Source organism: Acinetobacter indicus (assembly GCF_009914475.1).
Taxonomy (GTDB): Bacteria; Pseudomonadota; Gammaproteobacteria; order Pseudomonadales; family Moraxellaceae; genus Acinetobacter; species Acinetobacter indicus.
Window position 1 is genome coordinate 1,786,718 of record NZ_CP045198.1, and the last position, 57,671, is coordinate 1,844,388.

Consider the following 57,671-nt stretch of genomic DNA (forward strand, 5'->3'; position numbering starts at 1 on the left):
AGGGCGATATTATCTTGAAAGCTGGTATTAACAGCGGTTCGGAAGTGATTGCTTCAGGAAATATACATATTTATGGTAGCGTTCGTGGTAGAGTCATTGCCGGCGCAGGTGGGAACAGTTCAGCACGAATTTTCTGTCATTCCCTAGAAGCAGAATTGGTATCTATTGCAGGCACTTACTGTGTGGCGGACGATATTCCCCCGCACGTAACGAAAAAACCGGTACATATTTACCTAAATGACAACCAAGAGCTTGTATTTGAAGCTCTGGAATTTTAATGTATAAATAAACACCAAAAAACCCCATACACAAAAGGGGGATTTAAACCATAACAGGAGTGGATTCGGTGGCGAAAATTGTTGTCGTAACATCAGGCAAAGGTGGCGTAGGTAAAACTACAACGAGTGCATCTTTTGCAACAGGTTTAGCCCTACGTGGCCACAAAACTGTTGTTATCGATTTTGACGTGGGTTTGCGTAACCTGGACTTGATCATGGGTTGTGAACGTCGCGTTGTTTATGATTTTGTGAATGTTTTAAATAATGAAGCGCGTTTACAACAAGCATTAATTCGCGATAAAGATATTGAAAACCTTTATATTTTACCTGCTTCTCAAACTCGTGATAAAGATGCCCTGACCGATGAAGGTGTGGCACGTGTCATGGATGAGCTTGCTCAAGAGTTTGATTACATTATCTGTGACTCACCAGCAGGGATTGAGCGTGGCGCCATTTTAGCCATGTACCATGCCGATGAAGCGATTATTGTGACCAACCCTGAAATTTCTTCAGTACGTGACTCGGATCGTATTATTGGCATGCTCGACAGCAAAACCAAAAAAGTAGAACAAAACGAAGGACGTATCCGTAAGCATTTATGTATCACACGTTTCAATCCGGAACGTGCCGATAAACAGGAAATGCTCACCATTGACGATATTTCAAAAGATATTTTACGTGTACCAACTTTAGGTGTAATTCCAGAATGTAAAAGCGTTCTGCAAGCATCTAACGAAGGTAAGCCAGTCATTCTGTATAGCGAAACTGAAGCGGGTCAGGCGTATGATGACCTGGTGGCACGTTTCTTGGGTGAAGAGCGTCCATACCGTCACATTACTGCTAAACCTAAAGGCTGGTTAGCACGATTATTTGGAGCGTAATTATGGCAGGATTCTGGAGTAAATTATTTAGCAGCGAAGAAAAAGTATCAAGTGCTCAAACCGCCAAGGATCGTTTAAAAGTCATTGTTGCTTCTGAAAATGGTTTAGGCCGCCGCCTGAGCCAGGACAAAATTGACCAGATGAAAAAAGAAATCATGCAGGTCGTGAACCGCTATGTCCGCGGTGTCGATGAACAGCACATTCAAATGTCGGTACGTTCTGAAGCCAACATTGAAATGCTTGAAATGAATATCAATTTGCCTGAAGAGCGATAATCTGATTTTTGATTAGTCAAGCAAATTGAATCAAGGCAGAATATGAGGCGGAAATAGCAAACTTAAAGCATTGCTTTAAGGATTTGCCCAGCCGCAAGACGAGAAGCTGTGCTTCAAGATAAAGTGCACAAAGACACTTTGCCTCTTGCGAACTCATATTTTGCCTTTTTTTCATTTCGAAAAACTATTCCAGGAGATTGCGATGGCATTGTCTCAACCAGCAACATTCAATGAAGAATGGTCAGATGAGCGTGTATTTGCCTACCTGAATCAGCTTCCTCCTCATGGTGTGAATGCCGATTTCCATGTGCTTTACCATGCATTTAAACATATGCGCCCAACAGACTATGAGCGCTTACTGACCCAGTTTGTTGCCGATGGCCGTGATGTAAATGCCACCAATCCTGAAGGACAGCGCATTCATGACGTGATTGCAGAATTCCCGCGCCAAAGCGCAGAATTCTTGGCAGTACTGGCAAAATTTGCTTAAGTCGCACTGCCGATAAAAAGCCCACCTATTGGTGGGCTTTGTTTATAAAGATCGAGAACAGCTTAAACCAGAATTTCACGCTTGCCGTTCGGACCCTGTTCACTGACAATACCCTGCTCCTGCATCTGATCGACAATACGCGCCGCACGGTTATAACCGAGGCTAAACTTACGCTGTAAAGACGATACCGATACTTTACGGGTTTCCAGCACAAAGGCCACACACTGGTCATACAGCGCATCACGGTCTGAGCCGCCATCACCACCATCTTCAAAACCACGTGACGCTGGTTCTTCATCAAATGGAGTCAGAATTTCATCGACATAATCCGGTGAACCCCGTTCACGCCAGGCATCACAAATCCGGTTGACTTCATCATCGGAAATAAAGGCACCATGCACACGTTCCGGTTCAATTTTACCTGGTCCAAGGAACAGCATGTCACCATGACCGAGCAGGTCTTCTGCCCCGCCAGCATCCAGAATAGTCCGTGAGTCAATTTTTGAGTTCACGCGCAAGGCCACGCGAGTCGGGATGTTGGCCTTGATCAGACCGGTAATGACATCCACCGATGGACGCTGGGTAGCCAGCAATAAGTGAATCCCAGCTGCACGTGATTTCTGCGCCAGACGGGTAATCATTTCTTCGGCTTTTTTACCGACCTGCATAATCATGTCGGCAAACTCATCCGCCACAATCACAATTGATGGTAACGGCGTCAAGCGCGGTGCACGTTCCTGGGTTGCTGAATCGCCCGGTTTCCAGGTCGGATCAATCAGGTCCTCGCCATTAGCCAGTGCTTCTTCAACCTTGCGATTATAGTCGCTGAGTTTACGGATTTTCAGGAATGACATCAGCTTATAACGGCGTTCCATTTCATTGACACACCAGTTCAGGGCGCTGACCGCATCTTTCATGTCAGTTACCACCGGCGTTAACAAATGTGGAATATCGTTATAGTTGGCCAGTTCCAGCTGTTTCGGGTCAATCAGAATTAAACGCAGTTGATCCGGCTTGTATTTAAGCAACATCGACAGAATCATCGAGTTCACCGCCACCGATTTACCCGAACCGGTGGTCCCCGCAACCAGCATATGCGGCGCTTTGCCCAGTTCGGTAATCACCGGATTACCAGAAATATCTTTACCCATCGCCATCGACAGGATGCCATCCTGATCTTCAAATTTCGGGGTTTGCACCAGCTCAATCAGACGCACCATTTCGCGGGTACTGTTTGGCACCTCAATACCGATATACGGTTTGCCCGGAATCACCTCGACCACACGCACCGAAGCCATCGACATGGAACGGGCCAGGTCACGGGAAATATTGGTGACTTTCGAGGCTTTTACCCCCGGCGCCAGATCCAGCTCAAAACGTGTAACTACCGGTCCCGGCTGCGCTTCCACCACTTTGGCTTTGACATTAAATTCCTGCAGCTTGATTTCCAGCAGTTCAGATAAACGCTCCAGCTGCTCTGCGGTGAAGTTGACCTTTTTATTTGGATCGACCTTATCCAGTAGCTCCAGACCTGGCAATGGTGATAAATCACGACGTTTCTCTGCGACCTGCATGGCACGCGACATTGGACGGCCCATGGCATCGGTTAATGGCGCATCAAAGTCAAATTCATCTTCTTCTTGCGGTTTGCCGGCAGTTTCATGCCACGCCTCAATGAATTCTTCTTTCGATAAGGCTTCTTTCACCGCGTCATTGACCACTGGTGCAGCCGCTGTTGCGGTCGTCGCAGGCTGATGCTGGATTGGCGCCTGTACAAAGGCCGAAGACTGCGCATAACTGCTGGTAGTTCTTGGAGCAGGTGCTTCTGGCTCCAGATCATCAACCAACAGATCATCCAGCCCTTCAAATTCTTCATCACTCAGACGGTTTTTCGGGCTTGCATACTGCGCTGTGGCAGCCGATGGCATTTCAACTGCTTGTGCGTCTGGCACCGGCTGAATGTGCGGCGCGGGTTCAGGCTGCGACTGACTATTAAACGGACTGTGCAGATCCTGAGCAGCTTTCCCATTCGGTACAGCAGCCAGCAATTCATCAAAGATTTCATCATCATCCCAGTCAATATTAGACTGCGGCGTATTCGATGCAGGCGGTGCATCATGCACGGGTTGGACCACTGCATTAAAATGATCTTTCGGTGCGTGCGGAATCTGGTCCTGAGAGGCGCGCAACAATTCATGAATATCCTGACTGTGCTTCTGGTCAGCATCATCATTCAGGGCGCGCCAGACTTCACCGGTTGCCACCACACGCTGACTGTCCTGGGTCAGGCGATGGGCTTTTTCGACCGTCTGCTCAAAGGCCTGCTCTTCTTCATCTAGCAGATCCTGCTCTGCAGAACGCTGCTGTTCACGCTCGACCATATCATCAAACAGACGCTCGGCCACTTGTTCATGACGGGACACCGCTGGTGCCACCGGAGCTTCTTCGACTTCACGATGTTCTGGTGCCGGCGTAACCACTTCGGCTGCAGCCGGTGCAGCGGCCACCACTGTTTTTTTAACGACCGGTGCCGGTTGATCAGCTTTAGGCACATCACGGTAAAACAGGTCTTGTAAATAAGCTGGCGTGGCTTTTAAAGTCACCCAGGTCCGGTTCCATTTAATCCCAAAGGCCAGTGTAAACAGGACACCCCAGAACACCAGCAGGAAAAAAGCTGCACCATAAATAGTGAGCAGCTGCGACAGGCTCTGCCCCAGTTCATACCCAATAATCCCGCCAGAAGCATTTTCCAGTGTATCGGCCGGCACTTGCCAGAACAAATACAATAGACTGGCAGTGGCCAGCAAAATAAAGAACTGCGCCGCATAACGGAAAGGACGGTTCAGGAAACTACGCGGCCACCACACCTGAATGGCTTCAATAAACAGGTACAGCGGAATCAGCAGACTGGCCCAGCCCAAAAAGCCGAACAACAGGTCGGCAATCCATGCGCCGGCGACCCCGCTGGCATTGGACACCTGCTGGGTATCACTAGACAAATGCATCCAGCCCGGATCAAAAGGGGTATAGGTGACTGTCGCAAGGAACAGATAAATCCCGAATGAAACCAAAAATAATGTCATTATTAAGCGCTGTGCATAAGCACCCGACACCGCAGTCATATACTGTCCTGTAACCAATTTTTCATAAATGTTCTTGTGCAACCCGCCAGTTTGGCATGGCCATAAAATAGATATTATGCACCTGTTGCAGCAAAAAAGATGCAAGATTATTGAAGTCAGTTGTTAACTTTTTCTATATAGCTTAAATCGATTTCTATGATCAATAATATCCACTGAATCTCACACAACTGTTATACAGTTTCACGTATAATTCCATAAATTGCTCAATAATAAAAGGATGCTACAGATGGGTGCTCGTCATTCACGTTTGATTATTTTAGGTTCAGGACCTGCAGGTTATAGTGCTGCCGTTTATGCTGCACGTGCCAATTTAAAACCAACCTTAATTGCAGGTTTACAACTCGGTGGTCAACTTACGACGACAACAGAAGTAGATAACTGGCCGGGCGATCCGGAAGGTCTGACAGGCCCAGCGCTCATGGAACGTATGCAGGCCCATGCAGAACGTTTCGGGACCGAAATTGTCTATGACCATATCAATGAAGTCGATTTAAGTGTGCGTCCATTCGTCCTTAAAGGCGATATGGAAGAGTTCACCTGTGATGCCTTAATTATTGCCACCGGTGCTACGGCTCAATACCTCGGTCTGGAGTCTGAAGCCAAATTCATGGGCCAAGGTGTTAGTGCCTGTGCCACCTGTGATGGTTTCTTCTATAAAAACCAGAACGTGATGGTAGTCGGTGGTGGTAATACCGCAGTTGAAGAAGCGCTGTATCTTTCCAATATCGCCTCTCACGTGACCCTGGTACACCGCCGTGACAGCCTGCGTTCAGAGAAAATTCTGCAAGATCATATTTTTGCCAAAGAAAAAGAAGGCAAAATCAGCATTCTCTGGAACAACCAGGTCGATGAAGTCCTGGGTGATGCACAATCTGGTGTGACTGCCGTACGTTTGAAATCTACTGTCGATGGTTCAACCCAGAATGTAGATGTATCTGGTATGTTCGTGGCGATTGGTCACAAGCCAAATACGGGCATGTTCGAAGGCCAGTTAAACCTGCGTGATGGTTATATTCAGGTTCAAAGTGGTACTGCCGGTAACGCAACCCAAACCTCTGTACCGGGCGTATTCGCAGCCGGTGACGTGGCAGACAGCGTCTATCGTCAAGCGATTACATCAGCTGGTTCAGGCTGTATGGCAGCCCTAGATGCTGAAAAATATCTGGATGCCCTAGGTGAATAATTTTGCCTAAAGCACGAGCCGCCCAATCCGGGCGGCTTTTTTATGTATGATAGAGATCTGTTTCGATTCAGAGTAGCTGTATGACCGCACTTGCACCCTCACAATTTATTTTCCCCCATCCTGATGAAGCTGATCCACAGGGTGAAGGACTGATTTGTATTGGTGCAGACCTGTCCCCCTCGACCCTGTTTGAAGCTTATACCCACGGCCTGTTTCCGTGGTTTTCCGACGGTGATCCGATTTGCTGGTGGAGTCCCGAGCCGCGCTGCATTATCCGCCCTCAGGATTATCATCCAAGCAAGTCACTGCTGCGTAACATGAAAAAAGGTGATTACCGGATTAGCATCAATCAGGCCTTTGAACGGGTGATTCGCTGTTGTTCGCTGCCACGGGCCTATGCCAATGACACCTGGATTTCCGAAGACATCATTCAGGGCTATATTGACCTGTTTGAGGCCGGTTATGGCTATAGTGTCGAAGTCTGGGAGCAGGATGCGCTGGTCGGTGGTTTGTATGGCGTCACCATTGGCCGCGGCTGCTTTGGCGAGTCAATGTTTAGCCAGCGCACAGATGTCTCTAAAATGGCGTTTTATACCTTAATGCTGATTGGCCGCGACAACGCCCTGCCCTGGATTGACTGCCAGCTGGTCAATGACCATCTATTAAGTCTGGGCGCCTGTACAATAACTCGCCAAGCATACTTAAAATCGTTACAAGATGTTGTAAAACAGCCGGCGATAGATTGGAAAAAATACCAGGAGGGTGTATTTTCAAGTAAAACAATAGCGCAAAACGACTCACTGGATGAATAAATAAAGAGGGATTGCCATGAATTCATATCAACCGAAATCCCTGCTCAACGAATTACAATATTATATTACGCCGCCGCATAACTGCAGTTATCTGGATGATAAATCTGCTCGCATGGTGTTTTTAGATCCGGCGCACCGGATTGATGTGGTGACCCTGTCTGAACTGTCACGCATGGGCTTTCGTCGTAGCGGTGACTTTGTCTATCGGCCGGAATGCCATTTATGCCGTCAATGTCTGTCTTCGCGCGTGCCGGTACACGAATTTCAAATGAACAGCACCCAGAAAAAAGCCTGGAAACGCAATCAGGACCTGCACGTCACCATCCGCTCTACCCAAGAAGCCAATGAACAGCATTATGCGCTGTATGAGCGTTATATTAATGAACGCCATGCCGATGGCGATATGTATCCGCCAAGTCAGGATCAGTTTGAAAAATTTCTGGTTCACAGCTGCACCGACAGTTTCTTTTTAGAGCTTTGGCACCAAGACCGGCTAATTGCGGTCTCGACCTGCGACCTGCTCGATGATGGCCTGTCTGCGGTGTATACCTTCTTTGATCCGGATGAAAACCGCCGCTCCTTGGGCGTATTTGCGATCTTAAAGCAGATTGAACACACCCAGAAACTCGGACTGCCTTATGTTTATTTAGGCTATTGGGTGCCGCATTCCAATAAAATGAATTATAAATCGCAGTATGTACCGCTGGAATTGCTGATTGATGGCCAATGGCGCCGGCTCAACCGCAGCTTAAGCAGCGAAGAAATCCGGCAATTGGGAAACTCTCTCATGACCACTCTGCCCAGTGGTTGGAATAATTCGATTATCAAATAAAACCCAATAATTTTAAAAATTAAGGTGATGAGAAGAGCGCGGCAAAATCATCACTACAGGCTTTAACCATAATAACCGCATGTTCACGTGTGCCATCCGGATTTGGATAATAATTTTTGCGCACATCAATCTGATGAAAGCCAGCTTTTTCATACAGACGGATAGCCGCGGTATTGCTTTCACGCACTTCCAGAAAAATTTGTACCGGCTGATTCGGCAACTGCTCAATCGAATGCTCCAACAGCTGATAACCTAGTCCCTTCCCCTGCTGGTCAGGCGCAACCGCCATCAGCAACAGGTTGGCTTCATCCAGCACCGGCTGCAAAATACAGAACCCGACCAGCTGTCCTTGCTGCTCGATTATGGTACATTGATAGCTGTCTACCGCTTCAGCAAACTGTTTCAAGCTCCAGGGATGGCTTTGTACCTGTTGCTCAATGTTAAATACACTATGAATATCAGCGTGTTGCATTAAACGAATCATCTTCGTTCATCATCGGTCAAAACAAAGTTCGCATTATAAGAGCTCTGGATAAAAAATCGAGCAAAAAAAAGGGCAATTTTCATTGCCCCAAGAGTCAACACCGTTAGAAGCCCAATTTGGCTTTCCATGTGTCCAGCAGACTGACGGTATCTAAATCGTTCGGATGAAAGCCCGGGCGGAAATATGCCAGCATCTCACGGCCCATACCGGTAATAATGCCCTTAGAGGAACTATAAGCATAGGTATAAATGGCCTTGAACGCCTCCAGATTTAGCTGTTTGTCTTCTTTTAACAGACGGAACAGGAAATAGTTTTGCACCACAAATAAGGTCAGCATGGCGGCAACCAGTGAGCTGGTGCGCAGTAAATAGGCTTTGGTGCCTTGGCCGAATACACCCTCAAACACATCATAAGCTACCGCTTTATGCTCGTTTTCTTCAATCGCATGCCACAGCCACATGGTTTTCATGGTGTCATCGCTCATCAGTTCCTGAATATGCGAATTACGCAGCAACTGGGTGGCAATGGTCGCGGTAAAATGTTCCAGTGCGGTGGTTGCAGTCAAATCAACCATTTCTTGGGTAATGCCAAAGGGTTTACCGACACCGGCAAATACCTTACGCGCACCTTGAATCACTTTATCGGTATAACGATCTAAACGTTCTACATCATGGCCATATTTTTGTGCCGAGGCATTAAAGCCAACATGCTCCTGGGTATGCATGGCTTCCTGGCCAATAAAGGCTGAAATTTCTTTTTGCAGTTCCTGATTATCTTTAATTGCCGGGTGGTAACGCACTGCACGTACACTATCAATAAAGAATTTTTCACCGGCTGGAAACAGGGCGGATAAAGCGGTCATAAAATGCGTCAGGCCAGCCGAACCTTGCATCCAGTATTCTGGAACCTGATCAAACTCAAACGCCATACGACGCACAGGGAAACTGGCACCTGCGCGGTTGGTAATATTTACTTTAGCATTCATGACCTCAACTCCTTTCAAGTGAAGCGTCTCACCTGAAACTTTTATTTATTTTCTTCAGCCTTATCTTACGTGGTTCTGATATGGAGATAAGTGCAGTTAAGGTCAGGCGAATATCAGTTTAGGACAGCTTGCAGTTAAATTGTCAGACAATTTAATCTGCAAAGATAAAAAAAGCGTCCCTTTGGGACGCTTTTTTCACACTATAGAAGTGATTATGCAGTTACTTTAGAAACTACACCAGCACCTACAGTACGACCACCTTCACGGATCGCGAAGCGTAAGCCAGCGTCCATTGCGATTGGGTGGATTAATTCTACTGACATTTCAACGTTGTCACCTGGCATAACCATTTCAACGCCTTCTTTCAGCTGGATCGCACCAGTTACGTCCGTAGTACGGAAGTAGAACTGTGGACGGTAACCATTTAAGAATGGAGTGTGACGGCCACCTTCGTCTTTAGAAAGTACATATACTTCTGCGTCGAATTTAGTGTGCGGCTTGATTGAACCTGGTTTAGCAAGTACTTGACCACGTTGAACTTCTTCACGCTTAGTACCACGTAGAAGAACACCACAGTTCTCGCCAGCACGACCTTCGTCAAGAAGCTTACGGAACATTTCAACGCCAGTAACAGTTGTTTTCGCTGTATCTTTGATACCCACGATTTCAACTTCTTCACCTACTTTAACGATACCAGTTTCTACACGGCCAGTTACAACTGTACCACGACCAGAAATAGAGAATACGTCTTCGATTGGCATTAAGAATGCTTGGTCGATTGCACGTACTGGCTCTGGAATGTAAGTGTCAAGCGCTTCAACAAGAGCTACAACAGCGTCTTCGCCATATTGACCTGATTCACCGTTAAGTGCTGCAAGAGCAGAACCACGGATTACTGGAGTGTCGTCGCCTGGGAAGTCGTAAGTAGAAAGAAGTTCACGAACTTCCATTTCAACTAATTCGATTAACTCTTCGTCATCTACGATATCGCATTTGTTTAAGAATACAACGATATAAGGTACACCTACCTGACGAGAAAGAAGGATGTGTTCACGAGTTTGTGGCATTGGACCATCAGTCGCTGAACAAACAAGAATCGCACCATCCATCTGAGCAGCACCAGTGATCATGTTTTTAACATAGTCGGCGTGGCCTGGGCAGTCAACGTGAGCGTAGTGACGAGTTGGAGAATCGTATTCTACGTGAGAAGTGTTAATTGTAATACCACGTGCTTTTTCTTCTGGAGCAGAGTCGATTGCAGCGTAATCTTTCGCTTCACCACCGAATTTCTTCGCACATACAGTTGCAATTGCAGCTGTTAAAGTTGTTTTACCATGGTCAACGTGACCGATTGTGCCCACGTTAACGTGTGGCTTATTACGTTCAAACTTAGCCTTAGCCATGTTCATCTTCCTTTGTAGATTACTCATGCAGGATCACTGCATGAGCATTAGATTTTAACTATAAAATTAGTTAGGCAATATAGTAATCGAAAGATTACTCGTCGTCACCTTTTTTACCGCCAGCTTGGAACTTAGCGATGATGCCTTCCGCCACGTTACGTGGAGTTTCAGCGTATTTAGCAAATTCCATAGAGTAAGTCGCACGACCTTGAGACATAGAACGCATTTGAGTCGCGTAACCGAACATCTCAGCCAGTGGAACTTCAGCACGGATTGCTTTAGTACCGCCAGGTAAATCGTCCATACCTTGAACCATACCACGACGACGGTTTAAGTCACCCATGATATCGCCCATGTAGTCTTCTGGAGTTTCTACTTCAACTTTCATGATTGGTTCAAGAAGAACAGGATCTGCTTTCATGAAACCGTCACGGAATGCGTAAGAACCCGCCATTTTGAACGATAATTCGTCAGAGTCGACATCGTGGTAAGAACCGTCGAACAATGTCGCTTTGATGCCAACGACTGGATAACCAGCAAGGACACCATTCTTCATACGTTCTTGGATACCTTTGTCAACCGCACCGAAGAATTCTTTAGGTACTACACCACCAACAACTTCTTCAGCGAACTCGTAGTCTTTACCAGTTTCAGGATCAAGCGGTTCTAAACGTACGTATACGTGACCGAATTTACCTTTACCACCAGTTTGACGAACGAATTTACCTTCTTGTTCGATTGATTTCTTGATCGTTTCACGGTAAGCAACCATTGGTTTACCAATGTTCGCTTCAACGTTGAATTCACGCTTCATACGGTCAACGATGATGTCAAGGTGAAGCTCACCCATACCAGCGATGATAGTCTGACCAGATTCTTCGTCTGTGAATACGCGGAACGATGGATCTTCTTTCGCTAAACGGCCAAGCGCAACTGACATTTTTTCTTGGTCAGCTTTGGTCTTAGGTTCAACAGCCAATTGAATTACTGGCTCTGGGAATTCCATACGCTCAAGTGTGATTACGTTGTTTTCGTCACACAGTGTATCACCCGTAGTTGTGTCTTTAAGACCTACACACGCTGCGATGTCGCCCGCACGAATTTCTTCGATGTCTTGACGGTCGTTTGCGTGCATCTGTACGATACGGCCGATACGTTCACGTTTCATTTTCACTGGGTTGTAAACAGGGCTACCTGCTTTCAGAACACCTGAGTAAACACGTACGAACGTTAAGTTACCTACGAATTTGTCGTTCATGATTTTGAACGCAAGCGCAGAGAACGGAGCATCGTCAGACGCTTCACGAGAACCTTCAGTTTCGTCTTTGTCGTCTAGGATACCTTTGATCGCTTCTACGTCTGTAGGCGCTGGAAGGAATTCAATCACTGCGTCCAACATACGTTGAACACCTTTGTTTTTGAACGCCGAACCACACATCATTGGTTGGATTTCACCAGCCAAAGTACGTTGACGAAGACCAGCTACGATTTCTTCTTTAGAAAGGTCGCCTTCTTCCAGGTATTTGTCCATGAGTTCTTCTGATGCTTCAGCAGCAGCTTCAACCATGTTTGTACGCCATTCTTCAGCTGTATCTTGCAGATCAGCAGGAATGTCGCCGTATTCAAACTTCATACCTTGAGAAGCTTCGTCCCAGATGATTGACTTCATTTCGATTAAGTCAACAACACCTGTGAATGTGTCTTCTGCGCCCACTGGAACAACGATTGGCACTGGGTTCGCACCAAGACGTGTTTTCATTTGCTCAACAACGCGGAAGAAGTTCGCACCAGTACGGTCCATTTTGTTTACGAACGCAATACGAGGCACTTTATATTTGTTCGCCTGACGCCATACAGTTTCAGACTGAGGCTGTACACCACCTACAGCACAGTAAACCATACACGCACCGTCAAGAACACGCATAGAACGCTCAACTTCGATTGTGAAGTCAACGTGTCCCGGGGTGTCAATTACGTTAATACGGTGTTGGTCGAACTGGTTAGCCATACCTTTCCAGAAGCATGTTACAGCTGCTGAAGTAATGGTAATACCACGTTCCTGCTCTTGTTCCATCCAGTCAGTTGTTGCTGAACCTTCGTGAGTTTCACCTAGTTTGTGGCTCTCACCTGTGTAGAACAAAATACGTTCAGAAGTGGTTGTTTTACCTGCGTCAATGTGCGCAGAGATACCAATGTTACGGTAACGAGAAATTGGGGTTTGACGTGCCATGATTTCTAGCATTCCTAAATTTTGTTGTTTAAAACAGGACGCTTTAAGCTGCATAGCAACTTAAAGCGCTTTGATGACAAACTAGTGACAACTAAATTCATCACCCTCCTGATTAGGTCCTGTTTTATCCGCTTAGAAACGGTAGTGAGAGAAGGCTTTGTTGGCTTCAGCCATACGGTGCACATCTTCACGTTTTTTAACCGCTGCGCCTTTACCTTCAGCTGCATCAAGCAACTCACCAGCAAGACGTAAAGCCATAGTTTTTTCAGAACGCTTAGCAGCAGCATCTACTAACCAACGCATCGCTAGAGCAGTACGACGGGATGGGCGTACTTCCATAGGAACTTGATAAGTAGCACCACCAACACGGCGTGCTTTTACTTCAACCATAGGACGAACTTTTTCAAGCGTAGCTTCAAAAAATTCAACTGGGTCTACTTTGTTTTTTTCTTGAACGCGGTCTAAAGCACCGTAAACGATACTTTCAGCAATAGATTTTTTACCATCTTGCATTACGTGGTTCATGAATTTAGCGATTGTTTGGCTGCTGAACTTAGGATCCGGAAGGATTTCACGAGCAGCGACTACGCGACGTCTTGGCATTTTAAAACTACCTATAAATATGACACTTCAGGTTAATCCAGCAGTAGCATAAAGTGTCGTATGCATTCGCTGGCCTTACTATACGTCGCTTGAATATTCACAAAATAAATGCAGAAATCAGACAAGCGAGACGATAAAGGATTGCAGTTCTAACGAACTAAGAGCTTAATCTTGAAAGATTATTTCTTAGGACGCTTAGTACCGTATTTAGAACGTGACTGGTTACGATCTTTCACGCCAGCACAGTCTAAAGAACCACGAACGGTATGGTAACGTACACCTGGTAAGTCTTTAACACGACCACCACGGATCAGAACAACACTGTGCTCTTGCAGGTTATGGCCTTCACCACCGATATAGCTAGAAACTTCGAAACCTGAAGTTAAGCGAACACGGCAAACTTTACGCATTGCTGAGTTAGGTTTTTTAGGTGTAGTTGTGTAAACACGTGTACAAACACCACGACGTTGTGGACAAGCCTTCAACGCAGGAACTTTAGATTTTTCAACTAAAGTCGTACGACCCTTACGGATCAACTGATTTGTTGTTGCCATGTGGCAATTCTCCCGTTAATAAAAAGCCCCAAAAACATACTACTTTTTGAGGGCATGCAATTGTAAGTCAAGATACTAAAATGGTCAATATTCGACAGACCGGCAAATATTGACCATTCCCGCATTAAAGGCTAATTTTACTGCTTTTTAAGGTATTAGCACCTTATTGCGCTTTTTGCTTTTTTGTAACCTTCTTCGCTACCGGTTTCTCAGCGTCTGCTTTTTGCGGTTCAGCCTCCGTTTCAGGTGGCTCTTCCACTGCCGGTGGCGTGTCGTCAAACTCGTCATCCTCTTCAGGTTCCGGCTCAATCGATTCCGGTGGAATTGCCGGTTTTTGCGGCTCTACCGCAGCATTCGGTTCAACCATTTTATCGGCCAGCTGCTCTAGGCCCTGCTGGATATCCTGATCGATCTGTTCCGGCTCCGGCTTTTCCTCTGCCGATTTTTTCTGGATTTTCACCTTGGAGATGGTGCTGTTTTGCTGCAGCTCAATATCCTGATCCAGCTTCAGCTCATCGACGGCCGGTGTAGCCGCAGCTGGCTGTTCCAGTAATTTTGGTACGGCCTGTGCCAGTAAGGCTGCGGCTTTTTCATAGGCATCGACCGGGGACAGCTGACTGCCCTTATGCTGGATGAGATATTCACGGGCATGCGAGAACACTTCCTGCGCTTTCTGGTGCACATGCTCGACCAGCTTCCAGCTGTAGGCGGCACTGACCGAGGCTGTCGCTACCGGGGTTAATTTGCTTAACAGCGAGAACTTCGGCATTGAGTTCATCCATTGCCATTTCATTTCGCCCTGCTCATTGACCAGATATTTGCGTAGCGCTTCCATGTCATTGCTGGAACCAACCAGCTGCTGCAGCTGATGCACATCATGGGTTTGCAGCATGTTCAGCACGCTTTTAATGCCCAGCAAGACCGCCTGCTTTTCGGCAATCAGGCCCAGATCAACCTGTTTGAAAATATATTGCACAATGGCCTGGCCTTCTTCTTTATTCAGCTCAAAGCCATACGAACGCCCAACCTGATAGATGGTACGTAACGACATGATCATCGAAACCGGCACATCTACCGCGGTTCCAATCACGCCGGTAGCCCCGGTGATCGCGCCCTGAATCGAGGCCAGCCATTTATTCTGCTCTGCCAGCGCCTGGCTGATGCGTTTGGAACGGTTCACATCCTGGGTCAGTTCTTCTAGATCACGTACCCCGGCTTCATCTAGAACTGCATCGACCGAACTGATATTGGAGGTAAAGGTATTTAGCTGGTGAAAGAAGTAATCCGACACCTTGTCAGAAAACTGAGGCGCCACAAAATGGGCAAGATTATTGACCTTATTATAATGACGACCTAGCAATTGACGTGAGACCTGCGGCAAATGTGCCTTCAGTACCTGCTGCGGATTGTCATAACGCGATGAATGGCGGCCGAATACCGGGCTGGCACTGCCTTCCACCACCCGCCCCTGACTGCTACCCGCCTCTTCTTTACTGGTCGAACCGGGCGCCACATGCTGAACCAGGTCAATGCCGGTATGACTGAGCTTTTTAGCCACTCCAAACGCACTCGAGAGGAATCCGCCTGATTGCTTATTATTAGAATCTGTCATTCTTGCTCCTCATTTTCTTTCTTAAGATTTATTGCTAAATACTAGGTATAGTCTGCGTTTATCTCAACCTTATTGTGTTTCTTTTGGTTATGTTCACGTAGTCTGCTCCCCAAATCTGGTCATTCCCAAAGAGGCATAGGATTTGCCATAAGAATTCAAAATTCTTTCTGTTATTATGAATCCAATTGAAAAACTTGGGAAATGCGCTGGACACCGGCATTTGCGCCGACAGTCTCCAGGGTTGGACCCGATAATATCACCATAAGGGAACTGTAGATGAAACGTGTTGTAATCACTGGCATGGGCATTAATTCGTGCATTGGTAATACATTAGAAGATGTAACCCACTCTTTGCAAAATGGTATTTCAGGCACACGTTTTAACCAGACTTATGCTGAACTGAATTTTAAGAGCCATGTCAGTGCAGCTGCAGAACAGAATTTTGACAATATCGACCGTCGTTTAAAACGCTTCATGGGCGTGTGTGCAATGTATGCCTATAACGCAGCGGCAGCAGCCATTGAACATGCCGGCCTGAAAGTTGAAGATTTAGCTGGTAACCCGCGTTACGGTATTGCCGGTGGTTCAGGCGGCAACTCGACTGCATCTGTGGTTGAAATGGTGGAATTACTGGAAGAAAAAGGCGCGCGTAAAATTGGCCCATTCTTTGTACCACGTAACATGTCAAACACCATTACGGCCAACCTGGGCGTTGCCTTTAAACTGCAAGGCGTTGCGCACTCGATTACCAGCGCATGTGCAACTTCTGCCGATGCGATTGGTTATGCCTACAACCTGATTCAACTGGGTAAACAGGATCTTATGCTGGCTGGCGGTGGTGAAGAAGATCACTGGTCACAAAGCCTGCTGTTTGATGCGATGGGTGCGCTGTGTGCCAAATACAATGACACCCCAGAAACTGCTTCTCGTCCATATTCAGCAGACCGTGATGGTTTCGTGATTGCCGGCGGCGGTGGCTTCCTGGTACTGGAATCGCTGGAACATGCACAAGCACGTGGTGCCAACATTCTGGCAGAAGTGGTCGCGTATGCAGCCAACTCGGATGGTGCTGACATGGTTGCGCCAAGCGGTGAAGGTGCAACACGCTGTATCCTGATGGCGCTGGATGAAGCCAAACAGCATGGTGTTGAATCGATTGACTATGTGAACACACACGGTACATCTACCCCTGCAGGTGACGTGACTGAACTGAAAGCCATGGAACGTGCCTTTGGTGAAGGCCAGGTACCAGCCCTGAGCTCGACCAAATCTATGACCGGTCACAGCCTGGGTGCTGCCGGTGTACAGGAAGCGATCTACTCTGTCCTGATGATGCAAAACGACTTTATTGCGCCAAACATCAACGTGACCGAGCTGGATGAAGGCGCGAAAGGCTTTGATATCGTACTTGAAAAACGTGACGCAAAATTGAATACTGTGATGAGTAACAGTTTTGGTTTTGGCGGCGTAAACGCTTGTCTGATTTTCAAGAAATGGGATGCATAATCCCTAAATAGGATTTTCGATGGATGCACCTTCTGATGCTTTTTTATGGGTAAAAGCATTACATATTATTGCCGTGGTGTGCTGGTTCGCTGCACTGTTCTATCTGCCACGGTTATATGTTTACCATGCCATGAGTGAAGATGCGGTCAGTCATCAGCGTTTTGAAGTCATGGAACGCAAGTTGTACCGCGGAATTATGTGGCCTTCCATGATTGCCACCCTAATTACCGCCCACTTTCTGGTAGATTGGGGTGATGCCACCCGGAACTACCACGATGCCTTGTGGTTTTACCTGAAAGTGGCACTGGTCGGATTATTGGTGATTTACCATCTGGTTTGCGGTTATTACCGTCTGAAACTGATTGGCAATGCCCATTACAAGTCACACAAGTTCTGGCGCTTTTTCAATGAAATGCCGACAGTGCTGTTATTTGCAATTGTGATTCTGGTGGTGGTGAAACCTGTGTTCTAGCTCCATCGAAGAACAGATAAAAAAAGCCTCGTTTGATACGAGGCTTTTTTGTGGGCTAGCGAAGGGTTTCTGACTTGGCATATTGCTCGGTCTGGGCATATTGCTGGTATTTACGCAGCCGCGGTTTATATAGACCATAGTAAGTCACGGTTAAAATCACCAGCCACAACGGACTGACCAGCAGTGCTTTCAGCGTATCCGGCTCCAGACTGAGAATCACCAGTGCAAACAGCAGGAAGGCCAACACCACATAGCTCATCAGCACCCCGCCCGGCATTTTAAAGCGTGAAGCAGCGTGTAACTGCGGCTGCAGTTTACGATAGCGCAGGTAACACACCATAATAATGCCCCAGATGCTAATAAACAGAATCACGCACAGCGAGCTGGCCAAGGTAAAGGCTTCAACGGTATTCGGCACAAAATACTGCAAGGCTGCACCGGCCATAATAAACAGACAGGAGAACAGCAGACCTTTGGCCGGTACTGCCCGTTTTGACAAGGTCGCCAACGCCTGTGGCGCCTGCCGGCCACGCGCCAGGCCAAACAGCATGCGGCTGGTCGAAAACACACCGCTGTTCATGGAAGACATCACCGAAGATAACACCACCAGATTCATAATAATCGCAGAGGTGGGAATACCGGCATGTAAAAACAACGACACAAACGGACTACGGTCTGCCGGAATCTGGTTCCACGGCGTCACCGACATCACCACAAATAAAGACAGCACATAAAACAGGATAATCCGGGTCGGAATTGCATTGACTGCTTTGGGTAAATTCTTTTCCGGATCTTTGGTTTCAGCCGCCATGGTGCCCAGCAGCTCCACCCCGACAAAGGCAAACAGCGCAATCTGGAAACCGGCCAGAAAACCGTTACCGCCTTGTGGAAACATACCACCATGTGACCAGACATGCTGAAAACTGGCAGTGGTGCCATCTGGCGCGGCAAACTGGTTAAAGACCATATAGCCACCAATACCAATCAGGCCTAAGATGGCCAGAATCTTGATCAGGGCAAACCAGAACTCGATTTCACCAAACAGCTTGACCGTCAGTAAATTCAGTCCCAGTACAAACAGCACACAACCAACACTGATCAGCGCCTGCCCCATGGGAGTAAACGTGGTATCTGGTGGCAGCCAGAAACCGAGATAATTGATGATGGCTGCCAGATCGGCAATTCCGACCAGAATCCAGCCCAGCCAATAGGACCAGCCAATATAGTAGCCCGCACCCGGCCCGATCAGCTCATGCGCCATATCAATAAAGGATTTATAGTGCAGATTGGACAGCAGGATTTCACCCAATGCGCGCATCAGGAAGAAAAACATCAGGCCAATAATCATATAAATAAACAGGATGGACGGGCCAGCCAAGGCAATGGTTTTGCCGGAGCCCATAAACAGTCCGGTGCCAATAGCGCCGCCAATGGCAATTAACTGCAGATGCCGGTTGGAGAGTTTGCGTTGTAATTCATGTGGCGACGAATGAACGTCATCGTGACGAGAGGAAGTCATGTTCAATATCCTTATTGTGCCCTGACCCTGCCATCAGCGCAGGCTGTGCATACGTCATCCTGCAATGATGGTCCTGTACACCCCAACAAATCCTATCTTGGGCTGTACGCAGCGTCAGTGGCTGGGAGAGAAAACCAAACCAGACGGCTTATTTCTGTGCAGCGGTCACTGCAATTTCAATCAGCCAGTCCGGGTTGACCAGTTCCGCCTGAATGGTGGCGCGTGCCGGTGTGGCATGGCCCTGCAACCATTCAATCCAGAGCGCATTCACGGTCTGGAAATCGGACAGATTCTTTAAAAAGAGTTGCGCAGATAAAATCCGGCTTTTATCGCTATTGGTTTCGGCCAGCAGCGTATCAATGGTCTGCAGCACTTCTTGCGTTTGCGCAGTGATGTCCTGCCCGGCAGTGGTTTTCGGAATCTGACCCGACAGATAGACCACCTGATTAAATACCGTTGCCGCACTCATCACTTCAGTGCTGTGAATACGTTGAATATCTTGAGAACTCATGTTGTGATCCTGTTGAATAAAATTTTATGCCTCCACCACAAACGGCACCCGGGCGGTGATGGCGCACATCAGCTCATAGCCAACGGTACCGGCTGCCTGACTGACCTCATCGACCGGCAAGATGGCACCACTGCTGGAATAGCCCCACAGCACCACTTCAGCGCCAATATCGGCATCAGGAAGATGGCTGAGATCGACCGCCAGCATATCCATACTGACCCGACCCAGCGTCTGGCTGCGCTGCGAATTGACCAGTACCGGTGTACCGCTTGGAGAAATTCGCTGATAGCCATCGGCATAGCCACAGGCCACTACGCCAATCCGCATGGATTTTTCGGCGACAAAGCTGGAGCCATAGCCAATACTTTCTCCAGCCTTCAGCTGCTGGACAGCAATAATTTCACTGCGCAAGCTCATGCTCGGTTTCAGGTTCCAGTCCTGAATTGTGTGCTGTGGAAAATCGGGGGAACTGCCGTACAGCATGATGCCGCTACGCATCACATCGCTGTGCAGGGCCGGCGCATGACGTAGCAGCGCCGCGCTATTACAGAGCGAACGCTTGCCAGGCAGGCCGGCAATGGTCTGTTCAAAACACTGCTGCTGATAGTCAATGCCCGGCGCGCCAAAACGTTCGCCGTCGGCATCGGAGAAATGCATCATGTGGGTAATAGAGGCGATAATTTCCAATGCCTGTAACTGGGCGAAGGCGTCCCGGTAAGTGGCGGGTGCAAAACCCAGACGGTTCATGCCACTGTTCATTTTCAGATAGACATGAAAACGTGCTTCCGGATGCTGGCGCTGGAACTGCTGTAACCAGTCAATTTGATGGGCGCTGTGAATGCTAAAGCTCAAGCAATGTTGCTGACAGACAAATAAATCTTCCAGACAGAAAATACCTTCCAGCAACAGAATATCGCCCTGCCAGCCCAGCTGGCGTAATCTCAGCGCCTCGGCCAGATCTAGCAAGGCAAAGCCATCGGCGGACTTAAAAGCCGGATAGACCCGCTCGATGCCATGACCATAGGCATTGGCCTTGACCACGGCATAAACTTGGCTGTCCCCGGCATACTGCCGGGCAATCTGCAGGTTATGGCGCAGTGCATCGAGATGCACCACCGCCTGAATTGGTCTGGACATCGTTCTTCCTTGAATCAATACCTTAAGCAGCGTAACGCTGTAACGATAAGCCTTCAGTGCTAATTTCCGGTTGCTGCTGCATCACCAGATCACTGATTAACTTGCCCGAACCACAGGCCATGGTCCAGCCTAAAGTCCCGTGACCGGTATTCAGGAACAGGTTTTTATAGCGGGTGCCACCAATAATCGGGGTGCTGTCTGGCGTCATTGGACGTAAACCGGTCCAGAAGCTGGCCTGCGGTAAATCACCACCCGGGAATAAATCTTTGGTGACCATTTCCAGCGTGGCACGACGATCCTGATTCAGACCGAGGTTAAAGCCGCTTAATTCAGCCATACCACCGACACGAATCCGCTGGTCAAAACGGGTAATGGCAATCTTGTAAGTTTCATCCAGAACTGTTGATTGTGGCGCCATGGCTGGATCGACAATTGGCACAGTCAGCGAGTAACCTTTCACCGGATAGACCGGCAGGTCCAGATGCAGCGGTTTCAGGAATTCACGTGAATAACTGCCAAAGGCTAATACATAACGGTCTGCGGTCAGTACTTTGCCATTGACCAGCACGCCTTTAATCTCGTCGCCTTCAACCAGCAGTTTTTCTACATTCTGGTTAAACTGGAAATCGACACCCATCTCCTGTGCCAGTTTGGCCAGCGCATTGGTAAACAGATAGCAATCACCGGTTTCATCATTAGGCAAGTGCAAGCCACCAACCAGTTTATCTTTGGCCGCAGCCAAAGCCGGTTCAACCCGGGCCAGACCATCACGGTCTAACAGCTCATATTCCACACTGCTTTCTTTTAATACTTCAATGTCACGCTGTACGGCATCGAGCTGGGCATCTTTACGGAACAGCTGCAGCGTGCCTTTAGAGCGGTTTTCATAGCTGATTCCGGTGTCTTGGCGTAACTGTCTCAGGCAATCGCGGCTATATTCGGCTACCCGCACCATCCGCTCTTTATTAATAGCATAGTGCTGCGCATTACAGTTTTTCAGCATTTGCGCCATCCACTGTAACTGCCACATACTGCCATCCAAATTCACGGCCAAAGGTGCATGATGCTGGAACATCCACTTCACGGCTTTAAATGGAATCCCCGGCGCTGCCCACGGCGTTGAATAGCCCGGTGAAACCTGTCCGGCATTCCCGAAGCTGGTTTCTTCCGCCGGCCCGGTTTGACGATCCAGCACCGTCACACTTGCACCCTGCTGCGCCAGATAATATGCGCTGGTCACCCCAATGACACCGCTTCCCAACACAATTACACGCATAGACTTGACCTCAAATACATTCCAGTTTATTTAACTAGTATATTTTCGGATCAATAGTGAATTTTGCTATTTTTAGTGGGTATTTTCAGATAATCCGCCCATTTTTTCAGGATATTTTTTGGAATAAAGGAATTTTTAGATGCGTAAATTAGACCGGATTGATCGCATGATTTTGGACATCCTGCAAAACAATGGCCGGATTGCGATTAGTGAGCTGGCGGCCAAGGTCAATTTATCCACCACGCCCTGCTCGGAACGGGTTAAACGGCTGGAACGCGATGGCATTATTATGGGCTATTATGCCCGCCTGAATCCTGAACTGGTGGACAAGAAACTGCTGGTATTTCTGGAGATTAAACTGTCGGCCAAATCGGGCGATGTGTTTGATCAGGTGGCGCGAGATCTGGTGGATATTCCGGAAGTGCTCGAGTGTCATCTGATTTCCGGCGAGTTTGATTATCTGGTTAAAGCACGGCTCAAAGAAATGAGCGCCTACCGGCGTTTACTTGGCGATTTACTGAAAAAATTGCCGGCCTCAGCCTCTTCACACAGTTATGTGGTAATGGAAGAAGTTAAAGAAAGTCTGTATTTAAATATTGAAGGCTGATGTTTCAGAGAGTCGATAGATCCGTCGATGTGATTAGGCGCATGGAAAATCCAGCCACCGGCTGATGAATACAGCATCAGCCGAATGGATTTTTTATATTAAGCCTGACAGGATGCCAATGCACTATTTAAGTCAGCCACCACATTCGGCAACTGGGAAAACTGCTGAATACGGGCTTTTGGTGCAGCATGATCCAGCTCTTGCATCGTGCCATAACCATATTCGACCGCGACCGCTTCAATCCCGTTATGTCGCGCCCCCAGCACATCATATTCCCGGTCGCCGACCATAAGACATTGGCTGGCCTGCAGCTGTTCCTGCTCCAGAATATAGGCAATTAATTCATCTTTATGGGTCCGATCACCATTCAGCTCGCTGCCATAAATGCCGGTAAAATACTGTTCCAGCTCAAAATGCTCCAGAATCTGCCGTGCATAAATGGTCGGCTTGGCCGTGGCTAAAAACAGCTGATAGCCCTGGAGTTTCAAGGTTTGCAAGGTTTCCGCCACAGTCGGATAAACCTTATTTTCATATAAACCGGTCACGGCAAAACGCTCGCGATAACCCATCAGTGCCTGTTCCGCCAGCACATCATTCGGTTCAACCTGTAAAATTTTTGCCAGTGAAGCTTTCAGTGGCGGACCAATAATCCAGTCAATATTTTCAGATTCTGGTAGTGGATGACCAATTTTTGCCAGTCCATAACGCGCCGAGGTGGTAATACCCACTTTTGGATCGGTCAGGGTGCCATCCAAATCAATCAGCAGATGTTTAATCATGAATTTTTCTCCCCCTTCGACCGTGAAATACACTCGAGACTTGATTCAAAGTTGCCTATACTAACGTAAATTCATGATTGAAGGATATGGATGTGCGTCCAACGGTACTTTGCTTTTCTGGTTTAGATCCCTCTGGGGGCGCGGGCTTACAGGCTGATATTGAAGCGATTGGTCAAAGTGGCGCACATGCGGCCATTGCCTGTACCGCCCTCACGGTGCAAAACTCGCAGCAGGTGTTTGGCTTTGAAGCCACTTCCAAAGCATTGCTACTGGCCCAGGCCAATGCCGTGGTGAACGATCTGCCAATTCGCTGTGTTAAATCGGGAATGCTCGGCACCACCGACAATATTGCAGCGCTGGCAGATTTCTTGAGAGAACATCCGGACTATTACTATGTGCTGGACCCGGTTCTGGTCGCCAACAGCGGTGGCTCTCTGGGTGATCAGGCGACTTTGGTCAAGGCCTTTGTCGAGCTGATTCCACTGGCAACCTTACTGACCCCGAATACGGTAGAACTGCGTGCCCTGACCGGTGAAGATGATCTGGAACTGGCCACCCAGAAACTGTTTGCGATGGGTGCCAAGGCGGTTTTGGTTAAAGGCGGCCATGAAGATACCCCGGATCACATCCGCAATGCTTTATATATAGATGGTGAACTGATTTCAGAAACCCGTTGCCCGCGTTTAGAAGGCGAATACCACGGTTCGGGCTGCTCGCTGGCCAGCTTTATTGCCGGCCGTTTAGCACTAGGTGATGAACTGCAAGCCGCTGTGAATTATGCTGAAACCTGGCTGTTTGGGGTACTAAAACAGGCAGAAAGTCCGGTACCGAATGGTCAGAAGATTCCAAAACGCTTTTAATCCTTAATATAAAAAATACCTGCTATAAAAAATACCTGCCCCATGGCAGGTATTTTTTCGACCTGAATCTGAAGCCCTTTAATCCGGCATATCATCCAGCTGCTGCGGTTCGGCTCGCGGCTGGGTATTCATCCGGTGCCGGAACGAGGCGGAACGTTCATAAGCCTGTTTACGTACCCGCATAATCGAACCCAAAGGTTGATGTGCCTGCACGCCATGCCACGGGTTAAACGATAGCACATCATCGGCATAGACCCGCCGCTCCGGACTATAGCTGTCCTGTTTGGGAAAATGTAAGGTACCAATGGTCTGATGCGCAGATTCTTCTTCCGGCCATAACACCGAGGCATCTTCAATGGGCATTCGCTCCAGGCTGGTACACAATTGCGCACGCAATACATAATCGGCGCTATGGTGCTTAAAGAAATCGCGGACCAGATCCCGGATGCTGGAGTCATGACTAATCTGCATCGGGATATTGGTCAGCTGGCGTACCGAAGTCGATTCCGGCGCCACACTGAGTTTTGCCATATAGTCGCCATAACGCAGCGCGGCCATGGTGTGATAGGTCTCGCCCAGAATATGGTTCTGACTGCGCGCCCAGCCTTTTAAAGTCACCGGCACTTCTAAACCGGCTTTATCTACCAGTGTATTTAAACTGCGCGCCATACTGCGCATGCCTTTTAACATCGGATCGGGCGCCTGTTCCGCGCGTGTCACCAGAGGCAGCATCTGCTGGTATTTACGCAGCGTGCCAAAGGCCAGCACCGGAATATTCACCATCAGAATATCCTGGTTTTTACCATCACTCGGATCATCGGCCAGTAAGCGTGCGCCCGGCACATTCAGGATTTTTAAGGCAAAGCCATGCGGTACTGGCACCTGGTCACTGCGTAAATCTCCCGGCGCAGCCGATAAACGCACCATCACATCATAATGTCCTGGCTCGGCAAAAATTCCCTGCGCCAAATGCGGCGGCAACACCGGCACGGTCAAAATACCTTTCAGAAATGCATGTGATTTGGCATGCGCATCGCGGACTGCATGGCGATGCTTGTCAAACACCTGTTGTCGGGCTTGGGCCATATGCTCGATAATATCTTCAATCAAGCGGCTTTCATTCGGCTGTTCCTGTTCAACCTGCGGGGTATACGGTAGATACGGCTCTGACATCGTGAACGCTCCTGTTCCGGCCTGAACATCTGGCAAAAATTGGCTAATATCCACCAATCTAGCAAGCTGAGAGCCAGAAAAATATAGTGCTTATTCAACAGTTCAGGAGAGTTTGGTAAGCGTAGACGACTCAGCTCAACACGATACTTGGGTTCAGTCTTGATGATGTCTGGATTTAAGCTGCGCCACATGCGCGCGCCGGGTTTGCCAGGACGGGTCCAGTACTTCTTTTTCCAGTCGTAATTGCAAACGTTTTAAGCGCATGGCGGAGATGACTTCGGTCTGGAACTCCTGTACGTAATTTACCCAGCCTGTCCCTTGAAATACCTGCTTTGGCATCTCTGTTTTAAATTCGCAGCCCGGCATAAATACCACTATTGAATGTAAATGTTCCGGCTCCAGCAGATCAGCCAGCAAATGACTCAACACCTGAGTATGTTTGTAATTCTGATGCAAGGGATTCTGGAATTTATAACTCTTTTTATAAATTTTCTGGGTCCACATTTTTTGCCGCGCACTGCCAAAAATCCAGCCCTTATAGTTTTTGCTTTCTATCACAAAGATGCCAAAAGGACTTAATAGCACATGATCAATTTGTGTGGTGCCACCATCCTGATCGGGCAAGGTCAAATCATTAAGTAAAATATAACGCTCATCCAGATGTTGCTTGGCCTGTCGCAGAACAGCCCACTCCCCAATTTTGCCTTTTAAATCCGGCAGAAACACCCGCAGCAGGCTCAAGCCCAGCAGAATCAGCAACAGCCACCACAGCTGTGAAATCAACATACTCAAAATATTTACATCATGCATTTCGGTTTTATTTTAATAGTGATGATCTTGGCCCAAATCTAACATAAAACGGCGTTCCATTCAGGAATGATAATGCTGGTTTAATCTTCATTATCAGGTGGATACAGAAAGATCCCATCTACCTGAAGATGTTCAATCTGGATAGTGATCTATTTTTTTAATCAACGGATGCTTACTGATTTAAGCTGTTTATTGGCCTGAACTAAGCGATGCAACACCATAAAATATCTATATTTATTTTTGTTGTTGTTCCAGTTTTAACAGAATCTCTTTATTGTCTAATCCGCCGGCAAAGCCAACCAGTTTACCGCCGCTGCCAATCACCCGATGACAGGGTGCAATAATTGAAATTGGATTTTGGCCATTGGCCGCACCGACAGCCCGTACCGCTTTGGGACTGCCGACCTGCTCGGCGATTTGCCGGTAGCTTCGGGTTTCGCCAAAAGGAATATTCAGCAACGCCTGCCAGACTTTTTTCTGAAACTCTGTGCCTTCAAAATCTAAAGGCAGTTCAAAAGTCTGGCGCTGGCCCTGAAAATATTCATTCAGCTGTTGTTGTGCGTCGAGTAAAATCGGATGATCCAGTTGCTCTACCAGCTCGGCCTGCCGGACCCGTTTGGGATTTTCATTGTCCCAGATCACGGCGACCAGCGCGCTGTCTGTAGCCACCAGTTTTAAACGCCCGACCGGAGAAGGCATATACATAAATGCAAGTTTCATCTCCTTCTCCTGTTCAGTTTTAGTCTAGCTTGATTATGCCGATGAAAGTTTCATCAGCACAAGACCAGAAATAATTAACACTGCCGCCAGCATACGCATGGCCGATGCCGGCTCGCCCAGTACCAAAATACCCACCAGAAAAGAACCGACCGCGCCAATCCCGGTCCAGATGGTATAGGCCGTGCCCAGTGGCAGACTGCGCATGGCATAGGCCAGCAGGCCAAAACTGAGCACCATAAAGAAAATGGTCAGAATGCTTGGGGTAAGTTTGGTAAAACCATCTGAAAGCTTCATAAAATAAGCCCAGACAATTTCAAAAATACCGGCAAAAATTAATACGATCCAGGCCATCACGCCCTCCTCCATTATTCAGATAGAGTCAGGCCGTCCTGACGATTTTTCTTAAAGACAACGTCTTTAAGGGAGGTCGTTCCTCCAAAATTACGGTATCAGTATAGCAAAAATCCACCGCCTGCCAGTAGAACGCCGTTGAAGGGGAATAAGCTTCAGCTCAAGAGGGACTGAAAATCACAACCCAGATAAGGCGATTCAAACTTATTCACTTAAGTGAATAAATTGCTTGCTGGAGCATAGGTCGTTTCTCCAGCAAACAAAAGGATGAACCAAAGCCCATCCGGTGTATGGATAAACGCTGGATCGGATTAAAACTTCAACCGTAACCCGGCGCCATATTGCCAGCCCTGTTCCGATTCTGTCGCATCCTGCTCAGCTGTCTGGGCCAGCCCTTTATGATAGCCATAGGCCACATCTACAAACGGCATGACTTTTTTGCTGATTTCATAACGCATCTGTAGCCCGGTCTGCAGCTGGTTTAAACCAGTTTTCTGCGCTTGCACCGATTCATCTGAAAGTACCAGCTTGGCCTGCAAATAAGGTGCCAGAATCAGTTTCTGGGTCAGTAAAAAATCCCGCTCAGTGTCCAGACTCAGCAGCACCTGCTGATCTTCGGCAAGCGACAAATAGGCCTCAGATTCAAAGAAATACGGCGCCAGCCCATGCAGGCCAACCACACCACGCCATTGCTGTGCGGAAGTCTGATCCTCCTGATAGGCCACACCAGCCTGGATATCCCAAAAATCAGAAATCATCCGGCTATATAAAACCTGTGCCTCATATTCAGCTTGTTGCGACTCGGCCTGCTGGGTATGCAGTTTGAAAAACAGCTTGTGTTCATCCGTTCCGACCCGGCTTTCCAGCTCGGACTGCCACACTCCGCGTCCACCCGCATGCTGCATCCATTTTGATTCCAGCATACTGGACTGATACCACTGCCCGCCATGCTCCTGTCGGTGATCATGCGTTGTTGCCGTTGCAGCCTTCTCCACCAGATGAGGCATGCTCATGAGCTGATGTTGCTGATGTTGCTGATGTTGCTGATGTTGCTGATGTTGCTGATGTTGCTGATGTTCAGCCTGCATCATCTGCTCGTGTTGTGCATGCATATCGACAGATTTTACTGACGTCTGCGGTACAACTTCATGTTCTGTAGCGTGAGAAGATGGGTGCTGTGTCTGCGCCGATAACATCGGTGTCGCAAACAGCATGGCTCCCAGCAGATTGAAACGGGCAAAATTAGTGATGTGCATGTGCATCTCCCGAAGACTGAACAGCAGCTGGCAGCGCAGATGGAGCTGCGGGTAATGAAGCCGTCTGCTCTGGCATCACCTGTGCCACCACTAACTTATTCATCATGCCCGAACTCATGTGATACAGCAGATGACAATGGATTGCCCATTCCCCCAGCTCATCGGCGGTCAATAACGCGCTCACGGTTTTTCCAGGCGGTACAATCAGGGTATGTTTATTTGGCAGGTCGGCAGCGGCCTGGCCATTTTCCAGCTGCATAAACATGCCATGCAAATGCATCGGATGCGCCATCATGCTATCATTGATAAATTTCAGCCGAATCCGTTCGCCATAGGCCACCTGCAACGGTTCAGCCTCGCTAAATTTCTTGCCATTGATGGTCCAGATATAACGTTCCATCGTGCCGCCCAAACGAATCACCAGCTCTTGCACCGGCGCGCGCGTATCCGGCTGCGGCTTTAAGGCTTTTAAGTCCGCATAGCGAAGTGCTTTATGTCCGGCGGGTGTTGAGGCATTGGCCCAACCTTGAGGGACCGAACTGGCCGAAGATTTTGACTGCGCCTGCGTTGCATGCGATGAATGCACTGCAGGATGATCTTCGGCTACCGTTAAAGATTCAGTCTCTTTAATGGCAGCATGCGTCATCGTTGGATGCTGCAGGGTCGAAGATGTGGATGACGCACTATGTACCGCATGTGGCGCAGTACTTTCTGCACCATGAGCAGCATGTCCCATATCTTCCATGGTCAATACCGCACGTGGTCGTGCGGTTGGCATGTGCAGTGGCGGTGGTTGCATGCCCTGTTGCAATAAACTACCAATGGCAAAGCCTGAACGGTCAATTGATTCTGCTTCAATCTGGTAATGGCCGGCTTTTGGTTCCACCAGTACATCATAGGTTTCAGCCGTCCCGATTCGGAACTCATCTACAGGCACCGGCTGGACCGGCTGGCCATCAGCGCTGATGACGGTCATTTTGAGCTGCGGAATGCGTACATCAAAAAACGACATGGCCGAGGCATTAATAAAACGTAAACGCACTTTTTCATTCGGTCGGAACAGCCCGGTCCAGGCCTGTTCCGGTGTTTTGCCATTGATTAAAAACTGATAACCGGTGACATCCGACAAATCGGTTCTAAGCATACGCATCTGGTTCCACATGGAACGTTGCTGCCAGGTCTGTTTCAGGCCCTGCTGTTTCACCTGCTGCAACACATCGGCCAGGGTTTCACGCTGGTTCTGATAATACTCGGCCGACTTTTTCAGATTATTTAAAATCGTGTCGCTGGAAGATGCGTGAAAATCGGACAGCATCACCACATAATCCCGCTCGGCCTGCTCATGCGCAGCCACAGGCTGTTTGCCTTTGGGATAAATGACTAGCGGGCCATATAGCCCATCCTGCTCCTGACCTTTGGAATGGGCGTGATACCAGTAGGTGCCCTGCTGCCGTAGCTGAAAGCGATAAGTAAAATGTCCCTTCGGCGCAATGCCCTGAAAGCCGTTAAAGCCCGGCACGCCATCCATTACACCCGGCAATAACAGACCATGCCAGTGAATGGAAGAATCGCGATTTTGAAGCTGGTTATGCACATGAATCACCGCTTCATCACCTTCCTCAAATTCAAGCAAGGGGGCTGTGAATTGGCCATTCACACTTATTTTTTTGACAGTTTTTCCGGTCAGCTTGACCGGCTGCTCATCAATATACAGATGATATTCCCGGACTGCGGCCATCGCCCAGGACGATGCGCACAGACATAAGCCAAGCACGATGGCCTGACGCAATTGAATTGACATGATTTATCCTTAAAACAATAAAAAAAGAAAAGTTTTTAAAGTCAGGATAAGGTTTTCGGTGGACGCAGGATTTCCTGCCAGTAGCCGGGTAAATGCTGGGCATGATAGAGATGAAAGTGCGGCTCAGACTCAAAGGTCGGGCTTGCCTGTTCCAGCACAGGGAGCGCAATCTTGAGATAGCTCAGACCCGGCTGGCAATGTAGGGGTGGACAATCCTGACAGTTTAAATGCTGCTCTGGATGATGTACCTGCTCGCAGTCGGGTAACTGTGCAGATGGACTGGTGCTATGATGGCTTGGGTGATGTTGTTCTACAGGAGAATCTGCCTTTTCAGCATGACAAGGTGTAGGTGATGAAAGGGATGATTTCGCACTGGTGATCGCGGCAGAGTTGGACAGTTGCATGGCCGCATGCGCTGGTTGTACAACCGCCAGCACAAGACTGCTCCATCCCATGACAAATGCCATCAGATAGCTGAACCACACCGGTTGTCTGCGCTGTGTATACAACAGGATTTCCTCACCCCATAAGACCAAACCCCAGCGTTGAAGCTGCTTAAAACAGCTAAACGCCTGTGCAAACCAGCATAGAGAAATTCACAGTTATACACAATGCTTTAAATTTTAAATTGCTGCTGCCGGGAAGATTGTTTTGCATATCAATAAAATAATAAAGTTATTTATTGTGCAGTATAACTCTTAAGCAGAGCTGAATAAAAAAGCAGGAATTTTAGGGCTTTTGCTCAAATAAAAAGGACTCATTTGAGTCCTTTTTATACATTTTACGTCTAATTGGCAAACGATTGATGCACAACTGTTTATAAATTAATCCGGTTATCCATACTGTTATCAACATAGATATCCATAGAGTTAATCACAAAGTTATCCACAGGGTGCCGATAACTTATCCAGTTTTATTAGGTATTCACGGCACCGACTTTGGCCAGTTCGGCACGCATCTCATCAATCACAGCTTTATAATCCGGTTTGCCAAAAATCGCTGAACCAGCCACAAACATATCGGCACCGGCTTCGGCAATTTCACGGATATTGGCCGGGCCAACACCACCATCAACCTCAAGGCGAATATCACGGCCTGAGGAATCAATGATCTGACGCGCCTGACGTAATTTTTCCAGGGTCATAGGAATAAATTTCTGGCCACCAAAGCCCGGGTTCACACTCATCAATAAAATCTGGTCGACTTTATCCAGCACATAATCCAGATAATGCAGCGGCGTTGCCGGGTTAAAAACCAGACCCGCCTTGGCACCGCCCGATTTGATCAGTTGCAGCGAACGGTCAATATGGTCCGAAGCTTCCGGGTGGAAGGTAATAATATCGGCACCGGCTTCCAAGAAGTCGCCAATCATGCGATCCACCGGAGAGACCATTAAATGCACATCAATTGGCGCCTGAATCCCATAATTTTTCAGGGCCTTACATACGCCTGCACCAAAGGTGAGGTTGGGTACATAGTGATTGTCCATGACATCAAAGTGGACAACATCAGCACCGGCTTCAAGCACTTTTTCTACCTCTTCCCCTAAACGGGCAAAGTCTGCAGAAAGAATAGAAGGCGCAATTAAATATGGCTTGGACATGGGAGACCCTGGCTAAGTATTTGAGTGACTGCGCCATTATAACAAATTGTCCCCGGCTCTGGGGCGGCAGATGGCCACCTGCGGCAAGATTGCAAATCTACAACGCTGTGTTGCAACACGCGGCTTTGTCTGGGCGCTCTTTTCTCTTAGGCTTAAGGCTTACTGAACAGGATTTTTCATGAAACGTTATAGTCATATTGCCACCACACAAGCGGCCCGTCTGGTCAAACGCCTGGGTAACCACTGGAAACACAAATTTGAAGTACAGGAAACAGCACAGGAACTGCGTATTTTGATGCCAAGCGCGACCATTGTGTTACAGTCACAATCTGATGCGCTCTATACCGAAATTATTGCTTTAGATGAACACACCGACCTGAACCGGCTGGAACAGGTGGTGCTGGATCATCTGCAACGCATGGGACAGGAACAGTTAAGTGCTGACTGGCAGCAGGCCGATTAAACCTACTTAGATCTGCTCATTTTACTTCGGCAGATTGCTTGGCTTCAAAGGCCTTCACCGCCTCAATACGTTCCTGTGTGGCCGGATGGCTTTGCAGGAAATCCCAGAGCGACTTACCCTGCTCGCTTTCACCGCTTTCATCTGCCAGCCGTTGTAACAGGTTGGCATAATGGATGGTTGGCACCTGCTTGTGCTGCATGGTGGTTAAGGCATAATGATCGGCCTCGGCTTCAAAATTACGCGAATAACTGGCACCCACCAAAGCCAGAGGTAGACTGGTCATTAAATCGGAGCCATCACCGGTAATCGCAATCAGGATGACCCCAAAGCCTAAACTGGCCAGGGCTTGTTGCAGACTATGCCGCTCAACCAGATGGCCCTGCTCATGTGCCAGTACTCCCAGAATTTCCCGGTCATCCTGTGCCAGTTCAACCAGTTCATCGGTCAGAATAATAGTATTGTTGGGAATCGCCACCGCATTGGCACCCAACCGATTCCCTTCTCGAAACAGCAGTTTCGCCGGCCGGTCTTCTGCCACCAATGCCTGATACTGCTGTAAAATTGCCTGCTGGCGCGCCGCACTTAAACGGCTTGGACCCGTCATCTCCAGCACATAGTGTTCTGCTTCATTGCCGACACTGTTCAGGGTGGTTTCCGGTAACTGATTGGCCACCACATGCGAGGCCCACGGAATGCCCCACTTCACCGTGGCAAAGGCCAGCGCCACAATAAAAATGGTGCTAAACAGAATCAGGCTGGGGGTACGCTCCAGCTTCCAGATCGACTGATAAATATTCTTTTGCTGCAGCTGAAACCAGTCCGGTAAAGGCTGCTGAAACTCCAGACGTGCATCATCCTGGAGTTCAATTACCGGCTGGATACGGCCCAATGCGCCTATCAGCAGCATGTCCTGATAACGATAACGGCGCTGCAAGGCAAAGTTTTCACCATACTGAACCCAGATACTGTCCGCATCGGCTGCCAACACCTGAGCAGTATAAGGCTTGGCACTCTGACCATCATAAAACACGGCTTCAACCGTCATCTGTTGCATCAGTGCTTTCCTTATAAAGACACATCAATATCAAAGATATCGCTAATTTCTTCCGCAATCGCGCTTGGATCACCCTGTAACTGGTTCATCAGCAGGTCCGGATCATTGTTTAAATGCAGGCTTAAAGACTCCACCTGATAGCGATATAAACGGATTGCCGCCCACGGCGTCATAAGGCCGAGGGTTAAAATTTTCACCATCCAGTTGCTGAGCACAATCCAGGCATAGCGCCACTGGTTGCAACTGGTCTGAAACTGGCTACGACTGAGGGTGGTATTGTTCCAGCTGGTCATAAAAATCCGCGCCAGCATTAACGGCCAGATGAATAAAGCCGCCAGCAGATAGATGCCCATAAAAATCCAGACATACTGCACCGCACTCAGACTGGAAAAATCGGCCAGCAAGGCCAGTACCAGCGCTGCCGCCCCCAGCAAGCCGATAAACAGAAACAGCGGCACATACATGGCGCGCATATAGGCCGGCCAGTCGGCCTGTAATTTAAACTGCAATTGCCCCGCATAAAGATGATCGAGGCAATAACGCTTATACAGCCAGATCAGCACCGGGAAAAATATACCCAGGGTCAAGATATACACCAGAATCCCTTTTAAAAATTCGATATAGGCTTTCTTGCTAGTGCCGGAAAAGAAAAAGCGGCTGTTACCAAATTTACTGTTACGTGCATTAAAGCGGATGGTGGCCCGAATCAGCCAGGGCACGGCCAGATACAGAATCAGCACCCCAATCAGGGTAGCACGCACCGAGTAGTTGGATAACAGCGAAATGGCCAGATAGAGGCCAATCGCAATCAGCCGCCCGATTAAAATCTTGCTCGGCACACCGGTAAAGTCAAAACGGCGCTGGATAAATTCGGTATTGCCATAAAAATAGCGCAAGCGGCGTACTTTGGCCCACGGCGCATACAGTCCCAGCGTGACAATAATCAATAGAATATTGACAATCCAGATGCCGAAATATTCCATGGCAGTGCCATAAAAATGAAAAGGGTGGCGCTGTCCAAGCAGCTGCGGTTCAGGTGAATCAACGACAAGCGCTGGCGGCAGCTGGGTCTGTTCCTCTGCGGTAAAAGTCGGATGTATATCTTGGTTTTGCATATCAGGCCTTATAATTATTTTTTAAAATAAAGACACGGTTAAAAATTAAAAAACAAAAAATCACAGACCGCCTTCACCCTGCAACAGGTCAAAAGCGGTGTTCTGCGTGATGGATTATATTAGGATTGTAATTGGACTGCATGAAATTGCAGATGGTCATCAATAAAACTTTGAATAAAGTAATAACCATGATCATAGCCAGCATGTTCACGTAAGCTCAGCGGCTGTCCGGCCTGTGCACAAGCGGCCTGGAACAGCGCCGGATTCAACTGGCTATAGAACTGATCCTGTAGGCCCTGATCAATTAAAATATCGGCAAATTGCTTGCCTTTTTGCTGGACCAGTGCGGTGGCATCATGTGCTTGCCAGCCTTGACGATCCTCACCTAAATAGGCACTAAAAGCTTTCTCGCCCCACGGGCACTGGCTTGGTGCACAAATTGGTGCAAAGGCAGAAACTGATTTAAATTTTTCCGGATATTTAAAGGCCAAGGTCAAAGCGCCATGGCCGCCCATACTGTGGCCAAAAATACCAATGCTGTCGGTTTGCACCGCAAACTGTTCACACACCAGCGCATACAGCTCTTCTGCAACAAACTGTTCCATCTGGTAATGCGCTGCCCAGGGTGCCTGGGTTGCATTAATATAAAAACCTGCCCCCTGCCCGATATCCCAGTGATCGCCCTGCGCCACCTGCTCACCGCGAGGTGAAGTGTCCGGGCTAATCAGAATAAAGCCCAACTGTGCCGCCAGACGCTGGGCATGCGCTTTAATTGCAAAAGTTTCTTCGGTACAGGTTAAACCCGCCAGGTAAAAAAGCGCCGGACAGTCCTGACCGGCCAAGGCTTGTGCCGGCAGAAAAATACCAAAACGGCTTTCCCCGTTTAAGCTGCTGGAATTAAAATGGTAAATTCGCTGTTCGCCATCAAAGCATCGATTGTTCTGTATTAATTCCATCGTCTTATCCTGTTTTAAGGGCTGTCTAAAGTTAAAGGCATTTCATTTGGCTGCGCCACCATGGCTTGCGGGAATAAACGCTGCTCCAGTTGCGGCAACATCAGCTGCATGTTCTTGCCCATCGACCATTGCGGTTCAGATGGTTCAAAACCTTGTGCCTGCTCCCATTTTGCCACGGTCAGCTTGGCCTGTGCAAAAGCCTCGGCAAAGCTGTTATTTTCACGCATGGCCTGATCAAAGAAAGCCCGGCCAAAATAGGTATAATCGGCTTCGTTGGAACAGCCGAATGAAGCGCGATCTGCGGCCGATGCGGTAATTACCAAAGTATTGTCATTTTGCAGGGCCGAAACAAAACTGCCCGAATAACAGGCCGAGATCACAATTACGCGCCAGCGGATACCGGATTTATCCAGCGCATCGCGCAGCCATTTTGGATCAACCTGTTGCAGTTCCAGCGGCGCATTTTCCATTTCAAACTGGTTCGGCAAGCCATGTGAAGTCATGTATAAAAACAGCACATCGCTTTCCGGATTCATCTGCTGGCCTATACGGCGCAGTGCCAGTTCCATACTGGTGCGTGAGGCAATCGGGGTGACATTGCGTGTCATCGGGTTATTGACCAGAATCATCGAGCGGCCAAAGGTCCCAAAGCGGGTATCGAACTGTTCCCGAATCCGTTCGACTTCGGACATAAACACATCCTGATAACTGGCACCAGCAACGCCCAGAAAATACCAGTGTGATTGCGCAAATTCACCATACTGAATCTTCTCCAGCGCCTGATTCAGTATCTTGCTTTGTGCATAAAAGGCTTCTTCGCTAAACGTCGGCGGGACCTCTTCCACCTTCCAGATTGGCTGGCTCTTGACCGACATTTGCCACACCACCAGGGTAAACAGCGTGGCCAGAACAATCAGCGCACGTTCCCACCACGGCCATTTCAGTTCACGGGAAAATACCCAGACCACGGCCAGACTCTGCCAGACAAACAGCACCATGAAAATCAGCGGCAGATAGTCATAGAACACATAGGGCAGCACATCAATCATGCCCAGATATTGAATCAGGCTTTGCAATAAGGCGATGTGAGTATCTAACACTAGCCACAGTAAAGCCGGCACCAGCATGAGGCGTGGATTATTGACGCGCTGGGACAGGAAAATCCCGACAATTAAGGCAATAAACGGCCACAAGGCATAACTGACCAGACCTTGCGGGTTAAAATCACCGGTTTCACCGGCGCTGAGCCAGCTAAATAAAGTGTTGGCCAGACCGCCTAAAATGCCCCAGAAAATCAGTTGCAGAATGGAAGGACGGACAATCTGTAAAGATCGGCGCGAACCAAAAAATAACCACATCCCCGCTGTTTGGTTGCTTTTAAAATCATGCCAAAAATTGATGGAGGGTTTAAAGTCGATCATAAGATTGTCGTTAGCAGTGGCTCGCTTTGTGCAGACTTAGTTTATGCCTGATGTCATAATTATCAATGCTCTTTTTTAACTATATAACAAATCTTTGCCCAGTTTTGAAGCGATTACCCGTTTACTTTGGTCGCGTCCTGCTGGAAGTAGGCATCGAAGCGGCAGGCATCTCCGGTCCATTGATGATCCGGTGTTTGCCCGGCCAGATATACTGCCAGACGTGGTCGCTTAACCACCACACGTTTGGCGATTTTTTGCGCCAGCGGTAGCAAGGCATCGCCCAAATCCATTTCACCATGTTCCGGCAATAACAAATGCAGCAGCTGCATCTGCTTTTTGACTTGTGCCTGTTTTTTTACCGCCTGCTGGTTCTGGTCACGCTGTGGAAACATCGGATCCAGATACATCACATCAACAGCCTGCCCTGCTTCTGCCTGCGCTTTTAAGTAATCAGCCGAATCAGAAAAGACCAAGTGGATGCGTGCGGCAACCTTGCTTAAAAACGGGTCCTGTAGGGCGCGCTGGTAGCTGTCTTCCAATAAACTAAACAGAATCGGATGCCGTTCTACCAGCGTTACTTCAGCCCCCAAATGCGCCATCAGCAAACTGTCATGGCCCAGACCTGCAGTTGCATCAATCAGCTGCGGTTTTTCCGCCAGGTTACAGGCACGGGCCAGCATTTCTGACTTTAATGACGCGCGTTTTAAACGCGGAATTTCAGCCTGCCAGTCTGGCTGCATTTTCATGCCCAGCGCACATAGCCACAGGCCATCGGCATCAACGCACAGCGCCATGTCTGGATGCAGTCTTAAAAAACGTGCATTCAGTTTGTCGATGACGTCAATCTGAAGGGTAACCCCACGTGAAGAAAGCACAGCCTGATAGTGCTGTGCTTTCTCGAGAAATGCGGGTTCGGTATAGCAGCGAAGTTCGCTTACCATAAGGTCCAGCCTGTATATGCAAAGAGTAAAATCAGAAGGCCTGACACAATACGATACCAGGCAAAAATCATAAAGTCGCGTTTGGCCACATACGCCACCAGCGCGCGAATTAAGATTAATGCGGAGATAAAGGAAACAATAATCCCGACGCTCAGTACGGTCCAGTCCTGCGTGGTCTGGAAGACATCATAACTTTGATATAAATCCAGCAAGCCTGCGCCAATAATCACCGGAATTCCCAGAAAGAACGAGAATTCTGTCGACGCTTTACGTGATACGCCCAGGAACATCGCCCCAATAATGGTCGCGCCCGAACGTGAAGTGCCCGGAATTAAAGACAGTACCTGAATCAGACCAATCCAGATCGCATCTTTATAGGTCAGGTCTTCAACTTCCTGCGCCCGTACTTGAGGTGGATGCTTCTCAATCCAGATAATGATCAGACCACCAATAATCAGGCCAATAGCCACGGCGATATCATTAAACAACATCGCTTTCACGGTTTGCCCGAAAGCCAAACCAATCAGAATAATCGGCAGCGAGGCCAGAATCAGGCCAAAGCCCAGACGGCGTCCGGTTTCTTCGCCGGTGAACATGCCGGTGGCTGCGCCCCAAAGCCGGGTCCAGTATTCATAAATCACTGCTGCAATTGCCCCCATTTGAATGGCAATTACAAAAACATCACTTTTTTCTTTGGTCCAGAAGTTCATCAGTTCTGAAGCCAAAATTAAATGGCCGGTACTGGAAATTGGTAAGAATTCTGTGATTCCTTCAACAATTCCCATAATTGCCGCTTTCAGCAGCAGTAAAAAATCCATAGAAAATCCTAGTTATGATTTGCCTTGTTCTGGAATTTTTTTCCAAGCATTATCCCGCAAATACACCGGTAATGCGTATTCCGCACTGACCCATGCTTCACGTTGGGCCAATACGCGTGCAATGGTAGCAATATCTTGCGCCGTTGCACTTAAGTCTTTGTATTGTGTTTGTTCTTGTTGCAATAAGGTTGAACCTGAGCCTACTAATGGGGACTGCGCTACGGCCGCCGCATCACTATAGCCCAATAACTGTTCTTCGCTCACCGGCTGCATAATGCCTTCTGCATCTAACTGGAAACTGGCGATATAGACTTCATTCATCCGCGCATCCAGCACTGCTGTTACCGCGCTTAAACCTGCTAGCCGATAAGCCGCTTGTGCCAGTGCCTGCAAGGTCGATACCGGAATGACCGGCAGATCATGTGACCAGGCCAGTGCCTGTGCCACCGCGGCATTAATCCGCACGCCACTGAACGAGCCCGGGCCACGGCTAAAGGCCACTGCGGTTAAATCGGCAGTGGTCGTTTCGGTCTGAGCAAAACCTTGCTCAATCATCGGGAGAATGGTTTGGGTTTGTGCCTTGGCGCGCTCATCCAACTGAAAAAACAGTTCCTGCGTGTCATTTACAATCGAAACGGAACACTGCTCATTGGCAGTTTCCAATGCCAGTAACTTCATGCACAACCTTAAAATTAAATTTTAAAAACTGGCCGCTATCATACTCCACTCCTAGACACTAGGCGAGAACTTCACCGGCTTTCACACAGAAAAAAGCCAGTTTCAAACTGGCCTTTAGGTATCTTAAAGTTCGACTTTTTCCAGTTGCTGGAAATGCTTGAAGTGCTCGGCATAATGTAAGGCGCTCAGTTTCAGGCGGGCTGCCCCTGCTTCATCCAGGGTTTTTACAATCTTGCCGGGAGAACTCATCACCACCGAATTATCCGGGATGACTTTGCCTTCCGGAATCAGCGCATTGGCGCCAATAATACAGTTTTTCCCAATCACGGCATGATTCAGCACCACCGCATTAATACCAATCAGGCTGTTATCGCCGATGGTACAGCCATGCAACATGGCCTGATGACCGATAGTGACATAGTTACCAATCTGCATCTCAATACCCGCATCGGTATGCAGCACCGCATTTTCCTGGACATTACTAAAATCTCCAAGACGAATCAGGCTGTTATCGCCACGCACCACCGCGCCAAACCAGATACTCACCTGCCGGCCCAGCTCGACCTGACCAATGACCGTTGCGGTTTCGGCGACCCAACCATCCCATGGTTGATGTAATGCTTTTGGGGCAATGCCCTGAAATTTATACAACATTAAAATTCCCTATTTAGATGATTTAAATCGAAACGTCGGTGAATTCAGTAAAAATGGCCATTCTTTTTGATAATCCAGCCCATACTGAAATAAAGCCACCAGCATCCGTGCAGTTAATCCCCAGACAATCTCATTTTCAACGCGCATGCTGGGAAAATATAAGGACTGATGGGCATAGCGCACCTCATATGGCACCGGCGGCGCTTCAATCAGATTTTTTAAAGAGGCGAAAAAAATACGGTCAATTTCGGTCGGTTGCGCTGACAGCTGCACCTCGGGTGGAATCAGGCCGACAATGGGTTTGACCAGCATGCCATTACGCGATTTTTGCATTGGCAAATCGCCAATCAGTTCCACATCAAAAGGATTCAGCGCGGTTTCTTCCTGTGCTTCGCGCAGTGCCACCACAATATTACTGGTATCCTGTGGATCGCGCTTGCCGCCCGGGAAAGACACCTCACCGGCATGGCTGTTTAAATAGGCCGAACGGCGGGTCAGCAGGACTTTCGGCTGAGCTTCATCGGTAATCGCAATCAACACGGCCGCATGCGCCTCACGCATACTTCGCGAGAAGCGTAAGCGCTGTTGCAATTCCTGTGTCAATGAATGCTCTACCATCTTTTATTATCCTGATTGCCTGACTTTCATCATAGCTGAAATTCTGGGCAAAAGGATAGAAATGATGCCAAAGTTCATTTTTTCAGTTATGCTGATCAGCAACTTTATCGTTGATGCTGAATATGAACTTTTGCGGAACGTGTGGACATAAAACAACGGAAAAAATTCCTTTAGGCGATCACCAGTTACGCCGTGTTTGCAGCCATTGTGGCAGTATTCATTATGTGAATCCGAAAGTGATTTGCGGTGCTTTGGTGCTGTGGGAAGATCAGGTGTTATTATGCCGCCGTGCCATTGAACCGCGTTATGGACTCTGGACCCTACCTGCCGGTTATATGGAACTGTTTGAAACCATGGAACAAGGCGCGGCACGTGAAACCCGTGAAGAAGCAGAAGCGGAAATCGAGATTGAGCAGCTGTACTGCATGTACAACATTCCACGGATTGGCCAGATTTATGTGCTGTTTAAAGCGCAGCTGATTGAAGGTCAATTTGGGGCGGGTGAAGAAACTATTGAATCGCGTCTGTTTAGCGAAGATGAAATTCCATGGGCAGAACTAGCCTTCCCAAGCGTGGAACATACCTTAAGACATTATTTTGAAGACCGCAAAAACCAGCATTTCCCGACTCATCTGGAAACCTTGGGTACGCGTTTGGATCATACGGGTTAACAATAAATATCCCCGCCAAGAAAAAGCCCATCCGTAGATGGGCTTTTGTATTTTAATGAATATATTGCTGTTACTGGATACGCACCTGTTCCGGGTTATAACAGTCCGCCACTTCGATGCTCACGGTTCCACCGGTGAGTTTAGCCAGTTCTTTATCGGCATCCGTAGCATTGTTGCTATCCTGATTGGTAAAAGTCTTGAGCTGCAAGGTATACAGGTTACTCCATGACACGGTATTGTTGCCGGAGAAGTCACTCAGGCTAATCCGGGTCGAGGTATGATTGACCAGATTACCCATATTCAGCCGCGCACCACCTACCACCATGGCCTGCTCGCCCTGGGTATTGTCAACCCGGGTATTCAGGCCAATTACCGCACCATTCAGCTGATTAAAAACCGGATTCGCCAGAATCATCCGCAGGGTAATCGCCTGATTGCTCAGATCAGTTGCTCCCAGCACACCAATACGATATTGCGTGACATTATTACTATCCACAATCTCTGGCGTACTGCTATCTGTAGCGACTGCACAGCTTCCCGACAGATCGGTTGCGGTCGGATTTGGGCCAATATCGGTACGGATATTGCCCTGCTCATCCAGCACAATCCCGAGTTTCATTGCTGGCGCGGCATTATTAGCAAAATTGAAATTCAGAGTGGCATATAACGGGAAAATATAACGCTCACCCAAGGCCACATTTTTCGCCGAAGTAAAAATCCGGTTATCCAGGAAATTCACCTGAAAATATTTATAGATATCCAGTGAGCCCTTAAACTGATCCGTGCCAATAGTCTGGGTCCAGCGGCCATATTCTTCCGGCTTTCCTGTCGGGAACTTGGTCAGGGTTTTATAAATGCCTTCGGTGCCGGCAATCATATAATCGTTATACAGTTTCCCCTGGGTCACGGTAAAATCTTCAGTCCGGTTACTGTTGATGCTAAAACGATAAGGCCCCTGGATCGTTTCATTCAGTGGATTAATCCAGTTATTTTGTGCCGCTGCGGTCATCAGTTCCGGACGGACACGTTTCAAGAAATCGGCCGTAATGGTCAATAACGGGTTTTCATTACTGGTCGACATGGTTCCACGCCACTGCATGCCATAACCGAAAGTATAACCCGAGCGATCGGTCATCAACTGGAACTGGCCAATCAGGTGTCTTAAGGTATTCGAGTTCTGTTTACAATCATCCTGATTACAGCCATATAAACCTTGTGGTAAGGTCGAACCCTCCACAGCCAGTACCGGATAGTTGGCCTGATAAGAGGCAGAGTTGGTCATATAAACCAGGGTTTTCAGCGCGTCAAAGGCCTGCGCATCACTGACGGTGCTCAAGTCAACCCAAGGACTTAACTTGCTGACATAGGCACCGGAACGGTAATCCTCCAGCGTCACCGAACCCAAAATATCATCCAGCTGTTCTTTTTTTAGCGCAGAAATATAAAGTGGCTGCACATCACCGGCAATGGTCGGCCGTTCTTGGTTCTTGGAACTTTCAATTGATAAAGCCTGTAAAATACGTGTAATTGCCTGTGCCACTTGAACAGTTGAATCCGATGGGGTCAGTTCGGTTGCGGCCTGTCCGGTTAAGCCACGGGCAATATCCAGCAGGGTTAAACGCGGCAAGCTGGCACTGACCGAATTGGCCAGACCAATATCAGCTAGGCTTACTGTCCCCAGATTAATTGATTTTTCTGTTTTTTCCTGAATAAAGAAATGGACTTTATCACCGGCACTACATTTACCGGTGGCGGCATTGGTGGTTGGCGCAATCAGGGTAATATAGGTTTTGCTTGGATCACTGCTACAGGTGAAATTCAGGCCATCCACCGGATAATCCAGGGCAAACTCCACACAGTTTTGCCCGCTAACACAACTGCCATTAATTTCCGACACAATATTCGGCTCTGGAATGACATTGGCACTTTCACCACCACAGCCACTGAGTGCCATCATCAAGGCGGTACTGCTCAAGGCTAAAATATTTGATTTCTTCATCCTGATGTCTCATGTTTTTTATTGATCTAAGGCAATAATTTTCAATTGGCCCTGATTACTTAACTGGCGGTTTTCCATATCGATTGCCGATGCCAGCGGGGTTAAAAGAAGATAACGGGTTTGAGCCGGCAATTGAATCACCCCTTCCACCTGCTCATGTTGCAATAAGGTGGATTGAGTATCCTGGCTCTTGTAGCCGCCTGCACCTTCAATCACACAGCCTTGCGCATCCAGAAAAACGGCAAAAGGCCAGTAAAATGTAGGTTGCCGGGTTTTAGAAGCGTATGAATTCACCTGAAGATGGCGTAAATCTCCCTCCAGCTTCACCACCTCATAATCAAATTCATCTGTTAATGGTGCACGTGGCCAGAGATTGACGTCTTTCTGTACGGCCAGGGTCTTGGCATGTTTAATTTTTTTATTGTTAAAACAGGACTGGCCTAAACTGCTGATGGCATCGGCCTGTGCAATACGATAATAAGTCGATGACAGCACCATTGGCTTGACACTTTCTGGCTGGCGTTTCTTGAACAGGCGATCCAGCACCGATTGTCCGACTCCTTTTTCACGTTCTACCACCTGCACCCGGGTCGCACCACCGCCCAATTTACTGTCAACTACGCCTTCCGGCATCATATAAAAACGCTTTTTCCCCTCCAGGTTAAATTCACTGTGTTCCAGGTATTCATTATTGACGTACTGCTCCCCTTCCATTTCGGTAAAACCGGAAGATGAAGTACGGTCTGGTTGATCAGCTTGCACAGTCTTCAATACTTTCTGAGATTCAGTTTGCGGGATGACAGATGTAATCGTTGGAGATGATGAAGCTGATACCGGTTTTGTGGTTGCCGATACAACTGGTGTGACGACAGGCTGTTCCACAACTGCTGTATCTGGTGTTTTTTGTGGGATACTTTCTGTGAGTTTTACCGTAGTGACTGGTTGAGTCGGTACAGTACTAACTGTGGGTACGACTGCAACAGCAGGAGCTCTGACAGGTTCAGAAACGGGAATTTGCGCTTGCGGCTGCGCCGGATTCAAAGCAGAGGATGCTCTACTTTGTGCCTGCGTTTTGTTTACCGGCACAGCTTCTTTTTTCGCGGCCGGCCGGGTTTCGGCCTTACGCTGTACCACCATCGGCCGGCCATCCGGGCCAATAATGGTATAAAACTCATTGGCATAACTTACACTGGCCGAGCCCAAAGACAGCGCCCAGAGTGAAGACAGGCAAATCAAGCCAGATAAACGCTTTGTCACTTTTACCATCGTGTTCTATAGCTCAGACCTAAAATTGTAATGTTGCTAGCGGTTTTGACATTCAGTCCCGCATACGGGTTGAGTAATAAGTTATTCACCCCTTCTTTGTTGGCTAGGCTACTGGTATTGGCTGGAATTTTGTCCCGGCTTTGCAGAAAGCCGATCGATAAATCCAGGTCAGTATCGGCATCAAAACGATAGCCCACACCTAAACCAAACAGACGTGCATTATTAATGGGTACCATGGTATTACGCTTGTCATCTGGAATCGCACTGGTTCGTGGTTCATAACCGGCACGCAGCTTTAAACGGTCGGTAGCAGAATATTCAATCCCGATGCCCCAACTCCATGGTGACTGGAAGCCCATCGGCAAGGCCAGTGAGCTGTCAGAGACATGTTCAGACAATAATTTGGCAATTTTCAGGGCAGAAATCTGGCGGTCAAATTCAAACTTGAACTTGTCCCAAGCAGCATAATCGGTCCAGCCGACATCAAAGTTCACCTGTAAATCTGGCATTACCTTGTATTTAATCCCGGCCTGGAAATGCGCTGGATATTCAAAATCCATCGCCACCAGCCCTGACTCACTGGCCGGAATATAGTTCGGGAAGCCTAAAATTGCCGCCAAAATTTGCCCGGTTGGGGAAGACATCAAGCCTTTAATCAGCTCACTCGGCGCCTTGGCATTATCAATATGATATTTACCTTTGAGCCGCATTTTGGCGGAGCTTTGATAGACCATACCAAAGCTGAAATCTTCACGTGGCTCCCATAACACCCCGAGGTTATAGCTTGGGCTCAGACTTTGCTCGACGGCCAGATCCATTTGTCCAAAACGACCAAACGGATTCATGCCTTCCTGTGCGTTACAAATCCCCAGCAACAGAATATCGGTAATAATATCGGAGTTTTCTTTAAACGGGGTACAGACGACTTCATCAATCATCCGCAGCATCCCGATCAGGTCATTCGGGAAACGCAAGTCGGTATTCATGGCAATGGCCTGGTAGGACATTCCCACCGATGCCCCGACTGATAGCTCATCATTGACCTGATAGGCAATTGACGGTGACAGATAGGTAATCCGTTCCAGTGCCACCTGCTGCCCCATGAAGTTACCTGGGTTGCCATCTTCAGCACCAAAACCGGCAATTAACGGCGCATACATCGCAGTAGCAAAGGTGGTTTTAGACCCCGGCGGATTGTAGGCAATCCCTGCTGTTGGTGCGGCCAGTGGCATGCCTTCACCCAGATCAACAAACTTTTTCAGTACCGGCACATACAGCGATGCATATTCCACATCACCCGATACTTCACCTTTAAAGTCGGTACAAAAGTCAGCCAGAATTTCCGGTCCATCATGACAGACCAGTGGATCATCGGAATAACCAAATACGTTATAGTCGGCTGGCGCAGAAAACTCACGCTGTACATCAAAGTGCGCCAGCACCCCTTGTACATCGGTTTGCAAGCCTTCAATTTTAGTTAAGGCTGCCGGGTTAAAATGAATGGCACTAATGCCCGGTGGATCTGCCGTGACCGCGTTGCCCATGGTCAAGGAACGGATATCGACAGATAGGTTTTGTCCCAATTGTGCAAAAGCAGCACTCGAACAGCCCGATAAGATCAGCGCAGACACTAACGGGCGAAGTCGAATTATTTTCATACGACCAGCCTCTTAGCGAAGTTTCTTACCAAAGCCCAGAATATCGAGTGGGAAAGACAGACCTAAAGACACATCCGGTGCATCTTCTGTCAAACCAATACCAACAGTACCATTGACAATCGTTTCAGGAGAAACGCGCACCCCTAAAGAAATGGCCAGGGTAGAACTGGTCTGATCGGCCGGAGAATAGCTTTCGCCGGTGTGATAGAGGAATTCAGCGCCAGTATTAAAACTCTGCTGATACGACATGGTCATTGAAACATCGTAGTTAAAGGAATAGGCAAAACCAAAGGCGAAACCACCACTAATGCCCGGCTCAAATTCCTCAATAATACGTGGGCCACGAATCTGGTTTAAGCCCGACTCCTTAAAACCATAATTGGCGGAGACCGAAGCGAACAACACCACTGGGTCGATATATTTACGGGTACTGGCTCCAATCCCTGCAGAATAATAGCCCTTACCGGTCGCAAGTTCGGTGGTGCTATTAATTTCATACGGACTATCACCGGTTTTGGTAGAAAGATTTCCGAATAAAATTAGTGGCAAACGGCCGGCTTTTAAAGGAAAAGGTTCCCAGCGTGCGCCTAAAGAAATATCTCCCAGACCCGCGGTATTCGCATCTTTTAATTGATCGGTCTTGGCCACCAAAGGTAAAGAGGCGGTTAAGGTCAGGTTATCCAATAATCCATATTGAACGGTGAAGGTGTTGGTCAATGCATGCGATGCATTTTCCTGAACACGCAACTGATAGATTTGGCCTTGCGCCATTTCCATATCAATTTGCGTATCACGATAATAGGTATAATCAATATCGTAATAAGATGAGATATTGCCTTTTTTGATTAAGGAATATTGGCGTTCATTGGAGGTAAAGACTTCTTCCAGATTGGCTTCTTTGGTAGCATCCCCTTCCTGCTGCTGTAACGCAGTTGATGCAGCCTGCTCAACACTCGGTGCAGTCGCTGTTGCTGTTTCAATATCGGCCTCAGCAACTGCTTCAGTGCTAACTTCTTCAGGGCTTGAGTTTTCTGCTGGAGCTGTGGCTTCTGACGCAAGCTGCTGCTCTTCTACTGTTTCATATTGTCCTAACTGTGGCTCTTCTGCAGCATAAGCAGCTGCTCCCCAGACCATTTGGATACTGATAGCCAATACGGTTTTATTCATCCATTTAGATTTCATCTTCTTCCCTTCCAATTTTTAATTTTTTTTCGTTTTTAAAGTAAATATTTACTTACTTTTATAATAGAGTCTTAAAAAGTTGTACTGATGTTCGCCGAAATTCTCTGACTCAGGATTCATGTTTCGTTCTAAACGAATGGTCGAGGCTTTATCAGCAATTTTGTCCATATAGAATTGCGGATATTGAATATTGACAAAGGCATGATGGTTAACAGTGGCATCTTCAACATGGCGCATATCACTATCCTGTAAAGCCAGGAAGTCTTTACGATATTCAGGCGCCACATTAATCAGGAACAAGGTATTGTTTTCCCACACCTCTTTAAAACGCTGCTCATCAAAACTGATATTCCCCAGTGCCGGGTCAGCCACATAGACCCGGCCATCCTTATAGGCCTTATACACCACAAAATGCTTAAAACCGGCATAGGAAATCGGCACAATTGCGGGCTGGCCCTGCTTGACCAGATCTGAAAATTCCCCACGATAGCCGCCACTTTCCATGCCCAATGCAGCAACAAAACGTTTCATATCCAGCAAAGAGAAACTACGCCGTTCAATAATGCGCTCGTACTCCCCATAACGTAGCAAACCACTCATGGTCTGCTGCTCTGTCAATCGGGTTCCGACATAACCATTTAACAGCGTGGTTAAAGCGGCCGATCCACAGCTATAGTCATAAGCCTGACGTACAATGCCCCGGAATTGATCTTGTAAAGCAGGTTGAATACGTACAGGCTCACGATGCATACGGGTAAAAGAAGAATTGCGGGAATCCAGTGTTTCCGTATAGCGTACGGTTTCCGGATGTTGTTCCTTTAAGTCGAAGGCTTGTGTGGCAGCGTAATACATCAATGCCGAGCCTAATGCGATCTCTAACATAATTTTTTACTTTTCAAGTTCCAGGCAGCTCTGCCAGTTCATTTTTTATTTTTAGAGTAAGAACTCTACTTCCATGTATTTAGCAAGATACCTTTTTTTTTAAAAAAAAACAGTACTTTTTTATCTTTTTGCCAACTTTTACAGTTTTTTTGTAAAAAAAAGCGCGTGAAAACACGCGCTTTTTTAATATAGAACTTAGTGACCAGAAATAGAAATAACCGCACCCTTAATATAATCCCGTGGTGATGTGCTGTAATAAGTCTGAAGTCCTTGGACTTCCATATCACCAATTGATGCCGCATCGCGGTTACCTAAATGAATACCTTTAATATATTGATCTTTCGCAAAACCAGTATCATTACTTACAATACGGATATGTGCAGCCTTACCAACGGTATCACTTCCACCAACATATGCATTGTTAAATACTTGAATATTTTGATCTAATGTTAAATCTTTACCATTTGCATCGGTAATTTTAATACTTTCAATAAAGATTTCACCAGCTTCTTTAGTCGCAACAGCAGTAGCTGTGCCATTAAGGTCTGCTGAACCAACAGTAACCCCTTTAGTAGAGTTATCTAAAATACCTAGGTTTTTGATCTCCAGACCACCCACCATAGTTGTTTTCAGTTTTACCATTGCGCCTTGCGGTGCAGCACCTAACTGAATATTCGCATCCATCTTACCTGTTTTGAGCTCTAGTCCAGATAAAATGGCATTATAATTATTTTCGGTACCACCACGACGAAGTGCCGAGGTTGTGCTTGCGCTACCTTGTACACCCGAAGCAGTTACACCAATTTCACCAATTTTAATATCCAGACCAGAAACTTCAGCTGCGATGTTAATAAAGGCTGTATTACCACCACCTGCACCGCCATCGGAGTCAATTGTTAAATCAGCCAAGTTACGAGATGCAAGGAGATAAGCGCCATTATCATCATAGTTAGCGCCAATCACAACACCGTGATCTTTCACAGCATTTGTTTCATTACCCTGGTCATCCAGAATTGATTTACCATTCCCTTGAATAACAATCGCACCAGCAGTACCAGCACCATTAGCAGTCTTTAAACCATCATTATCATGGATAAAGAGCTTTTCAATTTCAATTTTTGAAATACCGATACCAATCGATAAACCATCTTGACCTGTGGTTGCGCTAAGTGCTGAATCATCCATTGCCTGCATTGCAAATGCATTTGCACTTAATGCCATTGAAGATACTAAAGCTAGTTTAGTAAATGTTTTCATATTTACTCTCCCAAGAGTATTATTTTTTTGATTGTTACCACTCTTGTGCAGCGGGTTGATTATTTGTTTTTAGCAACCTGCTACGTATTTCCTTGAGCGGCTGGATAGCACTAACAAAGTTATCCCCCTGTCAATTTTTGTTCAACTGCTATTGATCATATTTTTCAGCTTGCCGATAAACGGTCATAAGCATTTTCTTGGCGCAGAATCAGGTAAAATAGATATTTATTGTTGATTTTCTCCAAATTTATGGCCACCTCATCTTTCTACAAACAAGTACTTTGTGAATCCTCCTATACCCCAGCAGAAATTTTAAAGGCGCTGGGTTCACTCTCACATCTTGTTTATTTAGAAAATAATGGCCAACCGATTATTGGCTTATCAGCAACACATTACTACCTTATTCAACAAAATAAATGGCAGTATTTTAAGCAACACAGTTTTAATCATTATCTTGAAGAAACAGCAGCGCCTTCTTTAGATGACTTTTTGCAGCCAACTGGTTGTATTGGCGACAGTTATTTTAAAGGTGGACTGATCGGTTTTATCAGCTACGATTATGCCGCCCAACAGCACATTCATACTCAAAGCAAAGCTCAACCGTGTTTATTTCTAGGACAATTTCACAGTTTTCTAACCCTGGAAAATGGGCACTGGTATTTCACCAGCGATGAGCAGCAAGCCGAATTTTTATTAACTTATATTCAAAATTTGTTGGCTCAAAAACGGGAGAATTCATTTAAATTAACTCAGGCCTGTACCGCACGCTGGAATAAAACTGAATATCAACAGGCCTTTAATCAAGTCCAGGATTATATTGTTGCAGGTGATTGTTATCAGATTAATTTAACCCAGGAATTTAAAGGTTCTGCGGAAGGATTATTATTAGATACCGCTACAGATTTTTGGGCGCTAACCCATGCTCCTTATGCCGGTTATTTAAAAATAAATGACTTTGAATTACTCAGCTGTTCACCTGAATTATTTATTGATTTTCTGCCTCATCGGCAACTCCTCACCAAACCGATTAAAGGCACCATGCCACGTTATACAGACCCAATATTAGATGAGCAATCTAAACAGACCTTAAAAAATTCTGAAAAAGATCAAGCTGAAAATGTGATGATCGTCGATTTACTGCGTAATGATCTGAGTGTCTATGCCGAAACCGGTTCAGTAAAAACGCCGAAGTTATTCAATATTGAATCATTTAAACAAGTACATCATATGGTGAGTGAAATCACCGCGACGTTAAAAGCAGAGATCAATCCACTAGATGTATTGCTGTCTGCACTTCCGGGCGGCTCGATTACTGGCGCCCCTAAAATTCGCGCCATGCAGATTATTGAAGAGCTGGAAGGCACACCACGCGGGGCCTATTGCGGATCAATGGGTTATTTTAATTTTGATGGTACCGGTTCCTGGAATATTCTGATTCGCTCAATTCAAAAATATCAACACGAAGTTTCGTTATGGGCCGGTGGTGGTATTACCATTGCCTCTGATTGTGATGCAGAATATCAGGAATGTTTTGATAAGGTTTCGGCGATGCTGGATTTACTCAATACCTGGTACACACCTGAATAAATAAAAAAGCGACTCAATTGAGTCTCTTTTTTATGAATCCCTCCCCTTGAGAACCATTGTTTCTCACCTTTTCTAGAGGGAAGAGTTCCCTCCTTTATCAAAGGAGGGTTAGGGTGGATTCACTTAAACCAAAATCTCGTTTTTCAAAGTATCCACTAAACGCTGGTTTTGTTCATCGGTACCGACGGTGATCCGAAGGAATTGGTTAATCCGTGGTTTGTTAAAATAACGCACAATGATGCCACGTTCACGCAATTCAGCTGCCAATTCACCCGCGTCTTTACTTGGCAGTGAAGCAAAAATAAAGTTGGCACTCGATGGCAATACCTTAAAACCCAGCTCAGACAGCTGTGCCACCAGTGTTTCGCGACTCGCAATCACTTTCTGGTTCTGCGCTTCAAAGTATTCCTGATCTTCAAAGGACGCCACCGCTGCGGCGATTGCGAAACGATCCATTGGATAAGAGTTAAAGCTGTTTTTCACCGCTTCCAGCGCAGCAATTAAATGTGGCTGGGCAATCGCAAAACCGACCCGTAAACCAGCCAAAGAACGCGATTTAGATGTGGTTTGACATACCACTAAATTCTCGTATTTTTCTACCAGGCTGACCGCAGATTCGGCACCAAAGTCCACATAGGCCTCATCAATCACCACAACTGAGTTTGGATTGGCTTGAAGCACTTCCTCAATGGCAGCCAGGCCCATATCAATACTGGTTGGTGCATTCGGATTGGTAATAATAATGCCGCCATTTGGCTGCTTATAATCATCCACCACAATTTCAAAATTGTCATTTAGAGGAATGACCTGGGTATTAACCCCAAAAAACTGGCTATAGACCGGGTAGAAACTATAGGTAATATCCGGATACAACAGCGGCAGATCCTGAACAAAGAAGGCTTTAAAGATATGTGCCAGCACTTCATCAGAACCATTGCCGACAAAAACCTGCTCAACCGGTACCTGCTGCTGTTTGGCAATGGCCTGTTTTAACTCGGAAGCATCCGGGTCTGGATACAAACGTAACGCATCCGCCGAGTTTGCCAGTACCTTCTGCACCGCTTCCACCACTTTTGGCGATGGCGGATACGGGTTTTCATTGGTATTCAATTTGAGTAAATTCTGGATTTTCGGTTGTTCGCCCGGTACGTACGGTTCTAATTCACGTACTGCCGGACTCCAGAAGCGCATTTGTTCGGTGGTGATATTCATTTTTAAATTCTCAAAGTTCCCTCTCCTGAGCAAGCTTTAAAGCACTGCTTTAAAATGAAGCGCAAGTGAGGGCTAGGGAGAGGTTTTCTATTTCTTTAATTACTGATAACGATAACGTGCTGATCTCGCATGCGCATCCAGGTTCTCTTGCTGCGCCAATACATCCGCAGTTTTGGCCAGAGTTTTCACCCCTTCTTGCGAACACATGATCAGGCTAGAACGTTTCTGGAAATCATACACACCCAGCGGTGAGGAGAAACGCGCAGTACCTGAGGTTGGCAGCACGTGGTTTGGACCAGCACAGTAATCCCCAATCGCTTCAGGGGTATAACGTCCCATAAAGATTGCCCCGGCATGACGAATATCTTCTGCCATCACTTGCGGATCATCCATGCATAATTCCAGGTGTTCAGGTGCCACCTGATTAATCAACTCAATCGCTTCCTGACGATCCTTCACCAATACCAATGCACCACGGTTTTCAATCGAGGTACGGGCGATCTCAGCTTTTGGCAATGCTTCTAGGTGCTTTTCAATCCAGCCACCAACAGCATTCAATAATTCTTCATCTGGTGTAATGAATACTGCTTGTGCGACGGTATCGTGCTCGGCTTGTGACAATAAATCCATCGCCAGCCACTCTGCATTATTCTCACCTTCGGCATAGACCAGAATTTCTGATGGGCCGGCAATCATATCAATACCGACTTGACCAAATACCGCACGTTTTGCTGCTGCGACAAAACGGTTACCCGGGCCGGTAATTTTGTCGACCGATGGAATGGTTTCTGTTCCATAGGCCAGCGCCGCGACCGCTTGTGCACCACCAATGGTAAACAGACGTGTCACGCCCGCTAAATAGGCCGCCGCCAGAACCAGTGGATTCAACTCACCATTCGGCGCCGGAACCACCATGATAATTTCAGGCACACCCGCGACATGCGCAGGAACAGCATTCATGAGTACTGAAGATGGATAAGACGCCAGACCACCCGGCACGTAAATGCCCACGCGGTCCAGTGGCGTGACTTTCTGACCCAAGGTATTGCCCAAGGCATCAACATAGGTCCAGCCATCCTGCTTTTGCGCCTGGTGGAATTCACGGATACGTGCTGCAGCCAGCTCCAGTGCCTCACGCACCTCACGATTCAATCCATCAAAAGCGGCCTTAAGCTGTTCCTGGGTCAGTTCTAGATCTGAAAATTGATGCGCGGGATGTCGATCGAACTGCTGAGTTAATTTAAGAACATGAGCATCACCATGCTGACGGACATCAGCAATGATTTGGTCTACGGTTTTTAACAGTTCTGGATCACTCACTGTTTCAAAAGCCAACAAGTCAGCAAACACCTGCTTGAAGTTCTGATCTTGAGTCGATAAACGTCGCATCAATTTACCCACAAGGTTGATATGGAAAAGATTAGTTTACCTGTTTTCAAGGCTTTTGTGGGTATCAATCGCGCATTGGGCCACGGACTTTTATGGAAAATTACTTTTGCTCAAATTGAAGAAAAGTATTAACAGGACTGTTCTCATAGACCGCCATAAAAAACCGCTCTCAAGAGCGGTCTTTTATTTGAACAACTTACGCCTGTTTGGCCTGTTCACGATCAGCCACAGCCTGTTCTAGCTGGGCAATAATCGGATTTAACAACGCCTGTTTACGTTTAAAACTGGCTTTATTGACGATTAAACGGGAAGATACTTTACAGATTTCTTCCAGTGGTTCTAAACCATTGGCACGTAACGTATTTCCGGTATCGACCACATCGACAATGTAATCACCCAGGCCGACCAGCGGTGCCAGTTCCATCGAACCGTAAAGCTTGATCACATCAACCTGTTCACCCAGGCTGGCATAGTATTGACGGGTCAGGTTCACATATTTGGTCGCAATTTTTAAGCGGCCTTTTGGACGAACCATACCGACTTTACCCGCTGTCATCAGTTTACAGTTGGCAATTTTTAAATCTAATGGTTCATAGACATTTTGTGCGCCATGTTCCATCAAGACATCTTTACCTGCCACACCTAAATCTGCTGCGCCATTTTCCACATAGGTCGGCACATCAGAAGCACGTAAAATCAGAATACGCACCTGTTTATGGGTGGTTGGAAAAATTAACTTACGGGATTTTTCAGGATCTTCCAGCAAGTTAATGCCCGCTGTTTCCAGCAGCGGCAGTGTCTCTTTTAAAATACGTCCCTTACTTAATGCTAAAGTTAAACCATGATCAAAATTGCCCATTACGTCAAAGTTTGGATCATCGTTTCTCATATCGCTCATTAACTTACTCGCTTAATTTGGGCACCTAAACCTTGTAACTTCGCTTCGACATTTTCATAACCGCGATCAATATGATAAATACGGTCAATCAGTGTTTCCCCTTCAGCCGCCAGAGCTGCTAACACTAAAGAGAACGAAGCACGTAAATCTGTAGCCATGACAGGTGCTGCAGATAATTTTTCTACACCGGTTACCACAGCATCATTGCCCTCAACCTGAATATTGGCGCCCATACGTGCCAATTCAGGAACATGCATAAAACGGTTTTCAAAAATCGTTTCAGAGATGGTGGCAAAACCACGACCAACGGCATTCACTGCCATCAACTGAGCCTGCATATCGGTCGGGAAATCTGGATGTGGCAAAGTACGGAAGCTGACCGCTTTCGGACGTTTACCCATCATATCCAGTTCAATCCAGTCATCCCCACGGGTGACTTCTGCGCCCATCTCTTCAAATTTGTCTAGCACCGATTCCAGCAGGGCCGGATCGGTATGCGTGGTTTTAATCTTGCCACCAGTAATGGCTGCCGCCGCCAGATAGGAACCGGTTTCAATCCGGTCCGCCACTACCGCATATTCACAGCCGTGCAGACTTTCTACACCAGTTACCACCAAAGTATCGGTATCCAGGCCTTCGATTTTGGCACCCATCTTAATCAGCATTTGTGCCAGATCGGTGATTTCCGGTTCACGCGCAGCATTCCGGATGGTGGTGACACCATCCGCCAGCACGGCAGCCATCAAAATATTTTCAGTGCCGCCTACGGTTACCATATCAAAAACCACTTCGCCGCCTTTTAAGCGGCCATCGACTTTGGCATGTACATAGCCATTTTCGACCTGGATTTCTGCACCTAAAGCTTCTAAAGCTTTTAAATGCTGATCGACCGGACGCGAACCAATCGCACAGCCGCCCGGGAGTGATACTTGTGCACTGCCATAGCGCGCCAATAGCGGCCCAAGCACCAAAATAGACGCACGCATGGTTTTAACGAGCTCATACGGTGCAAACTGGTTGTTCAGGGTTGAGGTATCGGCCACCACAGTATCGCCTTCATAAGACATGGTGATACCGAGGCCCGCAATGAGTTTAACCAGTGTGTTTACATCTTTCAGATTAGGCACATTGGTCAGGGTAATAGGTGAGTCGGCCAGAATCATGGCAGCCAGTAATGGCAATGCTGCATTCTTTGCACCAGAAATGCGCACTTCACCTTCGAGCTTAATACCGCCCTGAATTAAAAATTTATCCATTAATTTATTAAGCTCCGAATAAGCTTGCTTTACGCCATTCTTCTTTGGTCATTGCTTTAATTGTTACCGCATGAACTTCACCGCTGGCGATCAAAGCATTAATCGGCGCATACACTGCCTGTTGGCGTGCAACAAGACGTTTGCCTTCAAACTGATCATCGACAATACGAAGATCAAATTTACCACCCTGCCCACTAACGACTACATCTGCCTCTGGAAAAGCAGCTTTTAAAATTTCAGCGAGCTGTTCATTATTCATCACAAGACCTCTTATAGGACCAACGGTGTAAAACCGGTCATTTTACTATAAATGAAAAAAATAATTCATTAGTCACATACATTATATATATAAAAAAAGAGGTTTTTTAAAAACCTCTTTTTGCCGATTGTTTCAGCTAAATCGCGACAGGCTGATAAACCAGCTGCATTTTGCGATGCTTGTCTAATTGGCGTTTTAATTTTTCTGACATTTTCTTAATCGATGTATACATATCATCAGCACAGGCCTGGGCAAACAGCTCCGTTCCAGGTAAACGGATAATCGCTTCTGCGATATGGTTGGCACTGCCTTTTTTAGAATGCTTATCGATCTGATGATCTTTACTGAGCTTCACCTGCATACTATTGACCTGATCCAGATGTTTGGTCATTTGCGCGAACTTTGCTTTTATATTTTCTTCAATTGCAGGTGTAATTGATAAATGATGGCCACGAATTGTTATTTGCATAATTCTATCCCTCACCTTCGTTAGGATTAGACGAGTCATCATCAAAATGATTCACGTACAGGACCAGAACTGCTGCTCAGTGATACCTTCATGCAATCATTTTGACTCATCCTCATAAAAAAAAAGATTCATTATGTTGTCATAATGAATCTCTAGAATAGGCAGATTTTCAAAACTAGATCAAGACTTTTCTTTCAGAAGAAGATGGAATATGTAAAGATTCGCGATATTTTGCAACCGTACGTCGCGCCACATCAATCCCCTCTTCTTTTAAAATATTAGCAATTGCGTTATCAGACAAAGGCTTACGTAAGTTCTCTTCAGCAATCAGTTTTTTGATCTTGGCACGAATCGCAGTTGACGATGCTTCACCACCCGATGTAGTGCCAACATGACTTGAAAAGAAATATTTCAATTCAAACAGGCCACGCGGGGTCAGCATATATTTGTTGGTGGTCACACGGGATACCGTAGATTCATGCAGCTCCACCTCTTCAGCAATATCGCGTAGCACCAAAGGTTTCATGCCTTCTGCGCCAATTTCCAGAAAAGTACGCTGATGCTCAACAATACAGGTTGCCACTTTCAGTAAGGTTTTATGCCGCTCATCAATACTCTTGATAAAGTTTTTGGCTTCCAGCATCTGATTGCGTAAATACTGATTGTCATCACTCTGATCGGCACGACGAATCATATTGGCATAAAACGAGTTAACCCGGAGCTTTGGCATGACATCCGGATTCAGCTGTACCTGCCAGCTGTCATTTTTTTTCATCACCACCACATCTGGAATCTGATAATCCGACTCTTTATCTTCAAACT

At 47.3% G+C, this 57,671-nt stretch carries 57 protein-coding genes (2 of these 57 running past the window's edge); 14 read left to right on the top strand and 43 right to left on the bottom strand.

From position 1 onward, the window contains the following. The 4 genes from minC to GA693_RS08910 all read left to right on the top strand — a co-directional run. Window positions 1-278, top strand: partial view of a septum site-determining protein MinC gene (gene minC / locus GA693_RS08895; RefSeq protein WP_005179806.1) — the final stretch only. It extends 445 nt beyond the left edge of the window; the window shows 278 of its 723 coding nt (coding positions 446-723); the start codon falls outside the window, past its left edge; the stop codon is at window positions 276-278. 68 nt (window positions 279-346) lie between these two features. Continuing rightward, entirely contained in the window at window positions 347-1,159 is an 813-nt protein-coding gene (minD, locus tag GA693_RS08900) for a septum site-determining protein MinD (protein WP_005179808.1), read from the top strand. Between the two features lie 2 nt (window positions 1,160-1,161). Further along, window positions 1,162-1,434 (top strand): cell division topological specificity factor MinE, encoded by a 273-nt coding sequence (minE, locus tag GA693_RS08905; protein WP_160241044.1) that lies wholly within the window; start codon window positions 1,162-1,164, stop codon window positions 1,432-1,434. A 202-nt stretch (window positions 1,435-1,636) separates the two neighbouring features. After that, window positions 1,637-1,924: a PA4642 family protein gene (locus tag GA693_RS08910; RefSeq protein ID WP_005179823.1), complete on the top strand. Its 288-nt coding sequence runs from the start codon at window positions 1,637-1,639 to the stop codon at window positions 1,922-1,924. A gap of 62 nt (window positions 1,925-1,986) precedes the next feature. Here GA693_RS08910 and GA693_RS08915 read toward each other — a convergent pair whose 3' ends face one another. Further along, window positions 1,987-5,046 carry a DNA translocase FtsK gene (locus GA693_RS08915; protein ID WP_160241043.1) on the bottom strand — a complete coding sequence of 1,020 codons (3,060 nt, stop codon included), beginning with the start codon at window positions 5,044-5,046 and terminating at the stop codon, window positions 1,987-1,989. Between the two features lie 247 nt (window positions 5,047-5,293). Between GA693_RS08915 and trxB the strand changes: the two genes are divergently transcribed. The 3 genes from trxB (at window position 5,294) to GA693_RS08930 (ending at window position 7,894) form a co-directional block, all read left to right on the top strand. Further along, window positions 5,294-6,250: a thioredoxin-disulfide reductase gene (trxB, locus tag GA693_RS08920; RefSeq protein WP_016659465.1), complete on the top strand. Its 957-nt coding sequence runs from the start codon at window positions 5,294-5,296 to the stop codon at window positions 6,248-6,250. An 80-nt stretch (window positions 6,251-6,330) separates the two neighbouring features. Next, entirely contained in the window at window positions 6,331-7,062 is a 732-nt protein-coding gene (gene aat, locus GA693_RS08925; protein ID WP_005179830.1) for a leucyl/phenylalanyl-tRNA--protein transferase, read from the top strand. Window positions 7,063-7,078: 16 nt separating this feature from the next. Next, complete coding sequence (locus GA693_RS08930; RefSeq protein ID WP_005179833.1) at window positions 7,079-7,894, top strand: arginyltransferase; 816 nt, start codon at window positions 7,079-7,081, stop codon at window positions 7,892-7,894. Window positions 7,895-7,913: 19 nt separating this feature from the next. Here GA693_RS08930 and rimI read toward each other — a convergent pair whose 3' ends face one another. From rimI to GA693_RS08965, 7 genes are all read right to left on the bottom strand, one after another. Further along, window positions 7,914-8,378 carry a ribosomal protein S18-alanine N-acetyltransferase gene (gene rimI / locus GA693_RS08935; RefSeq protein WP_160241042.1) on the bottom strand — a complete coding sequence of 155 codons (465 nt, stop codon included), beginning with the start codon at window positions 8,376-8,378 and terminating at the stop codon, window positions 7,914-7,916. Window positions 8,379-8,481: 103 nt separating this feature from the next. Next, window positions 8,482-9,363: a metal-dependent hydrolase gene (locus GA693_RS08940; protein ID WP_160241041.1), complete on the bottom strand. Its 882-nt coding sequence runs from the start codon at window positions 9,361-9,363 to the stop codon at window positions 8,482-8,484. A 212-nt stretch (window positions 9,364-9,575) separates the two neighbouring features. Then, the gene (gene tuf, locus GA693_RS08945) at window positions 9,576-10,766 is read right to left on the bottom strand and encodes an elongation factor Tu (protein ID WP_160241040.1); all 1,191 of its coding nucleotides are present in this window, start codon (window positions 10,764-10,766) and stop codon (window positions 9,576-9,578) included. Window positions 10,767-10,860: 94 nt separating this feature from the next. After that, window positions 10,861-12,996 carry an elongation factor G gene (fusA, locus tag GA693_RS08950; RefSeq protein WP_160241039.1) on the bottom strand — a complete coding sequence of 712 codons (2,136 nt, stop codon included), beginning with the start codon at window positions 12,994-12,996 and terminating at the stop codon, window positions 10,861-10,863. Between the two features lie 132 nt (window positions 12,997-13,128). Beyond that, window positions 13,129-13,599: a 30S ribosomal protein S7 gene (rpsG, locus tag GA693_RS08955; RefSeq protein WP_005179845.1), complete on the bottom strand. Its 471-nt coding sequence runs from the start codon at window positions 13,597-13,599 to the stop codon at window positions 13,129-13,131. A gap of 179 nt (window positions 13,600-13,778) precedes the next feature. Continuing rightward, window positions 13,779-14,153, bottom strand: coding sequence for a 30S ribosomal protein S12 (gene rpsL, locus GA693_RS08960; protein WP_002050319.1), 375 nt, complete (start codon window positions 14,151-14,153; stop codon window positions 13,779-13,781). Between the two features lie 163 nt (window positions 14,154-14,316). After that, window positions 14,317-15,765: an EcsC family protein gene (locus GA693_RS08965; RefSeq protein WP_160241038.1), complete on the bottom strand. Its 1,449-nt coding sequence runs from the start codon at window positions 15,763-15,765 to the stop codon at window positions 14,317-14,319. 276 nt (window positions 15,766-16,041) lie between these two features. Between GA693_RS08965 and GA693_RS08970 the strand changes: the two genes are divergently transcribed. Together GA693_RS08970 and GA693_RS08975 are read left to right on the top strand one after the other, a co-directional pair. Beyond that, window positions 16,042-17,271 carry a beta-ketoacyl synthase N-terminal-like domain-containing protein gene (locus tag GA693_RS08970; RefSeq protein ID WP_005179853.1) on the top strand — a complete coding sequence of 410 codons (1,230 nt, stop codon included), beginning with the start codon at window positions 16,042-16,044 and terminating at the stop codon, window positions 17,269-17,271. 19 nt (window positions 17,272-17,290) lie between these two features. Next, window positions 17,291-17,743, top strand: coding sequence for a CopD family protein (locus GA693_RS08975; RefSeq protein WP_005179856.1), 453 nt, complete (start codon window positions 17,291-17,293; stop codon window positions 17,741-17,743). Between the two features lie 55 nt (window positions 17,744-17,798). Here GA693_RS08975 and GA693_RS08980 read toward each other — a convergent pair whose 3' ends face one another. From GA693_RS08980 to GA693_RS08995, 4 genes are all read right to left on the bottom strand, one after another. After that, window positions 17,799-19,262 carry an amino acid permease gene (locus tag GA693_RS08980; protein ID WP_016659472.1) on the bottom strand — a complete coding sequence of 488 codons (1,464 nt, stop codon included), beginning with the start codon at window positions 19,260-19,262 and terminating at the stop codon, window positions 17,799-17,801. 148 nt (window positions 19,263-19,410) lie between these two features. Next, the gene (locus GA693_RS08985; RefSeq protein WP_005179861.1) at window positions 19,411-19,773 is read right to left on the bottom strand and encodes a RidA family protein; all 363 of its coding nucleotides are present in this window, start codon (window positions 19,771-19,773) and stop codon (window positions 19,411-19,413) included. 24 nt (window positions 19,774-19,797) lie between these two features. After that, window positions 19,798-20,910 carry an alanine racemase gene (gene alr, locus GA693_RS08990; RefSeq protein WP_160241037.1) on the bottom strand — a complete coding sequence of 371 codons (1,113 nt, stop codon included), beginning with the start codon at window positions 20,908-20,910 and terminating at the stop codon, window positions 19,798-19,800. A 22-nt stretch (window positions 20,911-20,932) separates the two neighbouring features. Then, on the bottom strand, window positions 20,933-22,186 hold the full coding sequence (locus GA693_RS08995) for a D-amino acid dehydrogenase (protein WP_160241036.1): 1,254 nt from the start codon (window positions 22,184-22,186) through the stop codon (window positions 20,933-20,935). 139 nt (window positions 22,187-22,325) lie between these two features. Here GA693_RS08995 and GA693_RS09000 point away from each other — a divergent pair, with 139 nt between their 5' ends. Further along, window positions 22,326-22,793: an Lrp/AsnC ligand binding domain-containing protein gene (locus GA693_RS09000; protein WP_005179867.1), complete on the top strand. Its 468-nt coding sequence runs from the start codon at window positions 22,326-22,328 to the stop codon at window positions 22,791-22,793. A gap of 98 nt (window positions 22,794-22,891) precedes the next feature. Here GA693_RS09000 and GA693_RS09005 read toward each other — a convergent pair whose 3' ends face one another. Beyond that, window positions 22,892-23,572, bottom strand: a complete 681-nt coding sequence (locus GA693_RS09005; protein ID WP_045795528.1) for an HAD-IA family hydrolase — start codon at window positions 23,570-23,572, stop codon at window positions 22,892-22,894. 92 nt (window positions 23,573-23,664) lie between these two features. On the opposite strand from GA693_RS09005, the gene GA693_RS09010 reads away from it, so the two are divergent. Continuing rightward, window positions 23,665-24,432: a hydroxymethylpyrimidine/phosphomethylpyrimidine kinase gene (locus GA693_RS09010; RefSeq protein ID WP_016659477.1), complete on the top strand. Its 768-nt coding sequence runs from the start codon at window positions 23,665-23,667 to the stop codon at window positions 24,430-24,432. Between the two features lie 78 nt (window positions 24,433-24,510). Here the strand turns inward: GA693_RS09010 and GA693_RS09015 are convergent, their stop codons facing one another. From GA693_RS09015 to rpe, 8 genes are all read right to left on the bottom strand, one after another. Then, entirely contained in the window at window positions 24,511-25,605 is a 1,095-nt protein-coding gene (locus GA693_RS09015; RefSeq protein ID WP_160241035.1) for a catalase family protein, read from the bottom strand. Window positions 25,606-25,758: 153 nt separating this feature from the next. After that, on the bottom strand, window positions 25,759-26,415 hold the full coding sequence (locus GA693_RS09020) for a nuclease-related domain-containing protein (RefSeq protein ID WP_160241034.1): 657 nt from the start codon (window positions 26,413-26,415) through the stop codon (window positions 25,759-25,761). A gap of 234 nt (window positions 26,416-26,649) precedes the next feature. Further along, complete coding sequence (locus tag GA693_RS09025; protein WP_005179878.1) at window positions 26,650-27,135, bottom strand: methylated-DNA--[protein]-cysteine S-methyltransferase; 486 nt, start codon at window positions 27,133-27,135, stop codon at window positions 26,650-26,652. Between the two features lie 33 nt (window positions 27,136-27,168). Then, window positions 27,169-27,486, bottom strand: a complete 318-nt coding sequence (sugE, locus tag GA693_RS09030; RefSeq protein WP_104472520.1) for a quaternary ammonium compound efflux SMR transporter SugE — start codon at window positions 27,484-27,486, stop codon at window positions 27,169-27,171. 311 nt (window positions 27,487-27,797) lie between these two features. After that, entirely contained in the window at window positions 27,798-28,499 is a 702-nt protein-coding gene (locus GA693_RS09035; RefSeq protein WP_228718925.1) for a copper resistance protein B, read from the bottom strand. Between the two features lie 229 nt (window positions 28,500-28,728). Continuing rightward, window positions 28,729-30,543: a copper resistance system multicopper oxidase gene (locus GA693_RS09040; RefSeq protein WP_160241032.1), complete on the bottom strand. Its 1,815-nt coding sequence runs from the start codon at window positions 30,541-30,543 to the stop codon at window positions 28,729-28,731. 41 nt (window positions 30,544-30,584) lie between these two features. Continuing rightward, window positions 30,585-31,052 carry a hypothetical protein gene (locus GA693_RS09045; protein ID WP_180056333.1) on the bottom strand — a complete coding sequence of 156 codons (468 nt, stop codon included), beginning with the start codon at window positions 31,050-31,052 and terminating at the stop codon, window positions 30,585-30,587. A 407-nt stretch (window positions 31,053-31,459) separates the two neighbouring features. Next, window positions 31,460-32,146 carry a ribulose-phosphate 3-epimerase gene (gene rpe, locus GA693_RS09050; protein ID WP_016659485.1) on the bottom strand — a complete coding sequence of 229 codons (687 nt, stop codon included), beginning with the start codon at window positions 32,144-32,146 and terminating at the stop codon, window positions 31,460-31,462. Window positions 32,147-32,324: 178 nt separating this feature from the next. Here rpe and GA693_RS09055 point away from each other — a divergent pair, with 178 nt between their 5' ends. Next, window positions 32,325-32,609, top strand: a complete 285-nt coding sequence (locus GA693_RS09055; protein ID WP_160241031.1) for a DUF2218 domain-containing protein — start codon at window positions 32,325-32,327, stop codon at window positions 32,607-32,609. A 16-nt stretch (window positions 32,610-32,625) separates the two neighbouring features. On the opposite strand, the gene GA693_RS09060 is transcribed toward GA693_RS09055, so the two are convergent. The 9 genes from GA693_RS09060 to GA693_RS09100 form a co-directional block, all read right to left on the bottom strand. Further along, entirely contained in the window at window positions 32,626-33,663 is a 1,038-nt protein-coding gene (locus tag GA693_RS09060) for a M48 family metallopeptidase (protein WP_160241030.1), read from the bottom strand. Window positions 33,664-33,674: 11 nt separating this feature from the next. Then, window positions 33,675-34,778 (bottom strand): YjgN family protein, encoded by a 1,104-nt coding sequence (locus tag GA693_RS09065; RefSeq protein ID WP_160241029.1) that lies wholly within the window; start codon window positions 34,776-34,778, stop codon window positions 33,675-33,677. Window positions 34,779-34,897: 119 nt separating this feature from the next. Beyond that, the gene (fghA, locus tag GA693_RS09070; RefSeq protein WP_160241028.1) at window positions 34,898-35,734 is read right to left on the bottom strand and encodes an S-formylglutathione hydrolase; all 837 of its coding nucleotides are present in this window, start codon (window positions 35,732-35,734) and stop codon (window positions 34,898-34,900) included. A gap of 14 nt (window positions 35,735-35,748) precedes the next feature. Continuing rightward, entirely contained in the window at window positions 35,749-37,155 is a 1,407-nt protein-coding gene (locus GA693_RS09075; protein ID WP_035363274.1) for a C13 family peptidase, read from the bottom strand. A 113-nt stretch (window positions 37,156-37,268) separates the two neighbouring features. Beyond that, window positions 37,269-38,096 (bottom strand): class I SAM-dependent methyltransferase, encoded by an 828-nt coding sequence (locus tag GA693_RS09080; RefSeq protein ID WP_160241027.1) that lies wholly within the window; start codon window positions 38,094-38,096, stop codon window positions 37,269-37,271. Further along, window positions 38,090-38,914, bottom strand: coding sequence for an undecaprenyl-diphosphate phosphatase (locus GA693_RS09085; RefSeq protein WP_160241026.1), 825 nt, complete (start codon window positions 38,912-38,914; stop codon window positions 38,090-38,092). Before GA693_RS09085 ends, GA693_RS09080 begins: the two co-directional genes overlap by 7 nt. A 12-nt stretch (window positions 38,915-38,926) precedes the next feature. Then, window positions 38,927-39,592, bottom strand: coding sequence for a tRNA (adenosine(37)-N6)-threonylcarbamoyltransferase complex dimerization subunit type 1 TsaB (tsaB, locus tag GA693_RS09090; RefSeq protein ID WP_160241025.1), 666 nt, complete (start codon window positions 39,590-39,592; stop codon window positions 38,927-38,929). Window positions 39,593-39,715: 123 nt separating this feature from the next. Next, window positions 39,716-40,243 (bottom strand): gamma carbonic anhydrase family protein, encoded by a 528-nt coding sequence (locus tag GA693_RS09095; RefSeq protein WP_171502419.1) that lies wholly within the window; start codon window positions 40,241-40,243, stop codon window positions 39,716-39,718. A 12-nt stretch (window positions 40,244-40,255) separates the two neighbouring features. Then, window positions 40,256-40,864, bottom strand: coding sequence for a CoA pyrophosphatase (locus tag GA693_RS09100; protein WP_160241023.1), 609 nt, complete (start codon window positions 40,862-40,864; stop codon window positions 40,256-40,258). Between the two features lie 122 nt (window positions 40,865-40,986). On the opposite strand from GA693_RS09100, the gene GA693_RS09105 reads away from it, so the two are divergent. Continuing rightward, complete coding sequence (locus GA693_RS09105) at window positions 40,987-41,535, top strand: NUDIX hydrolase (RefSeq protein ID WP_104470910.1); 549 nt, start codon at window positions 40,987-40,989, stop codon at window positions 41,533-41,535. A 70-nt stretch (window positions 41,536-41,605) separates the two neighbouring features. Here GA693_RS09105 and filF read toward each other — a convergent pair whose 3' ends face one another. From filF to filA, 6 genes are all read right to left on the bottom strand, one after another. After that, window positions 41,606-43,534, bottom strand: coding sequence for a putative pilus system protein FilF (gene filF / locus GA693_RS09110; protein WP_104495152.1), 1,929 nt, complete (start codon window positions 43,532-43,534; stop codon window positions 41,606-41,608). Window positions 43,535-43,552: 18 nt separating this feature from the next. Further along, the gene (gene filE, locus GA693_RS09115) at window positions 43,553-44,800 is read right to left on the bottom strand and encodes a putative pilus assembly protein FilE (RefSeq protein ID WP_005179905.1); all 1,248 of its coding nucleotides are present in this window, start codon (window positions 44,798-44,800) and stop codon (window positions 43,553-43,555) included. Then, entirely contained in the window at window positions 44,794-46,458 is a 1,665-nt protein-coding gene (gene filD / locus GA693_RS09120; protein WP_016659496.1) for a putative pilus system OmpP1/FadL family transporter FilD, read from the bottom strand. Before filD ends, filE begins: the two co-directional genes overlap by 7 nt. A gap of 12 nt (window positions 46,459-46,470) precedes the next feature. Beyond that, window positions 46,471-47,640, bottom strand: a complete 1,170-nt coding sequence (gene filC / locus GA693_RS09125; RefSeq protein WP_160241022.1) for a putative pilus system protein FilC — start codon at window positions 47,638-47,640, stop codon at window positions 46,471-46,473. Window positions 47,641-47,688: 48 nt separating this feature from the next. Continuing rightward, on the bottom strand, window positions 47,689-48,522 hold the full coding sequence (gene filB, locus GA693_RS09130; RefSeq protein WP_045795549.1) for a putative pilus system C39 family peptidase FilB: 834 nt from the start codon (window positions 48,520-48,522) through the stop codon (window positions 47,689-47,691). 195 nt (window positions 48,523-48,717) lie between these two features. Further along, window positions 48,718-49,779, bottom strand: a complete 1,062-nt coding sequence (gene filA / locus GA693_RS09135; protein ID WP_160241021.1) for a putative pilus system protein FilA — start codon at window positions 49,777-49,779, stop codon at window positions 48,718-48,720. A gap of 249 nt (window positions 49,780-50,028) precedes the next feature. Between filA and GA693_RS09140 the strand changes: the two genes are divergently transcribed. Next, window positions 50,029-51,366 (top strand): anthranilate synthase component I family protein, encoded by a 1,338-nt coding sequence (locus tag GA693_RS09140; RefSeq protein ID WP_160241020.1) that lies wholly within the window; start codon window positions 50,029-50,031, stop codon window positions 51,364-51,366. A gap of 123 nt (window positions 51,367-51,489) precedes the next feature. Here GA693_RS09140 and hisC read toward each other — a convergent pair whose 3' ends face one another. From hisC to GA693_RS09175, 7 genes are all read right to left on the bottom strand, one after another. Further along, window positions 51,490-52,578 carry a histidinol-phosphate transaminase gene (hisC, locus tag GA693_RS09145; RefSeq protein ID WP_075175510.1) on the bottom strand — a complete coding sequence of 363 codons (1,089 nt, stop codon included), beginning with the start codon at window positions 52,576-52,578 and terminating at the stop codon, window positions 51,490-51,492. 99 nt (window positions 52,579-52,677) lie between these two features. Next, window positions 52,678-53,979: a histidinol dehydrogenase gene (hisD, locus tag GA693_RS09150; RefSeq protein WP_168398540.1), complete on the bottom strand. Its 1,302-nt coding sequence runs from the start codon at window positions 53,977-53,979 to the stop codon at window positions 52,678-52,680. A gap of 184 nt (window positions 53,980-54,163) precedes the next feature. Beyond that, window positions 54,164-54,865 (bottom strand): ATP phosphoribosyltransferase, encoded by a 702-nt coding sequence (gene hisG / locus GA693_RS09155; RefSeq protein WP_005179926.1) that lies wholly within the window; start codon window positions 54,863-54,865, stop codon window positions 54,164-54,166. Next, window positions 54,865-56,121 carry a UDP-N-acetylglucosamine 1-carboxyvinyltransferase gene (gene murA, locus GA693_RS09160; RefSeq protein WP_005179929.1) on the bottom strand — a complete coding sequence of 419 codons (1,257 nt, stop codon included), beginning with the start codon at window positions 56,119-56,121 and terminating at the stop codon, window positions 54,865-54,867. Before murA ends, hisG begins: the two co-directional genes overlap by 1 nt. 7 nt (window positions 56,122-56,128) lie before the next feature. Beyond that, complete coding sequence (ibaG, locus tag GA693_RS09165; RefSeq protein WP_005179933.1) at window positions 56,129-56,380, bottom strand: BolA family iron metabolism protein IbaG; 252 nt, start codon at window positions 56,378-56,380, stop codon at window positions 56,129-56,131. A gap of 136 nt (window positions 56,381-56,516) precedes the next feature. Further along, window positions 56,517-56,849 carry a ribosome hibernation-promoting factor, HPF/YfiA family gene (hpf, locus tag GA693_RS09170; protein WP_005179935.1) on the bottom strand — a complete coding sequence of 111 codons (333 nt, stop codon included), beginning with the start codon at window positions 56,847-56,849 and terminating at the stop codon, window positions 56,517-56,519. A gap of 175 nt (window positions 56,850-57,024) precedes the next feature. Then, on the bottom strand, window positions 57,025-57,671 hold the 3' end of the coding sequence (locus GA693_RS09175) for an RNA polymerase factor sigma-54 (RefSeq protein ID WP_160241019.1). Its footprint extends 805 nt past the window's final position; 647 of the gene's 1,452 nt are visible here — the last part of the coding sequence; the start codon falls outside the window, past its right edge — the gene reads right to left on this strand; it ends in the stop codon at window positions 57,025-57,027.

Coding starts and splice junctions, on each gene's coding strand:
- hisG (WP_005179926.1), bottom strand. CDS start 54,865: ATGAGCGATATGAGAAACGATGATCCAAACTTTGACGTAATGGGCAAT.
- rimI (WP_160241042.1), bottom strand. CDS start 8,378: ATGATTCGTTTAATGCAACACGCTGATATTCATAGTGTATTTAACATT.
- filF (WP_104495152.1), bottom strand. CDS start 43,534: ATGAAGAAATCAAATATTTTAGCCTTGAGCAGTACCGCCTTGATGATG.
- filA (WP_160241021.1), bottom strand. CDS start 49,779: ATGAAAACATTTACTAAACTAGCTTTAGTATCTTCAATGGCATTAAGT.
- GA693_RS09005 (WP_045795528.1), bottom strand. CDS start 23,572: ATGATTAAACATCTGCTGATTGATTTGGATGGCACCCTGACCGATCCA.
- rpe (WP_016659485.1), bottom strand. CDS start 32,146: ATGTCCAAGCCATATTTAATTGCGCCTTCTATTCTTTCTGCAGACTTT.
- GA693_RS09060 (WP_160241030.1), bottom strand. CDS start 33,663: ATGCAACAGATGACGGTTGAAGCCGTGTTTTATGATGGTCAGAGTGCC.
- filE (WP_005179905.1), bottom strand. CDS start 44,800: ATGGTAAAAGTGACAAAGCGTTTATCTGGCTTGATTTGCCTGTCTTCA.
- GA693_RS09105 (WP_104470910.1), top strand. CDS start 40,987: ATGAACTTTTGCGGAACGTGTGGACATAAAACAACGGAAAAAATTCCT.
- ibaG (WP_005179933.1), bottom strand. CDS start 56,380: ATGAATAATGAACAGCTCGCTGAAATTTTAAAAGCTGCTTTTCCAGAG.
- GA693_RS08915 (WP_160241043.1), bottom strand. CDS start 5,046: ATGACTGCGGTGTCGGGTGCTTATGCACAGCGCTTAATAATGACATTA.
- filC (WP_160241022.1), bottom strand. CDS start 47,640: ATGAAATCTAAATGGATGAATAAAACCGTATTGGCTATCAGTATCCAA.
- GA693_RS08975 (WP_005179856.1), top strand. CDS start 17,291: ATGGATGCACCTTCTGATGCTTTTTTATGGGTAAAAGCATTACATATT.
- minE (WP_160241044.1), top strand. CDS start 1,162: ATGGCAGGATTCTGGAGTAAATTATTTAGCAGCGAAGAAAAAGTATCA.
- murA (WP_005179929.1), bottom strand. CDS start 56,121: ATGGATAAATTTTTAATTCAGGGCGGTATTAAGCTCGAAGGTGAAGTG.
- GA693_RS08980 (WP_016659472.1), bottom strand. CDS start 19,262: ATGACTTCCTCTCGTCACGATGACGTTCATTCGTCGCCACATGAATTA.
- GA693_RS08965 (WP_160241038.1), bottom strand. CDS start 15,765: ATGACAGATTCTAATAATAAGCAATCAGGCGGATTCCTCTCGAGTGCG.
- tsaB (WP_160241025.1), bottom strand. CDS start 39,592: ATGAAGTTACTGGCATTGGAAACTGCCAATGAGCAGTGTTCCGTTTCG.
- filD (WP_016659496.1), bottom strand. CDS start 46,458: ATGAAAATAATTCGACTTCGCCCGTTAGTGTCTGCGCTGATCTTATCG.
- GA693_RS08985 (WP_005179861.1), bottom strand. CDS start 19,773: ATGAGTTCTCAAGATATTCAACGTATTCACAGCACTGAAGTGATGAGT.
- GA693_RS08970 (WP_005179853.1), top strand. CDS start 16,042: ATGAAACGTGTTGTAATCACTGGCATGGGCATTAATTCGTGCATTGGT.
- fusA (WP_160241039.1), bottom strand. CDS start 12,996: ATGGCACGTCAAACCCCAATTTCTCGTTACCGTAACATTGGTATCTCT.
- GA693_RS09080 (WP_160241027.1), bottom strand. CDS start 38,096: ATGGTAAGCGAACTTCGCTGCTATACCGAACCCGCATTTCTCGAGAAA.
- GA693_RS09025 (WP_005179878.1), bottom strand. CDS start 27,135: ATGAAACTTGCATTTATGTATATGCCTTCTCCGGTCGGGCGTTTAAAA.
- GA693_RS09055 (WP_160241031.1), top strand. CDS start 32,325: ATGAAACGTTATAGTCATATTGCCACCACACAAGCGGCCCGTCTGGTC.
- aat (WP_005179830.1), top strand. CDS start 6,331: ATGACCGCACTTGCACCCTCACAATTTATTTTCCCCCATCCTGATGAA.
- tuf (WP_160241040.1), bottom strand. CDS start 10,766: ATGGCTAAGGCTAAGTTTGAACGTAATAAGCCACACGTTAACGTGGGC.
- GA693_RS09065 (WP_160241029.1), bottom strand. CDS start 34,778: ATGCAAAACCAAGATATACATCCGACTTTTACCGCAGAGGAACAGACC.
- GA693_RS08940 (WP_160241041.1), bottom strand. CDS start 9,363: ATGAATGCTAAAGTAAATATTACCAACCGCGCAGGTGCCAGTTTCCCT.
- hisC (WP_075175510.1), bottom strand. CDS start 52,578: ATGAATATCACCACCGAACAAATGCGCTTCTGGAGTCCGGCAGTACGT.
- GA693_RS09020 (WP_160241034.1), bottom strand. CDS start 26,415: ATGCATGATGTAAATATTTTGAGTATGTTGATTTCACAGCTGTGGTGG.
- GA693_RS08930 (WP_005179833.1), top strand. CDS start 7,079: ATGAATTCATATCAACCGAAATCCCTGCTCAACGAATTACAATATTAT.
- trxB (WP_016659465.1), top strand. CDS start 5,294: ATGGGTGCTCGTCATTCACGTTTGATTATTTTAGGTTCAGGACCTGCA.
- GA693_RS08910 (WP_005179823.1), top strand. CDS start 1,637: ATGGCATTGTCTCAACCAGCAACATTCAATGAAGAATGGTCAGATGAG.
- GA693_RS09035 (WP_228718925.1), bottom strand. CDS start 28,499: ATGAGCATGCCTCATCTGGTGGAGAAGGCTGCAACGGCAACAACGCAT.
- hpf (WP_005179935.1), bottom strand. CDS start 56,849: ATGCAAATAACAATTCGTGGCCATCATTTATCAATTACACCTGCAATT.
- GA693_RS08995 (WP_160241036.1), bottom strand. CDS start 22,186: ATGCGTGTAATTGTGTTGGGAAGCGGTGTCATTGGGGTGACCAGCGCA.
- fghA (WP_160241028.1), bottom strand. CDS start 35,734: ATGGAATTAATACAGAACAATCGATGCTTTGATGGCGAACAGCGAATT.
- GA693_RS09085 (WP_160241026.1), bottom strand. CDS start 38,914: ATGGATTTTTTACTGCTGCTGAAAGCGGCAATTATGGGAATTGTTGAA.
- rpsL (WP_002050319.1), bottom strand. CDS start 14,153: ATGGCAACAACAAATCAGTTGATCCGTAAGGGTCGTACGACTTTAGTT.
- sugE (WP_104472520.1), bottom strand. CDS start 27,486: ATGGCCTGGATCGTATTAATTTTTGCCGGTATTTTTGAAATTGTCTGG.
- GA693_RS09140 (WP_160241020.1), top strand. CDS start 50,029: ATGGCCACCTCATCTTTCTACAAACAAGTACTTTGTGAATCCTCCTAT.
- filB (WP_045795549.1), bottom strand. CDS start 48,522: ATGTTAGAGATCGCATTAGGCTCGGCATTGATGTATTACGCTGCCACA.
- GA693_RS09075 (WP_035363274.1), bottom strand. CDS start 37,155: ATGATCGACTTTAAACCCTCCATCAATTTTTGGCATGATTTTAAAAGC.
- GA693_RS09040 (WP_160241032.1), bottom strand. CDS start 30,543: ATGTCAATTCAATTGCGTCAGGCCATCGTGCTTGGCTTATGTCTGTGC.
- GA693_RS09100 (WP_160241023.1), bottom strand. CDS start 40,864: ATGGTAGAGCATTCATTGACACAGGAATTGCAACAGCGCTTACGCTTC.
- GA693_RS09015 (WP_160241035.1), bottom strand. CDS start 25,605: ATGTCAGAGCCGTATCTACCGTATACCCCGCAGGTTGAACAGGAACAG.
- rpsG (WP_005179845.1), bottom strand. CDS start 13,599: ATGCCAAGACGTCGCGTAGTCGCTGCTCGTGAAATCCTTCCGGATCCT.
- GA693_RS09000 (WP_005179867.1), top strand. CDS start 22,326: ATGCGTAAATTAGACCGGATTGATCGCATGATTTTGGACATCCTGCAA.
- alr (WP_160241037.1), bottom strand. CDS start 20,910: ATGTCCAGACCAATTCAGGCGGTGGTGCATCTCGATGCACTGCGCCAT.